Origin of the sequence: Archangium sp. Cb G35, from assembly GCF_001896145.1 — a bacterium.
GTDB lineage: Bacteria > Myxococcota > Myxococcia > Myxococcales > Myxococcaceae > Archangium > Archangium violaceum.
The window spans coordinates 344481-402151 of sequence record NZ_MPOI01000007.1 but is presented as its reverse complement, the minus strand read 5'-3'; the positions used below and the strand labels follow the sequence as shown (position 1 = coordinate 402151).

Annotated in this window: 42 protein-coding genes (1 of these 42 only partly in view); 27 read left to right on the top strand and 15 right to left on the bottom strand. The window is 69.3% G+C overall.

Annotated elements, in window-relative coordinates:
• The first annotated feature begins 86 nt into the window (after positions 1–86).
• The gene (locus BO221_RS23100; RefSeq protein ID WP_233166221.1) at positions 87–1652 is read left to right on the top strand and encodes a Tox-REase-5 domain-containing protein; all 1566 of its coding nucleotides are present in this window, start codon (positions 87–89) and stop codon (positions 1650–1652) included.
• Positions 1555–2409, top strand: a complete 855-nt coding sequence (locus BO221_RS23095; RefSeq protein WP_369865405.1) for an Imm52 family immunity protein — start codon at positions 1555–1557, stop codon at positions 2407–2409. The genes BO221_RS23100 and BO221_RS23095 overlap by 98 nt, the downstream gene beginning before the upstream one ends.
• A 337-nt stretch (positions 2410–2746) precedes the next feature.
• Here BO221_RS23095 and BO221_RS23090 read toward each other — a convergent pair whose 3' ends face one another.
• The 3 genes from BO221_RS23090 to BO221_RS23080 form a co-directional block, all read right to left on the bottom strand.
• Positions 2747–3109: a DUF2019 domain-containing protein gene (locus BO221_RS23090; RefSeq protein WP_369865403.1), complete on the bottom strand. Its 363-nt coding sequence runs from the start codon at positions 3107–3109 to the stop codon at positions 2747–2749.
• A 272-nt stretch (positions 3110–3381) separates the two neighbouring features.
• Positions 3382–4308, bottom strand: coding sequence for a DUF2381 family protein (locus BO221_RS23085; RefSeq protein ID WP_073562640.1), 927 nt, complete (start codon positions 4306–4308; stop codon positions 3382–3384).
• A 92-nt stretch (positions 4309–4400) separates the two neighbouring features.
• Positions 4401–6503: a serine/threonine-protein kinase gene (locus BO221_RS23080; RefSeq protein WP_158079899.1), complete on the bottom strand. Its 2103-nt coding sequence runs from the start codon at positions 6501–6503 to the stop codon at positions 4401–4403.
• Between the two features lie 534 nt (positions 6504–7037).
• On the opposite strand from BO221_RS23080, the gene BO221_RS23075 reads away from it, so the two are divergent.
• Positions 7038–7994: a DUF6310 domain-containing protein gene (locus tag BO221_RS23075; RefSeq protein ID WP_233166219.1), complete on the top strand. Its 957-nt coding sequence runs from the start codon at positions 7038–7040 to the stop codon at positions 7992–7994.
• Positions 7991–8749 carry a DUF5953 family protein gene (locus BO221_RS23070; protein ID WP_369865400.1) on the top strand — a complete coding sequence of 253 codons (759 nt, stop codon included), beginning with the start codon at positions 7991–7993 and terminating at the stop codon, positions 8747–8749. Before BO221_RS23075 ends, BO221_RS23070 begins: the two co-directional genes overlap by 4 nt.
• A gap of 150 nt (positions 8750–8899) precedes the next feature.
• Here BO221_RS23070 and BO221_RS23065 read toward each other — a convergent pair whose 3' ends face one another.
• Positions 8900–10222, bottom strand: coding sequence for an HD domain-containing phosphohydrolase (locus tag BO221_RS23065; RefSeq protein ID WP_073562638.1), 1323 nt, complete (start codon positions 10220–10222; stop codon positions 8900–8902).
• Positions 10223–10333: 111 nt separating this feature from the next.
• Positions 10334–11443, bottom strand: coding sequence for a glycine oxidase ThiO (gene thiO / locus BO221_RS23060; RefSeq protein ID WP_073562637.1), 1110 nt, complete (start codon positions 11441–11443; stop codon positions 10334–10336).
• Positions 11444–11746: 303 nt separating this feature from the next.
• On the opposite strand from thiO, the gene hisG reads away from it, so the two are divergent.
• Genes hisG through hisIE form a run of 9 tightly spaced genes read left to right on the top strand, consistent with a single transcriptional unit; the run spans position 11747 to position 18947 of the window.
• Positions 11747–12601, top strand: a complete 855-nt coding sequence (hisG, locus tag BO221_RS23055; RefSeq protein WP_073562636.1) for an ATP phosphoribosyltransferase — start codon at positions 11747–11749, stop codon at positions 12599–12601.
• Positions 12598–13899 carry a histidinol dehydrogenase gene (gene hisD, locus BO221_RS23050; protein WP_073562635.1) on the top strand — a complete coding sequence of 434 codons (1302 nt, stop codon included), beginning with the start codon at positions 12598–12600 and terminating at the stop codon, positions 13897–13899. Before hisG ends, hisD begins: the two co-directional genes overlap by 4 nt.
• Positions 13896–14933, top strand: coding sequence for a histidinol-phosphate transaminase (locus BO221_RS23045; RefSeq protein ID WP_198956162.1), 1038 nt, complete (start codon positions 13896–13898; stop codon positions 14931–14933). Before hisD ends, BO221_RS23045 begins: the two co-directional genes overlap by 4 nt.
• Complete coding sequence (hisH, locus tag BO221_RS23040; RefSeq protein WP_073562634.1) at positions 14930–15523, top strand: imidazole glycerol phosphate synthase subunit HisH; 594 nt, start codon at positions 14930–14932, stop codon at positions 15521–15523. The genes BO221_RS23045 and hisH overlap by 4 nt, the downstream gene beginning before the upstream one ends.
• Positions 15520–16233: a HisA/HisF-related TIM barrel protein gene (locus BO221_RS23035; protein WP_073562633.1), complete on the top strand. Its 714-nt coding sequence runs from the start codon at positions 15520–15522 to the stop codon at positions 16231–16233. The genes hisH and BO221_RS23035 overlap by 4 nt, the downstream gene beginning before the upstream one ends.
• Complete coding sequence (locus BO221_RS23030) at positions 16230–16766, top strand: imidazoleglycerol-phosphate dehydratase (protein ID WP_073562632.1); 537 nt, start codon at positions 16230–16232, stop codon at positions 16764–16766. The genes BO221_RS23035 and BO221_RS23030 overlap by 4 nt, the downstream gene beginning before the upstream one ends.
• Before the next feature lies 1 nt (position 16767).
• A complete protein-coding gene (gene hisF, locus BO221_RS23025; protein WP_073562631.1) occupies positions 16768–17526 on the top strand; it encodes an imidazole glycerol phosphate synthase subunit HisF in 759 nt (252 codons plus the stop codon).
• Positions 17527–18300: a histidinol-phosphatase gene (hisN, locus tag BO221_RS23020; RefSeq protein ID WP_073562630.1), complete on the top strand. Its 774-nt coding sequence runs from the start codon at positions 17527–17529 to the stop codon at positions 18298–18300.
• Positions 18300–18947: a bifunctional phosphoribosyl-AMP cyclohydrolase/phosphoribosyl-ATP diphosphatase HisIE gene (gene hisIE, locus BO221_RS23015; RefSeq protein WP_198956167.1), complete on the top strand. Its 648-nt coding sequence runs from the start codon at positions 18300–18302 to the stop codon at positions 18945–18947. Before hisN ends, hisIE begins: the two co-directional genes overlap by 1 nt.
• On the opposite strand, the gene BO221_RS23010 is transcribed toward hisIE, so the two are convergent.
• Together BO221_RS23010 and BO221_RS23005 are read right to left on the bottom strand one after the other, a co-directional pair.
• The gene (locus tag BO221_RS23010; protein WP_073562628.1) at positions 18925–19806 is read right to left on the bottom strand and encodes a sigma-70 family RNA polymerase sigma factor; all 882 of its coding nucleotides are present in this window, start codon (positions 19804–19806) and stop codon (positions 18925–18927) included. The genes hisIE and BO221_RS23010 overlap by 23 nt on opposite strands.
• Positions 19803–22883, bottom strand: a complete 3081-nt coding sequence (locus BO221_RS23005; protein ID WP_073562627.1) for a serine/threonine-protein kinase — start codon at positions 22881–22883, stop codon at positions 19803–19805. Before BO221_RS23005 ends, BO221_RS23010 begins: the two co-directional genes overlap by 4 nt.
• A gap of 145 nt (positions 22884–23028) precedes the next feature.
• On the opposite strand from BO221_RS23005, the gene BO221_RS23000 reads away from it, so the two are divergent.
• From BO221_RS23000 to BO221_RS22985, 4 genes are all read left to right on the top strand, one after another.
• Positions 23029–25167: an N-acetylmuramoyl-L-alanine amidase gene (locus BO221_RS23000; RefSeq protein ID WP_073562626.1), complete on the top strand. Its 2139-nt coding sequence runs from the start codon at positions 23029–23031 to the stop codon at positions 25165–25167.
• Positions 25168–25287: 120 nt separating this feature from the next.
• Positions 25288–26991: an LGFP repeat-containing protein gene (locus BO221_RS57375; RefSeq protein WP_073562625.1), complete on the top strand. Its 1704-nt coding sequence runs from the start codon at positions 25288–25290 to the stop codon at positions 26989–26991.
• A 42-nt stretch (positions 26992–27033) separates the two neighbouring features.
• On the top strand, positions 27034–28611 hold the full coding sequence (locus BO221_RS54925) for a peptidoglycan DD-metalloendopeptidase family protein (RefSeq protein ID WP_158079898.1): 1578 nt from the start codon (positions 27034–27036) through the stop codon (positions 28609–28611).
• A gap of 179 nt (positions 28612–28790) precedes the next feature.
• Positions 28791–30959 (top strand): carboxypeptidase-like regulatory domain-containing protein, encoded by a 2169-nt coding sequence (locus tag BO221_RS22985; RefSeq protein ID WP_158079897.1) that lies wholly within the window; start codon positions 28791–28793, stop codon positions 30957–30959.
• Here BO221_RS22985 and BO221_RS22980 read toward each other — a convergent pair.
• Together BO221_RS22980 and BO221_RS22975 are read right to left on the bottom strand one after the other, a co-directional pair.
• Positions 30920–32860: a ribonuclease R family protein gene (locus BO221_RS22980; RefSeq protein ID WP_073562622.1), complete on the bottom strand. Its 1941-nt coding sequence runs from the start codon at positions 32858–32860 to the stop codon at positions 30920–30922. The genes BO221_RS22985 and BO221_RS22980 overlap by 40 nt on opposite strands.
• Before the next feature lie 59 nt (positions 32861–32919).
• On the bottom strand, positions 32920–33648 hold the full coding sequence (locus BO221_RS22975; protein ID WP_073562621.1) for a sialidase family protein: 729 nt from the start codon (positions 33646–33648) through the stop codon (positions 32920–32922).
• 345 nt (positions 33649–33993) lie between these two features.
• Between BO221_RS22975 and BO221_RS22970 the strand changes: the two genes are divergently transcribed.
• Positions 33994–35811 (top strand): ATP-binding protein, encoded by a 1818-nt coding sequence (locus BO221_RS22970; protein ID WP_233166218.1) that lies wholly within the window; start codon positions 33994–33996, stop codon positions 35809–35811.
• 34 nt (positions 35812–35845) lie between these two features.
• Here the strand turns inward: BO221_RS22970 and BO221_RS22965 are convergent, their stop codons facing one another.
• Positions 35846–36655, bottom strand: coding sequence for a hypothetical protein (locus BO221_RS22965; RefSeq protein ID WP_073562619.1), 810 nt, complete (start codon positions 36653–36655; stop codon positions 35846–35848).
• A gap of 25 nt (positions 36656–36680) precedes the next feature.
• A complete protein-coding gene (locus BO221_RS22960) occupies positions 36681–37778 on the bottom strand; it encodes a hypothetical protein (protein WP_233166217.1) in 1098 nt (365 codons plus the stop codon).
• Positions 37779–37854: 76 nt separating this feature from the next.
• On the opposite strand from BO221_RS22960, the gene lpdA reads away from it, so the two are divergent.
• A complete protein-coding gene (gene lpdA / locus BO221_RS22955) occupies positions 37855–39252 on the top strand; it encodes a dihydrolipoyl dehydrogenase (protein ID WP_073562618.1) in 1398 nt (465 codons plus the stop codon).
• Positions 39253–39367: 115 nt separating this feature from the next.
• Here lpdA and BO221_RS22950 read toward each other — a convergent pair whose 3' ends face one another.
• Entirely contained in the window at positions 39368–40156 is a 789-nt protein-coding gene (locus tag BO221_RS22950; RefSeq protein ID WP_073562617.1) for a DUF72 domain-containing protein, read from the bottom strand.
• A gap of 238 nt (positions 40157–40394) precedes the next feature.
• Here BO221_RS22950 and lipA point away from each other — a divergent pair, with 238 nt between their 5' ends.
• The 4 genes from lipA to lipB all read left to right on the top strand — a co-directional run bounded on the left by lipA (position 40395) and on the right by lipB (position 45235).
• Positions 40395–41330, top strand: coding sequence for a lipoyl synthase (lipA, locus tag BO221_RS22945; RefSeq protein WP_043394636.1), 936 nt, complete (start codon positions 40395–40397; stop codon positions 41328–41330).
• Positions 41331–41371: 41 nt separating this feature from the next.
• The gene (locus BO221_RS22940) at positions 41372–42646 is read left to right on the top strand and encodes a dihydrolipoamide acetyltransferase family protein (RefSeq protein ID WP_073562616.1); all 1275 of its coding nucleotides are present in this window, start codon (positions 41372–41374) and stop codon (positions 42644–42646) included.
• 85 nt (positions 42647–42731) lie between these two features.
• Positions 42732–44153: a ClpX C4-type zinc finger protein gene (locus BO221_RS22935; protein ID WP_073562615.1), complete on the top strand. Its 1422-nt coding sequence runs from the start codon at positions 42732–42734 to the stop codon at positions 44151–44153.
• Entirely contained in the window at positions 44150–45235 is a 1086-nt protein-coding gene (gene lipB, locus BO221_RS22930; RefSeq protein WP_073562614.1) for a lipoyl(octanoyl) transferase LipB, read from the top strand. Before BO221_RS22935 ends, lipB begins: the two co-directional genes overlap by 4 nt.
• Before the next feature lie 104 nt (positions 45236–45339).
• On the opposite strand, the gene BO221_RS22925 is transcribed toward lipB, so the two are convergent.
• The 3 genes from BO221_RS22925 to glp all read right to left on the bottom strand — a co-directional run bounded on the left by BO221_RS22925 (position 45340) and on the right by glp (position 48178).
• A complete protein-coding gene (locus BO221_RS22925; protein ID WP_233166216.1) occupies positions 45340–46146 on the bottom strand; it encodes an MBL fold metallo-hydrolase in 807 nt (268 codons plus the stop codon).
• A gap of 61 nt (positions 46147–46207) precedes the next feature.
• Positions 46208–46885: a GTP cyclohydrolase II gene (gene ribA / locus BO221_RS22920; RefSeq protein ID WP_073562612.1), complete on the bottom strand. Its 678-nt coding sequence runs from the start codon at positions 46883–46885 to the stop codon at positions 46208–46210.
• 66 nt (positions 46886–46951) lie between these two features.
• Positions 46952–48178 (bottom strand): gephyrin-like molybdotransferase Glp, encoded by a 1227-nt coding sequence (gene glp, locus BO221_RS22915; protein WP_073562611.1) that lies wholly within the window; start codon positions 48176–48178, stop codon positions 46952–46954.
• A gap of 236 nt (positions 48179–48414) precedes the next feature.
• On the opposite strand from glp, the gene BO221_RS22910 reads away from it, so the two are divergent.
• The 4 genes from BO221_RS22910 to BO221_RS22895 all read left to right on the top strand — a co-directional run.
• Positions 48415–49809, top strand: a complete 1395-nt coding sequence (locus tag BO221_RS22910) for a protease inhibitor I42 family protein (RefSeq protein ID WP_073562610.1) — start codon at positions 48415–48417, stop codon at positions 49807–49809.
• Between the two features lie 121 nt (positions 49810–49930).
• On the top strand, positions 49931–53443 hold the full coding sequence (gene rnr, locus BO221_RS22905) for a ribonuclease R (protein ID WP_073562609.1): 3513 nt from the start codon (positions 49931–49933) through the stop codon (positions 53441–53443).
• A 243-nt stretch (positions 53444–53686) separates the two neighbouring features.
• Entirely contained in the window at positions 53687–56233 is a 2547-nt protein-coding gene (gene mprF / locus BO221_RS22900; protein WP_073562608.1) for a bifunctional lysylphosphatidylglycerol flippase/synthetase MprF, read from the top strand.
• A 105-nt stretch (positions 56234–56338) separates the two neighbouring features.
• Positions 56339–57671, top strand: partial view of an ATP-binding sensor histidine kinase gene (locus tag BO221_RS22895; protein ID WP_073562607.1) — the 5' end (the start) only. The gene runs 3965 nt beyond the window's last position; only the first 1333 of its 5298 coding nucleotides appear in the window; its start codon is at positions 56339–56341; the stop codon falls past the right edge of the window.

Here is a 57671-nt window from a genome sequence, read left to right as displayed (position 1 = left end):
TACGCGCAATAGGGGCGCTCGCGAAAACAAGGGGATGCCTCAGTGATGACTTGACCGCCCTGACCTGCCCCCCTGGAGTCCAGGGCATGTCCACTCCTTCCATCGGCGCTCACAGCCGCCGGCTCGGCGCGGTCGTTCTGACCATGGTCGTGGCCGTGCTCCTCGAAGGGTGCGCCATGGGCTCCCCGCGCGCGCGCCTGACGAGCGGCTTTGGCCTCCACTCGCGGCCCACCGCATTCCACGACAGCGCCCGAGCCCTGCAGCCGGTAACTCCGCCTCCGCCCGGAGCGCAGGAGGTGGGGGCCGCAGGCGGCTTCCCCGAGCAGACGGAGGACCTCTTCCAGGTGGTGCAGGAGGCCAGTGGCCTCGGAGAGGACGCTCGGCACCCGGCGGGCGCGGCCCTCTACGTGGAGCAGGCGCGCCAGCTCCTGAGGCAGCTGGCCAAGACGCCCGTGACGCAGCGGAGCTTCGCCCCGCGCCAAGCACTGTCCTGGCTGCTGCGCGAGGTGCTCGAGGGCGGCGAGCGCGTGGACTACGCCGACTTGAGGTGGCGCGCCGAGCGCTTCGGGCCGCTGGTGCTGGTGCGCCCGGACGGCTACCTGGTGGCCGCGTTCGATGGCACACCCCTTCAACACCGGGGCTCACTGCAACTGGTGGAGGGCGAGTGGAGGGTGGGGCGCCTCGTGGTGGGCTGCTTCTACTTCTCATACGGTGGCGTCTTCTACCCGGCCACCGAGGCGCTGCGGCGCGAGGACAGCACGCCCCTTGCCGAATTGGGCCTGGGGAGGGACCCGCTCAACGCCGCGCTCGATGGAGCCCAGGACGCTCTGGCGGAGATGACGCTGGCGCTGGCCCACACCGTGCTCCACCCCATCCGCACACTGGAAGACCTGGGGCAGTTGCCCACGACGGTGGCGTACCTGATTGCCACCTCACCCGAGTACTTCGCGCGCTACGGGGCCATGTCGCGCGAGGACCAGATACGCGAGGCGGCGCGCCTGTCCACGCACCTGCTCATGCTGCTCGGTGGCGCACGGGCCACGGTGGGACGCATGGGTGGACTGAGAGCGGACCTGCCAGGGCTGTCGCTCACGGCCAGGGGCGAGCTGGTGCTGGGCGAAGCCATGGTGGCGGGCACGGTGGGCCTGGACCTGAGCGCCCTCTCCATTCTCCACATGGCGGGGAATAGTCGGGACAGCAACACCGGTGGCGCGAGCGGCGAGGCGGGGAAGGCTTCCCAGACGGCTCCGGCGCGGAGTCCCGGCAGGTGGACGTACAAGAAGCCCACCACCGAATCCAAGCGCTCCCTGGACTACCAGGAGCAGGTGACGGGACGGCCCGCGTGGTGGGTGTACATGATTGGCGAGCTGGAGTTCGACGGCATCAAGTTGGGGGAACTGCTGGAGGCCAAGGGGCCGGGCTATTGCTCCTTCTTCAACGCGGATGGTTCTCCCAAATCCTGGTACAAGAAATCCGGCAAGTTCGACGAGATGATGGAGCAAGCCAGGAAACAATCCGAGGCGGCTTTACAGATGGGACTACCACTGGCCTGGCATGTCGCCGACGCCAAGGTCGCGGAGTTCCTTCGCAAGGAATTCACGCGGAGAAAGTGGAACAACACCACCGTCCACCATACGCCAGCGGCGCGGTAGGGGAGGGGCACGAATGCAGGAGGACTACTACATCGGGGCGTACTGGGGCCCTCGGATGGAGACTGCGCTGGAGTGTGCCAGGCGTGCGGAACTCTTTCTTCGCGGGCTTGCGCGGTGTGAGCCGTCCTTTAGCCAATGGTATCGAGGGGGCCGTGGTGCTCCGCGAGGACTGCCCGGCCACCCTGTCTCCCCAGCAGTGGAGGAATTGGAGAAGCTCTTACTGATCAGCAGGAGCCGCACGGACGTGGGCAAGGAGATCATCGAGCGCCTGGGCTTCAGCCGGATCATGTGGAATGCGAAGGAGGAGGCCACTGACCTCCATCTGACTTGTGGCGGATACTCCCCCTGGGGAGGGCCCAACTCGTGTCTGCTCAAACCACCCAGGCAGGGCCTGGTCCGGGAGCGACTGCTGCGCGTGCCCGTGCTGGCCGAGGTTCTCACGTGCATGGCCACGGCGTGGGACCCAGACTTCGCGATGGCCAGCTCCTCGGAAATGGTGGAGCTCGTGGAGAAGCGCGGGTCCGAGGTTCGGATGGGCTGGCTGACGTACCTGTCGCGCCGCCTGGGGAAGCTGCCGCCGTTGCCGGCGCCCGTGCGCATCGAGCCGGTGGGGACGCTGGGCTGGTTGCTGGTGCTCTCCCCCGAGCCCATGACGGCCAGCAACCCCGAGCACGTGGCCTACACCGCCCGCGTCCGCGAGCTGCTCGACCGGGCGGGCCTCATCGAGCGTCCTCAACCCGGACCCGCCACCGAGTGACACGAGCCTCCGATGCGGCTTGGCGTATTTTGCTCCTGCCCGCCCGAGTGCACTACCTTGGAGGTCATGGGAAATGGGTACGAAATCATCGCCGACCGCGATGTCCCGGAGACCGAAGTACCCGTCCTCGCGGAGCGGATGCGGGTCTGGCCCGCGCAGCGGGGCGTCATCAAGGCTGTGCCCGACAGGGGCTTCCTGAGCAAGCAGATCCATCGGCCGGGGCCCGTTAGGCCGCGCCCTGGTGGCCTCTACCGGGCCCGAGGTGCCCGCTGTGGCTGTCGTCGTGCCCTGGTGGCCGCCACCCGCCCGAGCTTTGCGCCGCATCTGCCGCCGCGCCCTACTCGGGATCCAACGCCCATGTGCCTTCCGCCCAGTGCTTCAGGGTCATGACCGCACCAATCGCCGCCACTCCGTCCCCGCTAGCGGCTGCCTCTAGAACTGCCTTTGCTTCCGCTGTCCGGTAGCGCAGCAGAAACGCAGCAGCCTTGACTCGTACATCCGGGCGAGGGTGCTGTAGCAGGACGGCGAGCGCGTCACGCCCGGCATTACCCTCCGAGCGCAATTTCTTGAGCGCGGATGTGTAACGGTTTGCGTGCTTGTTTCCGGTCTTGGCATCCCCTCTCTTTACTGCCTCTGTCTGTGCGGCCACATTCTCCGCGAATTCTTCTACAAGTCTATTCAGATCCTTCACCACTCCCACTCCTGATCTTTTTGATGACAAGCAAGCCAAACGAGCGCTGCGCCTCGTAGCTTTGCGTTCTGATCCACTCTCGCACCGTCAGACAATGTCTAGACATTGCCACACCTCCCCGGGCCAGACGCCCGGGTTGGAAGCCAAACCCGTCGATTACAGAAAACGGCCGACAGCCACGTCAAGCCGTCGGGTCTGGTCAGGTGCCGAAAATCCATCGGGCAGGTTGCGCTTCCCTCGGGCCGCACGACGCGGCGGCACTCTTCACGGCGTGCCCGCGTTCAGGGGAAGGTGATGTTCCCCAACGTCACGGTGCGCTGCTGCTCGGCGTCCCAGAGCGTGAGGGTGTACGTGCCCCGGGTCTCCTTTTCGACCAGCACCTCCACCACCACGCGGTTTCGTTTCTCGGCACCGGGCTCGGTTGGGAGGAGCTCCTGCTGCCAGAGGGGCAGCGGCTTCAACACCTCGCCCTTGGACCCGCGCAGCACCGCGCCCGCCGCCGTCCAGGGCAGAATGCCGGGATTCAACAGCCACACCTCCACCGCCACCCGGCCTTCCGCTCGGTAGCTGTAGGCTGTCGCCAGGCGCAGGGCATTGCCCTGTGCTTCTGTGATGCTGTCCATCAGGGTCTTGGTAACAATGCCCGTCTGCCCCAGCAGCCCCGAGGCCAGCGCGCCCCTGAGTCCCTCGGGGACACCGCGCTCGGCGCGCAGCTGGCGCACCTCCTCCTGGCACTGCCGGGTTTCGGCCTGGGCCGTCTTCTCCCCCTCCTGGATGGACGCCACCGGACGGGGCTGGCGAAACACCTTCACCTGCGACAGGCCCAGCGCGGGGTGGGACAGCAGGAGGAAGCGGGCGCACCCGGGGGCGGCGCCGTCCGCGAAGCACACCTCCAGATGGAATCGCTCCCCGGCCGCCAGATTCTCCGGAGGCACCAGGAGGAGGTTCTGCTGCCCGGAGGTAACGTCCGGGAAGCGCTCCCGCTCCTCCAGCCGCACGGACCCTGGCCGGAGCGCCGTGTCGAAGCGCAGGGTGAGGGGCACGTCCGGGCTGATGCACACCACGGGCGGCGTCGCGGGGGGCTCGGCCTTCAGTTCGAGCAGAGGGCTCGCCGTCTCACACACGTCCGCGGGGGACGGCATGGAGGCCTGGGGGAAGGGGGCGAGGAGGGCCAGCGCGAGCAGGCCCACGGGGGACGCGAGGGGCACGGGGAGTCAACCTCCGGGGGAAGGCGGGGCGTGGTGACGGGAGACGTTGGCCTCTACCACACCTCTCCGTGTCCGTGCCGCCCACGCCGGAGCTACTCGAAGCGCCTCACGGCCCGGATGCGCTGGGTGGAGAAGACGATGGCGGCGTCTGCGGGCCCGCCGACGTCCTTCCTGTCCACGCCCGGCGGTTCCCCCCAGTCGGTCTCGTTTCCTATAAGCTCCATGCACACCGGGTACGTCTTGCCGGTGCCTGGGTGCCGGGCCTGGGTGAAGCGGCCGTACACGCGCTCGGGACCGAGGTAGAGCCGCCCGGTGAGCTCGCCCACGTCCAACGGCCCCTGGTAGTTGGAGTTCATTGCGAAGTAGACCTTCATCGGAGTGGACTCGTGCACGGTGACGCGCTTGGCGCTGCCCTCGTGGGGGAACTCCGCATGAGCCGTGCGGCTGACGCGGATACCCAGCTCCTCCATCGTCTTCACGGCACCGGGAGGGCAGTCGGCGGGCCGGGGCGGGGGGCGCACCACCTGCGGGGTGCTGGTGCAGCCGGTGAGCAGCACGGTGCAGATACCCACCAGACACAACTCCTGTCTGGCGGGGACACAGCCCGGGGCCTGACGCTGCGGCCTGGGGGCAGGCTTCTGCTGGGACTTCGAGCGGGTGTCGTTCTCGCGGGGCATGGGCTTGGTGGTGGGCACGGGGGAAGTGCCGGGGGAGGCGACCGCGCCCCCTCCAGCTTCGGACGGCTCGTCCGGCCCCGCCACTTCGCGGACAAGCCCGGGGTGAGGTGTCGGGGGAGCTGCCCACCACCCGGGAGGTGATGCTACCTCCGGTGCAGCTGATACCGACGGGCGCTGGCCCCCTGACTCCAGGCGGGAGTGAAGAGCCCACGTGCCGGCCAGCACCAGCAGCAGTGTCACGGCCACCGCCCCGGCGCGAGTTGGACGCCCTCGGCCCATTCCCCGAGTGGAGGCCCCAGGTGCCACGGCGTCGTGCCTGGCTTCGGCGGTGGGCGCGGGTACGGCGACGGCCTCCTTGGCCGACACGGGCGGAGCCGGCGCATACAGCCGCACTTCCGCTGCTTCCGCCAGCGCCTCGAAGCTTCCGGCCAGCGCCTCTTCTTCCAGCGGGGCCACGGCGGTGGGCGCTCGAGGCGGCGGCTCGCGCCGGGCCTTGCGCACCCGCCCGCGCCTCGGCATCGCCGCCTTCATCTGCTGAAGGACGCGCTCCCACGAGTCGAGAGCCACCACCTTGCTGGGAGTCCGCTCCGTGGTGCGCACCTCCAGGGCGAATGGGTCCATCATTGGCACGTCCCAGTTCGCCTCCGCCCCCGCCAGTGCCGCCTCCAACGCCGCGGCCACCGCGTCCATGTCCGCCAGCCGCGCCCGGGGCTCCTTCTCCAGCATGTTCATGCACACCTGGCCCAGCGCCACCGGCACACGCCGGTTGTCCACGTGCGGGGCCACCGGCGTCCGGGTGCGGATGTCCTTCACCATGCACGGGTTGCCCATGCGCGAGCCGAAGGGCAGTGCGTCCGTCAGCAACTCGTACATCGTGACGCCGAAGGCCCATACCTCATCGGCCACGCCCGGCTGGTAGCGCGCCTCTTCCTCTGGGTGCTCCTCGAGGAAACGGTACGCCTCCGGGCTGGTGTACTCGGGCGTCCCCGGCGGCAGCCGCCGCATGCGCGGCAGCGTGGCGCGGCCCTCCAGGTGGCCCACCCCGAAGTCCACCCACACCGGCTTGCCGTCCTCCTTCCTCACCAGCAGGTTGTCCGGCTTCACGTCCCGGTGCAGCACGCCCTGGCGGTGCACCACCGCGAGCGCCCGCGCCGCTTCCAGCAACAGCGTGGCTCCCGTGCGCGCCGAGGGGTTGTGCTCCAGTGCATGGCCCAGCAACGTCCGCCCTGGCACGTACTCCATGACGAGGTAGAAGTAGCCCTCCTCCGGGTACGGCCAGCGCCCATGGCCCAGCACCCGCACCACGTTGGGGTGCTCCAGGTGGCGGAGGATATCCAGCTCCAACTCCCCCGAGTGGCTCACCGGCAGCGAGCGGAAGAACTTGAGGACGTAGGAGCGGCCCTCCCACTCGGCCAGGAACACGTGGCCCTGGCCGCCCCGGCCCAGCGGGCCCACCACTCGGTACTGGCCCACCTTTTCATCGGGCTGGGGCAGTCTGTAGACCCACGCTCTCCTCACCAGGGCTACCTCCGAGGTTCGGAGGCTAACATGACTCGACGGCTCTCCCTGCGTCGGAGCGTGTGCTGACGGCTCATGCGGAGCTGCGTCGTGCCTCTCAACGTGCGGCTTCTGGCGCGGTACAGGTGTAGATGTCTACACTTGGTGTGGGTGTTTGGAGTACATCTTCAGGTGTAGATATCTACACTTGAAGTCCGGTAGGTGCCGGAGGGGCGCTCAGTCGCTGCCGCTGCAGCAGTCCGGGTTGCGCGCGTCTCCAGTTTGAATCCCTTCCTACCTGAGAGGAGGGGGATTTTCCTCCCTATCTGTTGGCTTGACCGCTCCTGCCTTGTTTCTCTGAACTCCAGGGGGTCACGCTCAGCCCATGCGGCAGGGGCGTGGTGCTTGTCATGTCGTGGTGTGGAGGCGATTGCCTCGGGCGAGCGGCGACTCGGTGCGCGACCCGGATAGGAATTTGACCGGCTCCAAGAAGGGGACGAAGTGAACCCCGGCCAGCGTCGCTGACGCTCCGACTGTTCCACATGGCCGGAACGAGTGTTCCACTTCGCCGGAATACGCACTGGCACGGCGCGCAGCTGGCGGCGTGGGGGTGGTGCCCAGGCGGCGGCCGAGGTGTTGCGCGAGGACCTGGTGGTCACCAACCTCCGGCGCGCGGCGAAGCTGCCCTGGACGGACGGCGGCCGGTGCGTCGTTGAGGAGGCGGGCCAGCCATGGGCCGACCTGGTGGAGCGGTGCTACTACGCGCTCGACCACGAGCGGGTGCGGTTCAGGGACACCACGGGGCGGTGCTCGGTCGCCTCCGCCGGCGCCGGGGTCTTGGGCATCGGGCTCTGTGTCCTCGCGGCGCCCGAGCTGGCCGTGGGCGCGGTGGTTGTCGTGGGCGTGGTGGTGGTGGGCTTCGCCATTTCAGAGGCGCTGGAGGCGTACGAGAAGCGGGGCCGTCCCCAGGTGCGGCCGCCGCCGACGCTGCCCGTGCCGGAGACACGGCCCGTGCCGGAAGCAGTGCCGGTGGTAGAGACGAAGCCCGCTCCGCCGGAGCTCAAGAAGAAGCGGCGTCCCAAGCCTAAGCCCACCGGCGAGGACTGGCCGCCAGGGCCGGCCCCCGAGTCCACCGACAGGGAACGTGAGCGCAAGTGCGCGGCCATCCCGGTGCCGCACAAGGGCGGCAACAAGGCGCACAACTCGTGCGCCGACTGGTATCCGCCCAACCGCTGGCCCGGGAAGGATGCACAGGTTGATGGGAAGAACTTCGACGCGCTTCAGGTGGGAGTGCGGGTGCTGTGGGAGATCAAGGTCGAGTACTTCGACGACTACAGCGACTTTTTGAAGCAGATTACGGTCGAGAAGGAGATTAAGGAGCTCAAGGTGTACCGCGCTATCGCTCTGGCCTGTGGGTATTCCTTCAAGGTCGGGGTGATCAGCGAGGCCCACAAGGCCGCGCTCCTGAAGGAAGACGACAGCTTTGATATCGTCGTCACGGGGTGCAAATGATGACCGCTCAAGCAGAGTTGTATCTCCACGTCTTTGCGCCGGCTCTCACCAGAGACGACGGACGCCCGCTCGCGGCTGTCGAGGGGATGGAGCGCGCACTGCCCGGGTTGCGGCTGGCGTGGCGGCTGTCGAAAGCGGGACGGCCCATCGCGCTCCCTCAGCGGGCGGCGTGGCTGTCTGCGTCGGTAGCGGACGGCGAGTTTGGGTTGTTGTGCAATGGCGACGAGACCTACCCGGTGACAATGGGTGGCCGGCACGAGAGCGCGATTTCGAGTCCAGGGGGCGAGCCGCTGCTGACTGTTCACGCGAAGCTCCCGCAGGACGAGGCCGTTGTCGCTGCGGCAGTGGACATGCTGCAGAATGTCGGGGAAGGCGTGCGAGGCCGGTGGGGCGTTGTGGCACCCGGCCCCGTCAGGCTCGTCATCGCAGCGCAAGTAGGGCCGAAGTCCGGGAATCCTGACGGGCCGCCCCATGGCCTGCCAATGCTCAAGCTCCCGTGGAACATCCGCTCGCCCAGAGTTCCCAGATACCTTGGGTGGATTAACTATTGGTCGGCTGCGGCTTCGGAGGCCATCGGCTTCCCGGACCCCTCGCGCGACGCAGAGCTGCTGTCGCGCGCCAGGCGCACTGCGTCGGGGGGATGGGTGGTGAGTCTCACCGCGGCGCCGCTCGACTTGGACAAGCCCGAGCACCTCGAGGCCCTCAAGCGAGCCTACGCTCGCTTCCCGGAGATTGGTGGGCGCTCGGAGGCGTGAGAAAAAACCCCGGCCCGAGGAGACCTCGGAGCCGGGGCTGCCGTCGCAGTGCGTTCAGGCGGTGGAGCACGATGCCTTCACCGCCCGCGCCAGCCAGTGATCCAGGTGTAGATGTCTACACCTGAAGTCCATTGGGAGCCGGAGGAGCGCTCAGTCGCGTGAATTACCCTGGCGGCCCCCGGCGAGCACCGACAGCACCACGGGCTGCTCCGGACGGCTGGCCGTGGACGCGGTCCCCACCGCTGGCGCGGGAGGAGGAGGGGACGCGGGGCTGGTGGCTCGAGGCGCCGGACCCGGGCTGCTCGGGCCGGGGATGCTCTGGTCGATGTCGTCCAGGTCATCCGTGAGCCGGGCCAGGGTGGCCTCGGCCTCCTGGGCCTGCGCCTCCGCCTGCACCAGCGTCAGCTTCCGCAGTTGCATGTCCTCCTTGATCTTGATGAGCGCCTGCTCACCGATGTCCAGGAAGGCCCGCACCACGTCGCGATCGAACTGCGTGCCCGCGCAGCGGGTGATCTCCGCGATGGCGTTGGCGAAGGTGGTGCCCTTGCGGTACGGCCGATCGCTCGTCATCGCGTCCAGGGTGTCCGCCACGGCGAAGATGCGCGCGCCGATGTGGATCTCCTGCCCCCGCAGGTTGCGCGGGTAGCCCTGCCCATCCCAGCGCTCCTGGTGCGACAGCACGATCTGCGCCGGCGTGGCCAGGAAGGGGATGTTCTGGATCATCTGGAAGCCGATGTCCGGATGCTTGCGCATCTCCTGCCACTCCTCGGGCGTGAGCTTGCCCGGCTTGAGCAGCACGGCGTCCGGAACGCCAATCTTGCCGATGTCGTGCAGCAGGGCGCCGCGGCCGATCTCCTCCAGCTCCTGGCCCTTGATGCCCATGCGCTCGGCGACGGCGCTGGTGTAGCGCACCACGCGTTGCGAGTGGTCCGACGTCTCGTGCTCGCGCGCGTCCAGCGCCGCCACCAGCGCCAGCAGCGTGGACTGGTAGGTGTGGGCGATGTCGCGCAGCGCGTTGCGCAGCTCGGTGGTGCGGTCGCGCACCTTGCGCTCGAGCTTCTTCTGGTAGCGCTTGCGCGCCAGCTCGATGCGGCGCTTGGCGAGCGCCCGCTCGATGGCACGGATGAGATCCGTGAGCTTGGGCGGCTTGAGGAGGTAGTCGACAGCGCCCCGGCGCAGGCAGTCCACGGCGGACTCGGTGTCGCCGTAGCCGGTGAGCATGATGACGGAGGTGTCCGGATAGCGCTCGCGCAGCTGCTCGAGCAGCCACAGGCCATCCTTGCCCGGCATCTTCATGTCGCTGATGACCAGCGGCGTCTCTTCCTGACTGGCGAGGTCCAGGGCCATTTCGGCGCCACTGGCCACCACGCAGTTGTATCCCTCCTCCCTGAGGAGGACGGAGATGACGTCGCGCACGGAATCGTCGTCGTCGACGATCAGGATCCGGGGAGGTACGGGAGGAATGGCTTCCACGGTTGGGGATTCTAGGAGGATCGGGCCACGGAAGGCCAACCCGACGAGGATTTTCGACGTCCCTGGCCGCCCGGCTGGGTTCTCCGGGGGGTGGAATGTCTCCCCGGCGGCTCAGCGGCGGGGGAAGCGCTCGAAACGGAACGGTGTGAGGTCCAGGGAGGATGTTTCCCCGAGGACGGCCTGGGCCATGAGCCGGGCGGTGATGGGGGCCAGGAGGATGCCGTTGCGGAAGTGGCCGGTGGCCAGGAAGAGGCCGGGCAGGGGTCCGGCCCCCAGGATGGGTAGGTGATCGTCGGTGTAGGGCCTCAGGCCCGCCCAGGTCTCCTGCACTGGGGCCGAGCCCAGCGCCGGGCACAACTCCATGGCCAGGGACAGGATGCGGTGCAGCCCCTCGGCGGTGACGTTCTTCTCGAAGCCCGCGAATTCGAGGGTGCTGCCAGCGAGGATCCGGCCATCCGACCGGGGGATGAGGTAGCCCTTGTCGGAGAAGACGACGTGAGAGAAGAGCGGCAGCCGCGTCTGCAACTGAACCATCTGCCCCCGGGCCGGGCGCACCATGCGGGGATCCACCGGCACGCCCTGCACCAGGCCGGACCAGGAGCCGGCGGCGATGACCACGGCGTCCGCGCGCAGGGTCTCCCCGTCCAGGTCCACCCCCACCACGCGTCCCTTCTCCTCCACCACGCCGCGCACGTAGCCGGTCCGGAAGGTGGCACCCACCTTCGCGGCGGCCATGGTGAGGGCCCGCGTGAGCAGCCGGTTGTCCACCTGATGGTCGTCCGGGTACCGGGCGGCGGCCACCACCTGGGGAGCCAGCTGGGGCTCCAGGGCGCGCACTTCGGCCGGGCCGAGCAGCTCCGCGCGCAGGTCCAGCGCACGCTGCCAGCCCACGGTGGCCTCCAGGCGGCGGGCGCCTGCCTCGTCGAAGGCCAGGTGCAGCAGACCGCTGGGCAGGTAGTTCACGTTGACGCCCGTGAGGGCCAGCAGCTCCTCGGCGAAGTCCGGGTACAGGGCCCGGCTGCGCAGGCACAGCTCGAGGAAGGGCCCGGGGCCCTCGGACTCCATCTGGGGCGCGAGGATGCCACCCGCCGCGCTGGAGGCCTCCGCCCCGGGGATGGCGCGCTCCAGCACCGTCACCCGGGCGCCGGCCTGGCGCAGTCTCAGGGCGATGCCACAGCCCATCACCCCCCCACCCACGATGATCACGCTGGTGTCACGCATCGCGCCGCTTGTGCTCGCCCGAGGAGGGGTTTGCAAGCGGGGTTTTCCAGCATTGTGAGAAGGCCGGGTTGACGAACCGGGGGGTTCTCCATTACTTAAGAGTCCCGTGCGTTTCGCGTCCAACCACCATCACCATGCGCATCATCATCGGCCCCCTGACGGGACCGCTCGCCATGCGCATGCCTGGGTTGACGCGTAGAAGACGCCCCCCGATGCATCCGCAGCAGTGAACGGAAGCCCGTCCCACCCAGGACGGGCTTTTTTCGTTTCCGCGCTCGTCCTCCCACCCCTCAGGTACCCACGATGCTGAAGATCGCCCTGCCCAACAAAGGCCGCCTCTCCGAGGAGGTTCGCGAGCTGTTCAACGATGCCGGCCTGGAAGTGAAGGTCCGGGGAGAGAGAGCCCTCACCGCGTCGCTCGGCGGCGAGTTCGAGGCCATTTTCGTCCGCGCCCAGGACATCCCCGAGTTCGTCGCCGATGGTGCGGCGGACGCCGGTGTCACCGGGTGGGATCTGGTGTGTGAGTCCGGCCGCGAGCTGGAGCTGTTGATGGACCTGGAGTTCGGCCGGTGCCGGCTGGTGGTGGCCGCCCGCGAGGAGAGCGGCATCCAGAAGCTCGAGGACATCCAGAATGGGGTGCGGGTGGCGTCGTCCTTCACGCGGCTGACGCAGGAGTTCTTCGTGAAGCGCGGGCAGAACGTGACGGTGGTGCCGGTGTCGGGCGCCACGGAGATCGCCCCGCACCTGGGCATCGCGGACATCATCGTGGACCTGACGTCCACGGGCTCGACGCTGAAGATGAATGGCCTGCGCGAGGTGGGAACCGTCGTTCAGTCGAGCGCGCGGCTGATCGCCCGGAAGAACCACTCGCCCGAGGCGGCGGCGAAGCTGGAGGAGCTGCGGCAGGCGCTGAGCTCGGTGCTGGCGGCCCGGGGCAAGCGCTACCTGATGGCCAACGTGCCGCGCCGCGTGCTGCCCAACGTGCGCGAGGTGCTGCCGGGCCTCAATGGCCCCACCGTGGTGGACGTGCAGGGCGGGGACTTCGTGGCCGTGCACGCCGTGGTGCCCGCCAAGAGCATCTACCGCACCATCGCCGCCCTGAAGAGCCTGGGCTGCGAGGGCATCCTCGTCACCCGCATCGAGAGGCTGATGCCGTGAACCCCTCCCTCATCAAATACCGGGGACGGCTCGCCGCGCTGTCTCCCGAGGCCCGCCGCCGCCTGTTGGACCGCACGGGCACGTCGGATGCCCGCGTCGCGCAGCGCACCGCGGACATCATCACCCGCGTGCGCCGGAACGGAGACAGGGCGCTGCGCGAGATGGCGCGCGAGTTCGATCGCGCGGAGTTGCAGTCCCTGGAGGTGCCGCGCTCCGTGTGCGAGGAGGCGCTGGCCTTGCTGGAGCCGAAGCTGAAGGACGCGCTGGCCCGCGCGGCGCGCAACATCGCCAAGGCGCACGCGGCGCAGAAGCCCCAGGCCACCGAGGTGGAGACGGAGCCGGGCATCATCGTGGGCCGCCGGCCGGATCCGCTCGGGCGCGTGGGGGTGTACGCGCCGGGTGGCCGCGCCGTGTACCCGAGCAGCGTGCTGATGGGCGTGGTGCCCGCGAAGGTGGCCGGGGTGGGCGAGGTCATCGTCTGCTCGCCGCCGGGTCCGGACGGGAGGCCCTCGGCGGGCGTGCTGGCGGCGGCGGCGCTGGCCGGCGCGGATCGCGTCTTCGCCCTCGGTGGGGCGGGCGCGGTGGCGGCCCTGGCCTACGGCACCGAGAGCGTGCCCCGGGTGGACCGGATCGTTGGTCCCGGCAATGCGTACGTGGCCGCGGCCAAGCTGCAGGTGGTGGACGCGGTGGCCATCGACGCGCCGGCCGGCCCGAGTGAGATCCTCGTGGTGGCGGACAGCTCGGCGGACCCCGAGGCGGTGGCGCGCGAGATGCTGGCCCAGGCCGAGCACGATCCGGATGCCTGCTGCGTCACGGTGACGGTGGGCGATGTGCTGGCCAAGGCGGTGGCCTCGGCGGTGGAGCGGGCGGCGGCCCGGGCGAAGCGCCAGGAGATCGTCACCAAGGCCCTGAGCGAGCGCGGCGCGGTGCTGAGCGTGGACTCGCTGGAGGAGGCCTGGCCCTTCGTGGCCGAGTTCGCTCCCGAGCACCTGCTCATCGCCACCACGTCGCCCCTGCAGGACCTGCCCAAGGCGCGCAACGCGGGCACGGTGTTCGTGGGCCAGTACGCCTCGGTGGCCTACGGCGACTACATGACGGGCGCCAACCACGTGCTGCCCACCGCGGGCCTGGCCCGGGCGTACTCGGGGTTGAGCGTGCTCGACTTCTACCGGTGGACCACCTACCAGCGCGTCACTCGTGACGCGGCGGCCCGGCTCGCCGACGACGTGGGCCTGCTGGCCGACAGCGAGGGACTCTTCGCCCACGCCGACGCCGCTCGCGGCTGGAGGAAGTCATGAGCCTGCCCTCGCGCGCCTCCTACCGGGACATTCCGCTGTATTCGCCCTCCAAGGTGAAGTGCGGTGTGGACCTGAGCGACAACACCAACCTCTTCGGCATGCCCCCGGCCGCCGAGCGCATCCTGCGCGAGACGGTGGTCTCGCAGGTGAGCCGCTACCCCGTGGGCTACGCGCCGGAGCTCAAGCAGGCCGTGGCCCGCTACACGGGCGTGGACCCCTCGCGCGTCACCACCGGGTGCGGCTCGGACGACGTCATCGACAGCACCCTGCGCGCCTTCCTGGAGCCGGGTGAGGTCATCGCCTTCCCGGACCCCACCTTCGTGATGATGTCCTACTTCGCGAAGGTGAACGGCCTGCGCTACGCGGCGGTGCCGCTCAAGGCGGATCTCGACATCGACGTGGACGGGCTGCTCGCCACGGGGGCGAAGCTCCTCTACGTGTGCTCGCCCAACAATCCCACGGGCACGGTGGCCTCGCGGGCCGCGCTGGAGCGGTTGATCGACCACGCGCCCGGCATCGTCCTGCTCGACGAGGCCTACGCCGAGTTCGCCCGGGAGAGCCACCTGGACCTGGCCTCGCGGCCCAACGTGCTGGTGACGCGCACGCTGTCCAAGGCCTTCGGGCTGGCGGGCCTGCGGGTGGGCTACGCGGTGGGCAACCCCACGCTGATCAACGAGGTGGAGAAGGCCCGGGGTCCCTATAAGGTGACGGGCCTGTCCGAGCGCATCGCCGCCGCGGTGCTGTCCGAGGACGTGCCGTGGATGAAGGCCCGGGCCGAGGAGGCGCTGGCCATCCGCGCCCGGCTGGTGGACGAGCTCGGGAAGCTGGGGCTGAAGACGCTGCCGTCCGAGGCCAACTTCGTGATGGTGCCGCTGCCCGGCGCCCCCGCGGTGGCCGAGCGGATGCGGCAGCGGGACGTGAACGTTCGTGCATTCCAGGGACTGAAGGGCATCGGGGACGCGCTGCGCATCGGCTGCGCCCCGTGGAACCAGATGGAGGCGGCGCTCGGCGCGCTGCGGGAGACGCTGCGGTGAGAGTGACACTATTCGACTACGGAGCGGGCAACCTGCACTCGCTGGCCAAGGCGCTCGCCACGGCGCCGGGCGTGGAGGTACGGGTGCAGGAGGATCCGATCCGGGCGCTCGACACGGACGTGCTGGTGCTGCCGGGCGTGGGAGCCTTCGGCGCGGCGGCGGCGCGGCTGGCACCGGGCCGTGAGCAGATGCGGCGCGCGGTGGAGGCCGGTCTGCCGTGTCTGGGCATCTGCCTGGGCATGCAGCTCATGTTCGACACCAGCGACGAGGGCGGCGGCGAGGGCCTGGGCCTCTTCAAGGGCCGGGTGACGAAGCTGCGCTCGCGGCGCGTGCCCCACATCGGGTGGAACTCGGTGGAGGAGGACACCGCCCTGAAGAGCGCGAAGTTGAGCAGCGTCTACTACGCGCACAGCTTCGTCTGCCGCGCCGAGGAGCCCGGCGTGGTGGTGGGCTGGACGACGCACGAGGAGGACCGCTTCCCCGCGGCGGTGCGGCGCGGGAAGGTGCTCGGCGTGCAGTTCCACCCGGAGAAGAGCTCGGCGGCCGGCGTGCGCTTCGTGCAGGCCTTCCTCGAGGAGGTGCGGACGTGATCGCCATTCCCGCCATCGACCTGCGCGAGGGCGCCTGTGTGCAACTGGTGGGCGGCTCCTACGCCGACGAGCGGGTGCGGGTGAAGGATCCGCTGGACGCTCTGAAGCGCTGGCGCTCGTTCGGCTTCAAGACCTTCCACGTGGTGGACCTGGACGCCGCGCTCGGCAAGGGCTCCAACGAGGGCCCCATCGGGAAGCTGCTGTCCCATGAGCCGGGACTCACCTTCTCGGTGGGCGGCGGCGTGCGGAGCACGGCCAAGGCGGAGGCGGTGCTCGCGCTGGGCGCCTCCTACGTGGTGGTGGGCACCAAGGCCATCGAGGACCCGGCGTGGCTGGCCGAGCTGGCTGGACGTTTCCCTGGCCGGGTGGTGGTGGCCGCGGACGTGAAGGGCCGCGAGGTGGTGACGCGCGGCTGGACGTCGGGCAGTGCTCTGGACATCGCCGACGTGCTGCGGACGCTGGAGCCCCTTGCCCTGGGTGGCCTGCTGGTGACGGCGGTGCACAAGGAAGGGCAGATGGAGGGCGTGGATCTGCCGCTCTTGGAGGAGGTGGTCCGGGCGAGCCGGCATCCACTGTTCGCCTCGGGTGGCGTGACGACGGTGGAGGATCTGCGGGCCCTCGGGCGCGTGGGGGCCTTCGGGGCCGTCATCGGCATGGCGCTGTACACGGGCAGGTTGGACGCCACCGAGGTGGCACGGGAGTTCGCATGACCACCATCGTTCGCGAGACGAAGGAGACGAAGGTCACCGTGGAGATCGCCCTGGGCAAGGGTATCGCCAAGGTGGACACGGGGCTGCCCTTCTTCGATCACATGCTGTCCACGTTCGCGCGCTACGCGGGCCTGGACCTGACGCTGCACGCCCGCGGCGACCTGCGGCACCACCTCATGGAGGACGTGGCCATCACCCTGGGCACGGCGGTGAACAAGGTGATTCCCGCCACGGCGGCCCGATACGGCGAGCGCACCATCCCGATGGACGACGCGCTGGTGCAGGCCTGCATCGACGTGGCCGGGCGCTTCTATTACCGGGGCCCCCTGCGCAACAAGCTGTACGAGCACGTCATGCGCTCGTTCTGCGAGCACGCCAGGGTGACGCTGCACCTGCGGATTCTTCGCGGCAAGGACAGCCACCACGTGACGGAGGCGGCCTTCAAGGCGCTCGGCATGGCGCTGCGGGACGCGATGGTGGACTCGGGCGTGGTGTTCAGCACGAAGGGCGCGGTCGCCCTGGAGGTGAAGTGAGATGCTCACGCGGCGGCTGATCGTCTGTCTGGATGTGAAGGGTGGACGCGTGGTGAAGGGCGTCCAGTTCGAGGGTCTTCGGGACGTGGGAGACCCCGTGGAACTGGCCATGCGTTACGAGGAGGCGGGCGCCGATGAGGTGACGTTCCTCGACATCTCCGCGAGCAACGAGGAGCGCGGCACGCTGTGGGACCTGGTGCACCGCACGGCGGAGCGGCTGTTCATCCCGCTCACGGTGGGCGGTGGCGTGCGCACGGTGGATGACGTGGGCCGGGCGCTGCGGGCGGGCGCGGACAAGGTGAGCCTCAACTCGGCGGCGGTGGCCCGTCCCGAGGTGCTCACCGAGTGCGCCGAGCGTTTCGGCGCCCAGTGCGTGGTGGCGAGCATCGACGCGAAGCGGGATGGCGGCCGGTGGCGCGTGTACACCCACGGCGGCAAGAAGGCCACGGATCTGGACGCGGTGACGTGGGCGCGCGAGTGCGTGAAACGTGGGGCAGGTGAAATCCTGCTCACGAGCATTGACCGGGACGGAGCCCGTTCGGGGTATGACCTGGAGCTGACGCGGACGATCGCCGAGCAGGTGGACGTTCCGGTCATCGCCTCGGGTGGTGCGGGCAACGCGGAGCATGTCCGGGCCGCGTTGCAGGAGGGGAAGGCGGAGGCGGCGCTGGTGGCGGGAATCCTCCACGACGGCGTCACCACCGTCGGGGCGATCAAGGAGCTGCTCCAGAAGAGCGGCCTCGGGATCAGGAGCCTCTGAATGAATGCGCAGACGTTGTTGCAGGCGGCGGAGGAAGTGGCTCGCAAGTCGGGGGACGTGGCCCTGGGTTACTTCCGCCAGGGCGTCACGGTGGACACCAAGGGTGACGGCACGCCGGTGACGGTGGCGGACCAGACCGCCGAGAAGACGGCGCGCGAGTGGATCGAGGCCCGCTTCCCCGAGGACGGCATCCTCGGGGAGGAGTTCGGCGGGACGCGGGCCGGGGCGAAGCGCCGGTGGATCCTGGACCCCATCGACGGGACGAAGACGTTCATCCGGGGCGTGCCGCTGTGGGGCACGCTGGTGGCGGTGGCGGAGGGCGAGAAGATCCTCGCGGGCGCGGCGTACTTCCCGCCGGTGGGGGAGATGCTGGTGGCGGCGCCGGGGCAGGGGTGCTGGTGGAACGGGAAGCGGACGCGGGTGTCGGCGGAGGCGGACCTGTCCCGCGCGCTGGTGCTGGCCACGGACGAGCGTTTCCTGGTGCACCCGGATCGCGGGGCGAAGTGGCGGACGTTGACGGCGAAGGCGGCCGTGGCTCGCACCTGGGGTGACTGCTACGGCTACCTGCTGCTGGCCACGGGCCGGGCGGAGGTGATGGTGGACGAGCTGCTGTCTCCCTGGGACGCGGCGGCCCTGCAGCCCATCGTCGAGGAGGCGGGCGGAGTGTTCACGGACTGGACGGGGGCGAGGACCTCGTTCGGCGGCAATGGAATCGCGACGAACGCGGCGCTCGCGGAACAGGTGCGCGAGCTGCTGGGCGCCAAGAGGGCATGATGCTGGACTTGTCGAAGCTGGATTTCACCAAGGGCAACGGGCTGGTGACGGTGGTGACGCAGGACGCGCACTCGGGCGACCTGCTGATGGTGGCGCACGCGGACCGTGAGGCGTTGGAGAAGACGCTGGAGACGGGCGAGATGTACTACCGCTCGCGCACGCGGGGCCTGTGGCACAAGGGTGGCACGAGCGGGAACGTGCAGCGCGTGGTGTCCCTGACGGCGGACTGCGACGGGGACGCGGTGCTGGCGCGCGTGACGAAGGCGGGCCCGGCGTGCCACACCGGGGCGGAGACCTGCTTCGACACCGGTCCGGTGGACGCGCTCGTCGAGCTGGATCGGACCATCACCCAGCGCGCGGCGAAGGCTCCGGAGCCGGGGGAGAAGCCGAGCTACACGCGGCGGCTCCTGGACGACCGCAACCTGCGCCTGAAGAAGATCGGCGAGGAGGGGGCGGAGCTGGTGACGGCGTGCGCGGATGGGGACAAGGAGCGCGCGACGGAAGAGGCCGCGGACGTGCTCTACCATGTGCTGGTGGCGGTGCGGCCGCTGGGCATCACGCTGGATGACGTGAAGGCGGTGCTCGCGCGCCGGGCGGGACGGACACCCCCTCCCGCGGCGAAAGCTACATCCACCGGTGGAGGCTGACGTCCCACTGGCTGCGGATCAGTCCGAGGAAGCTCTCCAGCTCCGCTTCCCCCAGGCCCAGCCTGCACGTGAGTTCCGCCCGGATGAGCCGGAGCAGGCGCTCGCGTGCACGGGTCACCCGGTACGCGACGCTGGAGCGCGGCTCTCCGAACATCCGGGCGAGCCGGTCCATGGTGAAGCCATGCACGTGGTGCAGGCGCAGCAGGCTGCGCTCCTGCTCGGCGAGCGCCGCGGTGGCCCGCCGGAGCGCTTCCGTCAACGCCTGTCGGGCGTCCTCGGTCGTCACCAGTCGCTCCGGATCCTCCGGACACAACATCCGGCTCAGCGTCTCCTCGGGCAGTTCCTCGAAGCGCTCCTGGTGTCCTTCGCGTTTGTGCAGCGCGATCAGGATGCGCTCGGCGGCGATACGCACCCAGGACAGCAAGGGGCCCCGGCCGGAGTAGAGCGCGAGCTTGGGCTGTTCATCACCCCGGCCCACGAGCAGCCGCTCGCGCAGGATCTGGAGGAGCTCGTCCGCCTGCGCCGCCGCGCCAGGCCCCAGCCGGGCGGGGACCTTGCGCAGCACCTGTTGATCGAAGGTGCGGAGTGCCTCGGGTGCTCCATCCAGACAGGCTCGCGCCAGGTAGAGGTCCCCACCGTGCAACCGGGGGAACCACAGGGCCGCGTCCTCGTCCGGCACCTGGAGCGCCAGGTACGGGATGAAACGCTCGGGGGCGAGCACGACGGAGGGCCATGCCGCCCGCCCCGCGGTCAGGTGCGTGCGCAGCACGGTCTCCAGGCCGTCCACCCGCTCCAGACGGGTGCGCTGCGCGGGCGGTAGGAAAGCCGAGAGACACGCCTCACCCTGTTCGTCGCTCATGGTGTTCCTCGCTGCCGCTGCCAGTCGGAGACCGCCTTCAGCTTCCGGTGACCCCTCGCTCCCAGAGCCTCCAGCTCCGTCCGGGCCTCCTGGGCCAGCGCGTTGGCGCGTCCGGCCTCGGGAGGACTCTGCTCGGCGAGCGCCCGGGCCAACATGAAGGTGGCCCATGCCGAATCGCTCCGGTCCCTCGGTGCCTGCCGGTGGATGTCCCGCGCCCGTTCGATCAGGGGGACGGCCCGCCGGGGTTCTCCCGACGTCAGCAAGACCTCCGCCTGGCAGATGAGGCCGAGCGCGACGTCGGGCGCCGCGGGCCCCTGCGCCGCCTCATCCAGTGCCTGCGACTTCTGGCAGTACTCGAGCGCCAGCTTCGGATTGCGGCTGGCGAGCTCCACCTCGGCCAGGACCCGGATCGTCGAGCTGCCCGACGCGCCCTTCTTGCCCCTCACCTGTTCGGACAGCTCGAGGGAACGCAGCAGATCACTCCGGGCTTCATGCAGGCGGTTGGCTCGCAGGTGGAGCAGCCCCCGGTAGGCCAGGGGCAGGGCGGCTCTCGGTGTCTCGGGGCCGAGCGCGGTCTGGACGCTCTTCAGCGCACGCTCGAACCACTCCAGTGCCTCCTCCGTTCGCTGGGCATCCATGGACCACTGGCCCAGGGCACACAGCACGAGCATGGTATCGGGGTGGTCCTTGCCCTTGCTCCGCTCCATGATGGCGAGCGCCCGATCCAGGTACCCGCGGGACTCCTCCAGCCGGCCTTCCTTCCGCAGGGCGACGCCGAGGTTGTTGAGCGGACCGGCGAGGCTCGGATGATCCGGCGTGTGGGCCACTTCCTGGAGCCGGAGCGAGCGGCGCCAGGCCTCGATCGCCTCCTCGCGGCGTCCCAGGTTGATCAACGCCACGGCCGTGTTGCTCAGGTACACCGCGAGGCCGGGATGATCCGGCCCCAGCAGGCGCTCGCGGACCCGTTGCGCCTCGCGGAACAACTCCAGGGCATCCGCGTTGCGGATCTGCTGCGAGCGGATGCGCCCCATCTGGGACAGGAAGCGCACGGCGAGCAGGCTGTCGGGCCCCTGGAGCCCGCGGGCCAGCTCCAGGCCCTGGGTGAGCTCCCGCTCCGCGTCCTCCAGCCGCCCCTGCACCACCAGCATGCCGCCCAGCCGCAGGTGCAGCTCGGTGGTGATGGTGGGAGCGCGCTCACTTCCCAGCCGCTCCAGCGCCGCCCGGGCATGCTTCGCCAGGCGGTCCACCTCGTCGGCGCGCGCGAGCTGCTCCCCGACGAGCCAGACCAGCACGCTCCAGGTCCGCACGACCACCTCGTCATCCCGGCTGGCCTCCGCCGCCCAGAGGGCCCGGTAGAGGATCTCCTCGGCCTCTTTGTGTTTGCCGGTGAGCCCGTGGAGATGCCCATGTTCGAGGAGCACCTCGGCCTCCAGGGGCCGGAAGTCGAGCGTCCGGACCTCCTCGAGCAGCGCGGAGGTGGTGGCGAGTGCCTCGGGATGTCTGCCCGCCTCGAGCTGGACTCGAACCTCCGCGAGCCGGCGCCGGGCCGCGTCCACTCGCGGGCGGAGGGCATCCGGCGGCTGGGGACGGGCCGAGAGCGCTGGTGCATCCCGGCACACCGAAAGCCCCTCGATCGCCCCCACCATCTGGGAGGCCTTCTCCAGGATCTGCTCGTCCGCTCTCTCGAGCGTCTCCACGGTGGCCGAGAGCTGCCACATCCGGGTGTCGAGACAGGTGGTCGTCTGCCAGGCGGAGGGATTCTCTCCGGCCTCGGCCGAGAGGCAGGCCTCCATCCGGAGCGTGCGCCATTGCGTGACGTGGGCATCGAGCGCCGTGGAGACCTTCTCCCAGACATCCGCCGCGTATCGCTTGCGCGTGCCCAGGAGGGCCGCCCTGACGCGCTCGTGGTGCTCGGGGCTCCATGCCTCGGCGAGCCGGTCCACCTCTCGCTGGCATTGCACCTCGCGGCGCCGGGTGAGGGTGCCGTTCACCAGGACGAGGAGAAGTGGGACGGCGAGCACCGCCGCGACCCAGGGCAGGGCGTGCCGCGAGCGCGGTTGGAGGGCGGACAGCAGCGCCTCCATCGACGCGTGACGGTCCGCCGGGTCGTAGCGCAGGCCCCTGAGGATGGCGCGCCGCACCCCCGCGGGAACCTGGCACCGGGTGGACGGAGGTTGGACCCGTCCTTCCCGCATGGAGCGGAGCCGCTCCTCCGGGTCGTGGCCCGCGAAGGGGCGTACCCCGAAGAGGGCTTCGTAGAGGGCCACGCAGAAGCAGAACTGGTCGCTGAGGGCGTCGGCCCGCTGCCCCTGGAGCTGCTCGGGTGCCATGTAGGCCGGGGTTCCGACCAGCGCACCCGTGCGGGTCAGCGAGCCCGTCGACACGTCCTCCGCCGCCGGGTCCTCGGAGGCGGGGGAGAGCGCCTTGCCGTTGCGGTTGGGGGGCCCGGCCAGGCCGAAGTCCGTGATGCGGGCCCGGCCATCGTTTCCCACCAGGATGTTGCTGGGCTTCACATCCCGGTGGACGAGTCCCGCGGCATGCGCGGCCGCCAGCCCCTGGCCCGCCTCCAGGAAGACGCGGAGCACCTCCCGCCAGGTGTGGGGCCGCTCGAGCCACCCGGCCAGCGTGGCCCCCTCCACCAGCTCCAGCGCGAGGAAGACGCCCTCCTCGCAGGTGCCCACGTCATAGATGGCGACCACGTTCGCATGCGAGAGGCGGGCCAGTGACTGGGCCTCCCGCAGCAGCCGCTGCTTCAACTCGTGGGCTTCCTGGCCCCGGGCACGCAACAGCTTGAGGGCGATCTGCCGGTCCAGCTCGGGGTCATACGCGGCGTACACGACGCCCATGGCCCCCTGGCCCAGCAACGCGAGCACCACATAGCGCCCGATGGTGCTGTTGCGCGCGAGCGGCGCTTCCTCCTCCTCGGCCGGACCGGCCGGCCCCGAGCTCTGTCCCGCCGCCAGGACACGCTCGCACTCGGGACAGCACAGGATGTGGTCCCGGACCTCGGCCCGGCGCTCGTCGGAAAGAAATCCCGAGAGGAAATCGCTCAGCGTTGTCTCGTTCGGGCATTCCATCCTTCTCACAGGATAACCCGAACCCCTTGAATTTCCTCAAACTATGGAGATTTTAGAAACTTTCCGGGGTTTTCGCGGTCGATTCTTTGGACGCCGCCCGGCTCGCGCTCTCCACCCATGCGAGTGACGAAGTCCGGAGGAATCCATGAAGAACAAGTCAGGAATCGTGGTGCTCGCCGCCTCGCTGGCACTGACCCAGGCGTGCGGCACGAATGAGCAGCAGCAGGAGAAGTCCACGGCCCCCGCCGTGGTGGACGTGAAGGAGGGAGAGGCCTCCGCGCGCGAGAACGAGTCCTTCGACGCGCTCTTCCGGGAGGCGGGCGAGGAGTTCGACGTACCGCCCGCGCTCCTCAAGTCCATCTCGTTCGTCCAGACGCGCTACCAGATGGTGGAGGGGGCCGAGGAGTTCGAGGGGCGCCCGGTGGTCTACGGACTGATGGCGCTGTCGGGGGCGGGGCTCGAGGAGGGCGCGAAGCTGGCCGGCGTCACGGTGGAGCAGGTCAAGAAGGACGCGCGTTCCAACGTCCGGGCGGCGGCGGCGCTGCTGTCCCACCGCGCGGATGCGCTGAAGATCGATCGGACGCAGGCGGCGAAGTGGGCCCCGGCGGTGGCCGAGGTGTCCGGCATCGAGAGCGAGGAGGGCCGTCGCAGCTTCGTGAACAACGAGGTCTTCCGGGTGGCCCGCCTGGGAATGGGCACGCTCTCGAAGGAGTGGGCCGCGAGTGGCCAGGGCCTGGTGGTGGAGGAGCTGGGGCAGCAGACCCATGCGCTCGCCGGTCCGGACTACGCGCCGGCCGTGTGGCGGCCCTCGCCCAACTTCAACGCCCGGCCCGTGGGCGTGAAGATGGTGATCATCCACACCTGTGAGAGTGGCTACTCGGGGTGCTGGAGCTGGCTGACCAACACCAGCTCGGGCGTGAGCGCGCACTACGTGGTGCGCGAGGACGGCGGGGAGATCAGCCAGCTGGTGCGGGACGGGAGCCGGGCCTGGCACATTGGCGCCACCTACCAGTGCAGCAACAACAGCGGCCAGGAGTGCGGGCTGAACGGAAGGAGCTCCAACGATTTCACCATCGGTATCGAGCACGGCGGGTATGCGTCGACGGTGAACTGGCCGGTGGGGCAGATCGACGCCTCGGCCCGGCTGCTGTGCGACATCACGCGTGACAACGGGGTTCCCAGGGATCGTTACCACGTGGTGGGCCACGGACAGCTCCAGCCGTACAACCGCACGGATCCCGGCGCGAACTGGCCGTGGGCGGACTACCTCAACCGCGCCAACGCCCACTGCGGCGCGGCGTGCGTGATCATGGGGGACATCAAGGCGAAGTACGACGCGGTGAACGGCCCCGTGCTGCTGGGCAGGTGCCAGGCCGGTGAGCTGGCGACGCCGGATGGGGTGGGGCGCTTCAACCACTTCGAGCGCGGCAGCATCTACTGGACGCCGGCGCTGGGCGCCCACGTGGTGATGGGGCAGATCCGCATCAAGTGGGAGCAGCTGGGCTGGGAGCGCAGCGCCGTGGGCTACCCCACCACCGACGAGCTGACGACGCCGGACGGGGTGGGCCGCTACAACCACTTCGAGCGCGGCAGCATCTACTGGACGCAGAACACGGGCGCCTGGGAGATCCACGGAGACATCCGCGAGAAGTGGAAGGCGCTGGGCTGGGAGCGCAGCGACCTGGGCTACCCGACGACGGGAGAGCTGAAGACGCCGGACGGAGCGGGCCGCTACAACCACTTCCAGAATGGCAGCATCTACTGGACGCAGGCGACGGGAGCGCGCGAGGTGAGGGGCCTCATCCACGCCAAGTGGGCGGAGCTGGGATGGGAGACGAGCTACCTGGGCTACCCCACCACCGACGAGCAGACGACGGCGGACGGAGTGGGCCGCTACAACCACTTCCAGCGCGGCAGCATCTACTTCACGCCGGCCACCGGAGCGCACGAGGTGATTGGAGACATCAACACGAAGTGGATTGCGCTGGGGCGTGAGGCGGGAGCGCTGGGTTATCCGCTGACGGACGAGACGAAGACGCCGGACGGGGTGGGGCGCTTCAACCACTTCCAGAACGGCAGCATCTACTGGACGCCGACGACGGGAGCGCACGAGGTGCTCGGCGCCATCCGGGCCAAGTGGGAGTCGCTGGGCTGGGAGCGCAGCGCGCTGGGCTATCCGGTGAAGGGCGAGTACGCCGTCACGGGTGGCCGTGAGAGCGAGTTCCAGAAGGGCTTCCTCACGCTCAACACCGCTACCAACACCGTCACCGTTCGCATGAAGTAGCAGTCCCGGTGGACCCCTGAGGTCCGCCACGAGCAGTCGAAGTCCGCCCGCGGCGGGAGAGGACCCATCCGCCTCCCGCCACGGGGCCCCCCTTTCCCCCCTCTACCCCCGAGAAGACACATGCGCCTGTCGCGTGGCTTGTTGCTGTTCTGCACCCTCACCGCCATCAGTTGCGGTGCTCCCGATGAAGAGCCCCGTCCCGTGGACGAGCTGACTGGCGAGGTCCTGATGGATCTGGCCGGGGCCCATGACATGCACCGCCTGATGGAGGATGCCGACCTGACCGGGTGGGGCTGGATTACTCCCGCGCAGGTGCAGGGGTTCCTCCAGCAGAAGGGCTCCTATCTGGCCGGGTACAGGGATCCCGTGTGGGGCAACAAGACGGCCGCCACGCTCATCGTCGAGCGCTCGCGCGCGCATGCCATCAGCCCGCTCTACATGCTGGCGCGCATCCAGATCGAGTCGGGCCTCATCCAGAGCGGTACCTCGAACAACCTGGCCAAGGCCACCGGTTGTGGCTGCCCGGACAGTGGTGGCTGCAACACGAGCTACTCGGGCTTTGGCAACCAGGTGGAGTGTGGTGCCGCGAAGATCCGGAACTACTTGAGGGACCTGGACGCGGGCCGTCCCACGGTGAGCGGGTGGAAGGTCGGTCTCACCAAGCAGACGTTGGATCCCTGCACGGTGACGCCCGCCACCAAGGCCACCGCCGCGCTCTATACGTACACGCCGTGGGTGGGCGCGTATGCCATGCAGTGCGGAAGGACCACGGTGGGTGGTTCGTCGCTCGTGTCGGCGGTCTTCTCCCGCTACCGGACCGATTACAACTGGGGCTCCAGTTGCGTGATCATGGGGGACATCAAGGCGAAGTACGACGCGGTGAACGGCCCCGTGCTGCTGGGCGCGTGCCAGGCTGGTGAGCTGGCCACGCCGGACGGGGTGGGGCGCTTCAACCACTTCGAGCGCGGCAGCATCTACTGGACGCCGGCGCTGGGCGCCCACGTGGTGATGGGGCAGATCCGCATCAAGTGGGAGCAGGTGGGCTGGGAGGTGGGCCCCCTGGGCTACCCCATCACCGACGAGCTGACGACGCCGGATGGGGTGGGCCGCTACAACCACTTTGAGCGCGGCAGCATCTACTGGACGCAGAACACGGGCGCCTGGGAGATCCACGGAGACATCCGCGAGAAGTGGAAGGCGCTGGGCTGGGAGCGCAGCGACCTGGGCTACCCGACGACGGGAGAGCTGAAGACGCCGGACGGAGCGGGCCGCTACAACCACTTCCAGAATGGCAGCATCTACTGGACGCAGGCGACGGGAGCGCGCGAGGTGAGGGGCCTCATCCACGCCAAGTGGGCGGAGTTGGGGTGGGAGACGAGCTACCTGGGCTACCCGGTGTCGGATGAGCAGGTGACGCCGGACGGAGTAGGCCGCTACAACCACTTCGAGCGTGGCAGCATCTACTTCACGCCGGCGACGGGCGCGCACGAGGTGATTGGAGACATCAACGCGAAGTGGATTGCGTTGGGGCGAGAGGCGGGACTGCTGGGCTACCCGCTGACGGACGAGACGAAGACGCCGGACGGGGTGGGGCGCTTCAACCACTTCCAGAACGGAAGCATCTACTGGACGCCGACGACGGGAGCGCGCGAGGTGCACGGACCCATCCGGGCCAAGTGGGAGTCGCTGGGCTGGGAGCGCAGTGCGCTGGGCTATCCGGTGACGGACGAGTACGCCGTCACGGGTGGCCGTGAGAGCGAGTTCCAGAAGGGCTTCCTCACGCTCAACACCGCTACCAACACCGTCACCGTTCGCATGAAGTAGCAATCCCCTGACAGTGCCCCCCAACACAGGATGGAAATCCCCATGAAAGTAGAAGGATTGCTGAATCCCCGTACGTGGCTGTCAGGTCTGTCAGTGGCGCTACTGTTGAGCGGCACCGGCTGCGGTTCCGAGGCTTCGAATGCGGACACGCAGGAGGTGCCCAAGCAGGAGGCGTCCATCACCATGGCCCTCGCGCGGCCCAACTTCCAGGCCCCCTTCCCCTGCGGGCAGTCCTGGACGTACAGCCACCACAGCGCCGAGGTGCGGCGCGCGCTGGACTTCGTGAAGAACGGCGGCGGCACCGATGGCCAGCCCAACCTCGCCTCCGCGGCTGGCTACGCGACACTGCACACCCAGGCCAACGGCGCTGGCAACTACGTCAAGATCGACCACGGTGGAGGGTGGATCACGTACTACTTCCACCTGAAATCCTTCTCGGTGGCGAACGGCACCCAGGTGCGCCAGGGCCAGGAGATTGGCCGCACGGGTAGCACCGGCGCCAGCAGCGGCTCTCACATCCACTACGAGCAGCTGCTCAACGGCGTGGGCCAGGACATCGTCATCAATGGTGTGTCTCTGGCTCCCTACCCGGGAAGCTATGGCTCCAGGAGCATCACCAGCAACAACTGCTCCCGTTGCGAGATCCTGGGGGAAATCAAGGTGAAGTACGACGCGGTGAACGGGCCCGTGCTGCTGGGCGCGTGCCAGGCCGGTGAGCTGGCGACGCCGGATGGGGTGGGGCGCTTCAACCACTTCGAGCGCGGCAGCATCTACTGGACGCCGGCGCTGGGCGCCCACGTGGTGATGGGGCAGATCCGCATCAAGTGGGAGCAGGTGGGCTGGGAGGTGGGCCCCCTGGGCTACCCCATCACCGACGAGCTGACGACGCCGGATGGGGTGGGCCGCTACAACCACTTCGAGCGCGGCAGCATCTACTGGACGCCGAATACGGGCGCCTGGGAGATCCACGGAGACATCCGCGAGAAGTGGAAGGCGCTGGGCTGGGAGCGCAGCGACCTGGGCTACCCGACGACGGGAGAGCTGAAGACGCCGGATGGAGCGGGCCGCTACAACCACTTCCAGAATGGCAGCATCTACTGGACGCAGGCGACGGGAGCGCGCGAGGTGAGGGGCCTCATCCACGCCAAGTGGGCGGAGCTGGGGTGGGAGACGAGCTACCTGGGCTACCCGACGACGGATGAGCAGACGACGCCGGACGGAGTGGGCCGCTACAACCACTTCCAGCGCGGCAGCATCTACTTCACGCCGGCCACCGGAGCGCACGAGGTGATTGGAGACATCAACGCGAAGTGGATTGCGTTGGGGCGAGAGGCGGGACTGCTGGGCTACCCGCTGACGGACGAGACGAAGACGCCGGACGGGGTGGGGCGCTTCAACCACTTCCAGAATGGCAGCATCTACTGGACGCCGACGACGGGAGCGCGCGAGGTGCACGGACCCATCCGGGCCAAGTGGGAGTCGCTGGGCTGGGAGCGCAGCGCGCTGGGCTATCCGGTGACGGACGAGTACGCCGTCACGGGGGGCCGTGAGAGTGAGTTCCAGAAGGGCTTCCTCACGCTCAACACCGCCACCAACACCGTCACCGTTCGCATGAAGTAGTTCAGGGGAGTCCTCCCCGAGCGACATCCCCGCGCAACATCCCCGCGCAACATCCCCTCTCCCCCCGGGAGAGGGACGGGGTGAGGGTGCCCGTCACCGTGCTCGATCCCACTCGGGCACCAGTCGCTCCATGCGCTAACATGTCCCTCCTGGCACGAAGTACGCGCGGGGAGGGCTGCATGCGACGTGGGTGGGTGCTCGGAGCAGTGCTCGGGATCCTGGCCGTGGGGGCGTGGCTGTCCATCCGGAGCAAGCCCTCGGCTCCGCTCCGGGTGGCCTCCACGGGCACCCGTGCTTCCGTCTCCAACGCCAGCAACGTGCCCTGGGCCCTGTTCCAGGCCTTTCCCTCCGCCTCCCGTGACACGGGCCTCCCCATCCGGGGGCTCGTGCGAGGCCCGAAGGGCCCCGTGGCGGGAGCGGTGGTGCTCGCCTCGGCCCCCGTGGCGGGTGAATCCCTCTCGGAGCTGACCTGTGTGGAGTACGGCGAGAGCCAGGCCCTGCTCAACTGCACCTCGGGTCCGGAACGTGAGCAGTTGCTGGCCCTGGTCGCGCGGCGTGAGGGCGAGGCACCCGTTGCCGCTCGTGCGGTCACGGAGACGGATGGCACCTTCACGTTGGAAGGGCTGGAGCCCGGCCCGTACTTGCTCTGGGTGGAGAGCGCCGAGGGCACGGGCCTGAAGCATGACGTGGCAGCCGGGAGCGAGGGCGTGGACCTGCCACTGGGCGCGGGGGTCCGGCTGTCGGGCAATGTCACGGACGATGCGAACAGCCCCATCGCGGGGGCGCTCGTCACCGCCATCTTCAAGGCGCAGAGCCGTTTCTTCGAGGCGATGAGCGATGAGCGTGGGCACTTCCGTCTGGGACCGTTCCCGCCGGGCGAATACACGCTGCTCATCGCGAAGGAGGGGCAGAAGACGTGGAGCGGTGACTTCACGGGCTATGCGCCCGAGGTGGAGAAGACCTTCATCCTGGCGGGGCCGAAGCGGGTCTCGGGCCGGGTCCTGCGCGAGGGGACTCCGGTGGCCGGGGCGGAGGTGCGGGCCCTGCAAGATCCCCGCGATTCGCCGGGTGCTGGGGCCGTGACCCTCACCGATGCGGCTGGACGGTTCTCCCTCGAGGGCTTGCGGCTCCAGTTCCCATATCTTGCCGCCACGCAGGGCGGAGATGGCGCCCTGGCGTATCTCTATTTCGAGGAAGGGAAGCGCGAGCTCACCGACGTCACATTGGAGCTCGTTCCGGCCGCGCACCTGCGAGGCCGGGTGCTGGACGAGGAACAGAGGCCTGTTCCGGGCATATTGGTCACGGCGGAGTGGATGCGTGGGGACAAGCGCGGTGTGCTGGTTGCACGCACGGACGAGGAGGGGCGGTACCAACTGGGTCCCGTGCCAGCTGGCACGGTGAGCCTGATGGCGTACATGAAGGGCTATGTCCCGCACCGCCGCGAGCAGGAGTTTTCGCGGGGGGAGTACACCGTGGACCTCACCCTGACGCGAGCGGCCTCGGTAGAGGGGGTCCTGGTGGATGCCGCGGGGCGGCCGGTGGCGAAGGAGTATCTGTCCGTGTCGCCGGTCGATGCCGATGAAGAGGACCAGTCGATCCGTGTGAACGGGACTTCCAAAGCGGATGGGCGTTTCTCCCTCGATGCCCCCAAGCCCGGGCGCTACCGGCTCGAGTTCGGGGGGAACAGGATGATGAAGCAGGTGGTGGAAGTGCTCGCGCCTTCGAGCCAGCGCCTCGTGGCCACTCCCCTGCCTTCCGTGGAGGTGGAGGTGGTGGATGAGGCGGGGATGCCCCTGCCGGACGTCTCGTTGGGGCTCTGGCCCGCCTCGGACGCGGAGGAGCCGGACGCCCGGGTGGGCTGGGGGTACACGGATCTCCGGGGGCGCTCCGTGGTCGCGGCCCCGAAGCCTGGCCGCTACCGGCTCGCCGCCGAGCTGGCGCGGGATGATTTCATCCGGACCGCCTCGCAGTGGGTCGACCTGGGCGAGACTCCCGCACAGCTGCGGGTGCGCTTCGCGGGAGGGCAGGGGCTCTCCGGGATCGCGGTGGACTCACGAGGAGAACCGATCGAGGGGGCCCACATCCGTCTGGAGTCACTCCTGGATGTGCAGAAGGAAGGGTGTGGGAGTCCTCCCCGCGGTGTCAGTACGGGCCCCGATGGCCGCTTCGTCTTCGGCCAGCTCGTGGGTGAGCGGTTCGTCCTGACGATCTGGAAGGAGCGCTACAAGCTTTCGTCATCACAGGGGGAGTATGGCCGCCTCGAGGTCACGCCGGGCATGAGGGATCTGCGGCTCGTACTCGACCGTCTTCAGGAGGAGGTGGAGGGGACGGTCACTGACGAGCCCTGAGGCACGGCATCCGCGAGCGCGAGCTCGACGCGGCCGTGCTGTTCATCGGTGGAGGCCACGCGCACTCGCAGGGGCATGCCGATGGTGAAGGTGCGCGAGGCGCTCACGAGCGACGTCTCCCGGGGATCCGGCTGATAGGGCCCGTCGGGCAGGGCGTCCGCGGGGAGGTTGGCCTCCACCAGCATGCCGTCGAGCTGGACGAGCAGGCCGGAGGGCCGCACGCGGGTAATCCGTCCGGTGAACTCACTGCCCACGTGCGAGGCCATCACCCGGGCCTCCAGCACGCGGTGGCGATCCTTCTCGGCGCGGCCGGCGGTGCGGGAGCGTTCGTTGAGGTGCACCCCGAGTTGCTCGATGGAGGGGTCCTCGTGCACGAAGTCGCGCCGGCCGCGCAGGTACTGCTTGAGGGCGCGGTGGACGGAGAGGTCCGCGTAGCGCCGGATGGGCGAGGTGAAGTGGAGGTACGCACGCGCGGCGAGGCCGAAGTGCATGGCCGGGACCACGGTGTAGCGCGAGGGCCCCAGCGAGCGCCGCAGCACCGAGCGCAGGGCCGGCTCCGCGGTGCAGCCGGCGATCTGCCGGTCGAACGCGGCGAGCGCCAGCGGAGTGAGCCTGCGGCCAAAGCCCGCGCCGAAACCCGAGTGCTGTGCGAAGGCGGCCAGATCCGCCACGCGCTGGGGCTCCGGCTCGTCCTGGACGCGGAAGAGGGCGGGGACGCCGCGATCGATGAGCCAGCCCGCGATGGCCTCGTTGGCGGCGACCATGAAGCGCTCCACCATCGTGTGCGCCGTCGTGGGCCTGACGGCCTCGATGCCGGAGACCTCTCCCGTCTCCTCGTCGAAGGTGAAGCGGGCCTCGTCGCGCGACATCTCGATGCCCCCGCGCCCGGCCCGCGCCACCGCCAGCCGCGCCGCCGCCGCGCGGAACCATGGCATCGCCTCGCGCACCGGGGCCATCGGCTCGGACACCTCGCCCTTGTCGAGGTAGTCCGCCACCTCGGTGTAGCTCAGCTTCGCCCACGAGCGGATGAGGCTCTCGTAGACATCCGCCGCGGTGACCCGGCCCTCCGGGTCGATGCGCAGCTCCACGGTGAGGCACAGCCGGTCCTCGCCGGGCACGAGGCTGAGCCAGTCCGTCGAGAGCGCCTCGGGGAGCATGGGCAGCATGGCGCCGGCGAGGTACACGCTGGTGGCCCGCTCGCGTGCCACCCGGTCCAGCGCGGAGCCCTCGGTGACGAACTCGGCGGGGTCGGCGATGGAGACGAACAGGCGCAGGGCCCCGTCTCCACCCGCGGGCAGCACGGAGATGGCGTCGTCGATGACGCGTGTGGATGGTGCGTCCACGGTGACGGTGGGCACCTGGCGCAGATCGCGCCGGCCTCCGAGCGCGTGGGGCACGGTGAGCAGCCGCTGAACCTCGGAGTGGACCTCGGGGTCGAAGTCGCGGCGCAGCCCATGGCGCACGATGATGCGCTCCAGCGAGCGATCCGTGCCCGGCTCCAGCTTGCGCAGCAGCCAGGCCTTGCCGTCGGCGACGCGCGCCACCACCGCGTCCTGGGGCTGCACCTCGACACCGGCCGTCTCCAGGGGCCAGTCGCCATTGGCCACGTCACGGTCGATGCGCAGGTGGACGGCTCCCTTGCGCAGCACCACCTCTCCGTAGACCTCCTGGCGCGGACGGTTCAGGAGGGACAGCCCGTTCGCGCTCCAGCGGCCGTCCTCCGAGGCCGTCACCGTCGCGGAGACGACGTCATCGGCGAGGTACGGGTTGAGCTCGGGCGGCGGGATGAACGCGGAGAGCACCTCGTCGGAGCCGGACGGCTGCACGACGAGGAAGCCGAAGCCGCGAGGGTGGACGTCGATGCGGCCGGTGACGGTGCGCGAAGGGGAGGGCGTTTCCATGGGGCGCGGCATGCTACCCGCCTGGCTCGTGGACACCTATCCGTACGCGCGATACACGCTCAGCGTGCGGGGACGAGCTTGTTCCCCGCGCGTTTCCAGAAGTGCGGCAGTTGGGCACGTACCTGGGCGGTGCCCCCTGGCTCCTGCCGCTCCACACGTGTGAACTGGTCATCCGAGGACAGCTTCCAGCTCACACCGGAGGGACCTCGAATTTCGGGCTGTGGCCGTGGGGGCGGCATGGGGGGCGGCTCCTTCGGTGAACTCCAGGTCTTGCCTCCATCACGCGTGGTGAGTGCGCGGACCGGGGCGTTCTCCTCGTTCGCGTCCGATAGCCACACCGTGCCCCGCTGGCCGTCCGTCCACTCCATCCACTCCGGCCACTCGGACCAGATGGCCTTGGGAAGCGTGCTCCGGCGTTTCCACGTCGCCCCGCAGTCGGAGCTCGCGAACAGGAGCAGCTCTCCCGGGCCCTCGGTGGTCCACCCCACGAGCACCCGGCCCTGGCAGCCCTCGAATTCCACGAAGAGCACCTCGCTGTGTTCCACTGCGGGTAGGACCTCGGTCCAATGCGCTCCACCGTCCGTGCTGCGCAGCAGCAGGGCACGCAAGGGGTGCGAGGGCACGGAGAGCTTGCCGGAGAGGAAGAGGCCCGCCTCCGCGCGCGCGGGAGCCGTGAGCCCGGTGATGTTCAACGTGACCTCGTCGCCGGACCCGGCCGCGCCCGCTTTCAATGCCACGGGCGGCGGGGGCGAGGCGGCGAGCAGCGCGCAGAGACACAGGAGGATCATCCGGCAACTCCTCGGCTCGGGCTCGTGAGGAGACCCGCACCCTGGTGGAATGTCCAAGGAATTCTGGGTCCTTCGCGGATCCATTCGCGGGAGCCCGCGCAATGGACGCCTGCGGCGAGGGTTCTCGGCGGGCCACAGTGGCACCTCCCTGCCCGCCTGGTTTCGGAAACGCCCGGATTCGGCCCACAATGGCGCTGAGCCACGAGGACGCCGCACCCTCACCGTTGTTCCCCTGATATGGCGCTACCTTCTTCTGCCGAGATGAGCCAGGACCTCCCCCCGCCACACGAGCCCCGAGCCGAGGCCTCTTCGGGATCCGAGAGGGTCTCGTGGCTCCTGCGCTGGTTGGACTTGTTCCTCTCGGAGCCCCTGCGCAACGCGGCTCCCGGGGATCTCGTCCGCCACCGGGTGCTCGTGGGCTCCGCGTGTTTCATGCTGGTGTTCACCCTGATGTACACGGCGGGCACGCTGTTCACGCCGTACTCCCCGCTCCCCAGCGCCATGGGCGTGTTCTACCTGGCGGCGCTGTTGGCGGCGCGCAAGGCCAACACGATCGCTCTTCCCGCGTTCTTCATGCTGGCGGGCATCACGGGCAGTTTCGTGGGGGGCCTCTTCATGAACGAGCCCCACCGCGAAGGCGGCGTGCATGCCATCTACCTGCTGCTCCCCGCCCTCGCCGTGTACCTGCTGGGGACGCGCCAGGCGCTGGTCTACACCCTCCTCGTCGCCGTGATGATGAACGGAGTCCATCCCCTCTCCGTCTTCGACCGCCTCGACCTGACCTCCAAGGCGGATATCTCCCGGTTCTGGGTCCGGCACGTCATGTCGGGCTTCACCTTCGTGGGCATCTGGGGACTGAGTGCGTTGCACAGCATCGCGCGGGCCGCGGCCTACCATTCGCTCGAGCGGGTGTTGAAGAAGCTTCGGAGCAGTGAGAGCAAGTTGAGCAGCATCATCGAGAGCACCGACGACATCGTGGCCTCGATAGATACCGAGGGGCGCGTGCTCGTCGCCAACTCGGCCATGCGGCAATTCCACCGGAAGCTCTTCGGCTCGGAGCTCGAGCTGGGGCAGCCGCTCTTGCGCCACTCGACGCCGGAGCGGTTCCAGCTCTGGAATGAGCGCCTTGCCCAGGTGTATCGAGGCCAGCGCCTGCGCCTGGAGGACACCGTCTTCCCGCTGGAAGGCACGCGCCTCGTGCTGGACCTCAACCTCCACCCCATCCTGGCGGAGGACGGCCAGACCGTGGTGGGGGTGACGCTCTTCGGCCGTGACATCACCAGCCGCAAGGAGGCGGAGGCCCGGGTGGGAGAGATGCACCGCACCCTGGTGGATGTCTCCCGCCAGATGGGCATGGCCGAGGTCGCCACCGGTGTGCTCCACAACGTGGGCAACACCCTCAACAGCGTCAACATCTCCACCACGCTCGTCACCGAACAGCTCCGCCGCTCCCGCGTCAGCGGACTGGTCAAGGCCACCCACCTGATGCGCGATCACTCCGCGGATCTCGCCTCCTTCCTCACCAGCGACTCGCAGGGCAAGCAGTTGCCGCCCTATCTCGTCGCGGTGTCCGACCAGCTGGTGGAAGAGCGGGACGCCATGCTCAAGGAGATGCAGTCGCTCGGCCAGAGTGTCGAGCACATCAAGTCCATCGTCAGCATGCAGCAGAAGCACGCGCGCACCGCGGGCGCGGTGGAGCAGGTGGCCGTGCCCCAGCTCATCGACGAGGCCCTGCGCCTGCACGCCATCTCCTTCGAGCGGCTGGCCATCCGCATCGTGCGCGAGTACGCCGAAGTGCCCCAGATCTTCGTGGACCGGCACAAGCTGCTGCAGATTCTCATCAACCTGCTGAGCAACGCGCGCCACGCGCTGGTGGAAAGCGGGCACCAGGACAAGTGTCTGCGCATCCATGTCCAGCCCGCGTCCGAGGCGGAGCGGCTGCGCATCGAGGTGACGGACAATGGGGTGGGCATCGCCGCGGAAAACATGGCGCGCCTGTTCACCCAGGGCTTCACCACCAAGAGGGACGGGCACGGCTTCGGTCTGCACATCAGCGCCCTGGCGGCCGAGGAGATGAAGGGCCGGCTCACCTGCAGCAGTCCTGGCGCCGGCCAGGGCGCCACCTTCACACTCGAGCTGCCCGTGAAGGACGAGTCCGCCTGAGGGTCCCCTGCCAAGGCGGAGGGGACATGCCCGGTTACGGCCTGGGGGGGGCGCGTTCGACCAGCGATACCAGATCCGCCTGCACGCCCAGCACCGCGAAGCCGAAATTGCCCCAGTTGTAGATGTCCCGGCTCGTCACGTCCGCGCCTCCCCCGAGCAGCCGCAGCCGCGCGTAGGCGTGCACGTCTCCCTTCGAGTTCAACGGAAGGCCCAGCGTCAGCGCCACGTCGTAGATGCCGCCCGTCGTGTTGCCGATCAGTCCGAAGGTGGACAGCGCATCCGCCTCGAGCCCCGCCCATACCCGGGAGGGCAACTCGTAGCGCAGCCGCGTCTTCAGCGCTCCCACCACGCCGATGTCGCTCTCCTTCGCGTAGCGCGTGCCGTCCACCGCGCCCAGGGCCACCAGCGCGTTGCGGATCTGCACGCTCGCCCCGATGTCCCAGGTGAAGCGCTCACCGTTGACGAGCCGGTACAGGTAGCTGGCCCGGTACCCATCGAAGAGGTAGCGGCTGTCCACCACCGTCCCCGTGGGGAACACCGTTCCCCGGAAGTCGATGTCCTTCGGCAGCGTCGCGCGCGTGGTGATGTCGAAGGGCGCGTACAGCAGGATGATGCCGTGCCGTTCCCCCAGCCGCGCCTCGAGCGCGATCCGTTGGCTGCGGTACAGATTGTCCTTCTGGTTGAGGTCGCCGGCTTCGTAGGGGGTGCCGGTCGGGCCGTAGCGGCCATCGTTCTGGAAGATGTAGGCCGGCCCCGTTTCGTACTCGGCGACGAGTGCCGACAGCGGGCTTTGGGCCAGGGCCGGAGTGGTCATCAGCATCAGGGTGAGCAGAGGGATTCGCATGGCGGCCCCTCCGATGCCGGACCGCTCAGCGGGTTCCGCGTGCCTCCACCTCGCTCAGCGTGAGTGTGTCCTTTTCTGGAAACACGCTGAGCGCCTCCACGTCCAGCAGCGGCACCGGCAGCGCGCAGGTCTCCCACTGTCCGGTGCCCTTGAAGCGGCAGGCCACCGGATCCACGAAGCTCGTCTTCGAGTCCGGATCGTGCTTCCCCAGGCCATCCCCGGTGCGGACGGCGGCGCGCAGCGTGCCCGGGCCACTGGCGCGCACCCGCAGCGCGGACAACTGGTGCACGGGCGGCTCGAACACCGCGCTCAGCGCGCCGTCCTTCTCCCACCGCTCTCCCTGGGGCTTGGCCGCGAGCGTCACGCCCGTGGTCTCCTGCCCATCGAACGGCTTTTCTCCACCCGGAGTGCCCACGGTGCGGTCCGGTTTCAGCACGGCGCTCTCTCCGGCCGGCTTTTCCTGGACGAGCTGCGTCAAAGCGGGGACCCCGCCGCGCACCACGGCCGCGTGCAGCACATTGGCGGGGAGCTGGCCCGCCTTCGCGCACACCGGGGCCAGCTGGCCGAGCGTCTCCTTCTGCGCGTCCGTCAGGCTGTCCTGGGGCAGGGCGGCGGGCGCCAGCAGGGCGCGCGACACCTCGGCACAGGCCTCCGGTGTTCCCGGCCCGGCGTGTTCCAGGTACCAACGCAGGTTGGAGGAGTCGGCCGGGCGTCCCGCCATCAGCCCCAGCACCGCCCGTGTGACATGGCTCGCGCAGGGGTTGGCCCCGGCCTGGCAGCGCTGGCACAGGGTCTCCAGCAGCTCCCTCAAGGGTGGCGCCCCCGCCTCGAGCTGCGAGCGGGCATCCAGGGCCGGGCCGAGCTCACAGGCTCGTACCGGGGGCTTCGGGCAGGCGTCGAGCTGTTGCCGGGCCCTCGCGAAGGCGGCGGGGTTTCCGGGGGCTCGCACCGCGCCTTCCAGGGCTCGCTCCAGGGTGCGACAGGCCTGGTCGCTCGCCGAGGCGGGCGCGGGGGGAGGGGACTCGGCCCGGCGCTCGCCCCGGTGGGTGATGAAATAGAGGCGGACGAAGGCCACCAGCGCCAGGGTCATCAGCAGCAGGGTTCGGAGCGGGAAGCGTCGCACGATTGCAAACTCCTTGATTCCGGCCGGGATGGGTGGTTATCAGCGCCGCTCGGGTACATCCACTCCGGAGGCGTTCGTGGCTGAGACTTTCGACTTGGTGATCATCGGTTCGGGCCCCGGCGGGTATGTCGGTGCGATCCGGGCCGCGCAGCTGGGGCTGAAGACGGCCATTATCGAGAAGGACAAGCGCCTGGGTGGCACCTGCCTCCATCGCGGTTGCATCCCCACCAAGTCGCTCCTGTGGTCCGCGGCCCTGCTGCACCACATCCGCGAGGCCGCTGACTTCGGTATCGAGGTGCCGGCTCCGGTGGTCAACTGGGCCAAGGTCCAGGAGCACAAGCAGAAGGTGGTCACCAAGGGTGCCAACGGCATCGACTACCTGATGAAGAAGAACAAGATCACCGTCATCAAGGGCCATGGCCGCATCGTCGGCAAGGGCAAGGTCGAGGTCACCCTCGAGGGCGGTGGCAAGCAGTCGCTGGACACCAAGAACATCATCATCGCCACCGGCTCGGTGCCCAAGTCCCTGCCCAACGTGGCGGTGGACCACAAGCGCGTCCTCAACAGCGACTCCATCCTGGAGCTGGACCGCATCCCCAAGAGCCTGATCGTCATCGGCGCCGGCGCCGTGGGCTGCGAGTTCGCCTCCGTCTTCAACCACATGGGCAGCCAGGTCTCCATCGTGGAGTACATGCCCAACCTGCTCCCCATCGAGGACATCGACTGCTCGAAGGAGCTGGAGAAGCACTTCAAGCGCCGGAAGATCGATCTGCACACCGGCGCCAAGGTGGAGAAGGTCGAGACCACCGCCACCGGCGCGAAGCTCACCATGACCGTGGGCAACGAGACGCGCACCATCGAGGCCGAGTACGTCCTGTCCGCCGTGGGCCGAGCCCCCGTCAGCGAGGACATCGGTCTGCAGCTCACGTCCATCAAGCCCGACCGCGGCTTCATCAAGACGGACGCGATGATGCGCACCAGCGAGCCCAACGTGTACGCCATCGGTGACGTCATCCCCACGCCGATGCTCGCCCACGTCGCCAGCGCCGAGTGCGTCCTCGCCGTCGAGCACATCGCCGGCAAGAACCCTGCTCCCATCAACTACGACCTCACCCCCTCCGCCACCTACTGCTACCCCGAGGTGGCTTCCGTGGGTCTCACGGAGAAGAAGGCCAAGGAGCGCGGCTACGACGTCAAGGCCGCCATCTTCCCGTTCTCCGCCGTCACCAAGGCCTCCATCTCCAACGAGGCCTTCGGCATGATCAAGGTCGTCTCCGACAAGAAGTATGACGAGGTGCTCGGCGTCCACCTCGTGGGCCCCCACGCCACCGAGCTCCTCGCCGAGGCCTGCGTCGCCATGCGCCTGGAGATCACCACCGAGGAGCTCGCTCATACGATGCACGCTCACCCCACGCTCTCCGAGATCATCAAGGAGGGCGCCGAGGCCACCCTGGGTCACCCGATCCACATCTGAGTCACCGGGGGGAACCCTGGGCCCGGATACCCTCACCCCGTCCCTCTCCCGGTGGGAGAGGGGTGGTGGGCACGGTGAGAGTAGGGAACAGCGAGTAGGGAACAGCAGGTTGTGATCAGGCCGTTCGGGACTCCTCTGTCTCGGACGGCCTTCGCATGTCTGGCGGTGGGTACACCTTCACGCGCCCCAGCAGCTCCGCCAGATCGAATGCGTCCAGCAGCGCGTGCCCCTTCAGATCATTGTTGAAGTAGACCCACGCCGTCCGCCCCTTGCGTCTCCACGCGTCCAGCTCGCACGCCACCGGCCATAGGGCCTCGCGCCCGTAACGTCCCTCGTAGCGTGAGCCCGCTCCGTGGAAGCGGATGTAACGGAAGGTTCCGGTGAGGCGCGGTGGGGGCACTGGCACGAGGTCGTGCTCGCACACCGCCGCTCCCCGGCGATCCAGCACCTCCAGCACCTCGTCGTGGTACCAGGCCGCGTCACGGAACTCGACGACGTACTGGATGCCTCGCGGCAACGCGGCCAGGAAGCGATCCAGCCGCTCCGGATCCGGTTTCTTCATGTGCGGTGGTAGCTGCCACAACACCGGGCCCAGCTTGGAGCCCAGGCGCAGGATGACGCTGAAGTAGCGCTCCAGGCCCTCGCCCACGTCCGTCAGCCGCTTCATGTGCGTGAGATAGCGGCTGCCCTTGCACGCGAACTTGAAGCCCGTCGGTGTCTGCTCCCTCCAGCCGTCCACCGCGTCCGCCGTGGGCAACCGGTAGAACGGTGCGTTCAGCTCCACCGTGGCGAATACCCGCGCGAAGTAGGGGAGCCAGCGGCTGGCCGGCAGCCCGGTTGGATAGAAGAGTCCCTTCCAGTGCTTGTAGACGTAGCCGCTCGTCCCCAGGTGGATGGGTCTCATGCCCCTAGCATGGGCACTCCCGCCCTCCCGGGCCCCTGGCGCCCAACGCGTGCTCCGCTCATCCTTCGCTCAAGCTGTGCTTACGGCCGGGAGGTGGGCGAGCCTCCTGGGTCACCCCGTTACTGCCCACTCACGATGGGGCCGTTACAACAGGCGGGAACTCGGGGAAGCTGACGCCTCGCGTCAAGGCTTCCCGCTTGACCCTGCTTTCGCCCAACCCGTAGAAGGCCCGCGACCCATGGCAACTCCCGATCGTTTCCCCCTGCCGCAGGTATCCGAGTCCACCCGGAAGCCCGAGTGGTTGAAGGTACGTCTCCCCAGCGGAGATGGGTACGAGCGGGTGAAATCCATCGTGCGCCGCACGAAGCTGGCCACGGTGTGCGAGGAGGCTCGCTGCCCCAACATCGCCGAGTGCTGGGGCGGTGGCACCGCCACGGTGATGCTCATGGGCGAGGTCTGCACCCGCGCCTGCCGCTTCTGCCACGTGAAGGTCGGTGCGCCCCCTCCATTGGATCCCATGGAGCCCATCCACCTGGCCCAGGCCGTCAAGGAGATGGACCTCGAGTACATCGTGGTCACCTCCGTGAACCGCGATGACCGGCCGGATGGCGGCGCCAGCCACTTCGCCTCGGCCATCCGCGAGCTGCGCCAGCACTCGCCCAAGACGGTCGTCGAGGTGCTCATCCCCGACTTCAAGGGCGTGGAGCGCGACCTGACCACCGTGGCCGAGGCCCGCCCGCACGTGGTGGCCCACAACGTCGAGACGGTGGAGCGTCTCACCCCCACCGTGCGTGATCGCCGCGCCACCTACCGCCAGTCGCTCAAGGTGCTCGAGTACCTCAAGCAGCGGCCCGAGAAGCTCTACACGAAGACTTCCGTCATGGTCGGCCTGGGCGAGACCGACGCCGAGCTGGATCAGACCTTCAAGGACCTGCGCGCCGTGGGCGTGGACGTGCTCACGCTCGGCCAGTACCTCCAGCCTTCGCAGTACCACCTGCGCGTGGAGCGCTTCGTCACCCCGCAGCAGTTCGCGGACTACAAGCAGCTCGCCGAGTCCTACGGCTTCCTGTACGTCGCCTCCGGGCCGCTCGTGCGCTCCAGCTACCGCGCCGCCGAGTTCTTCATGAAGGGCCTCATGGAGCGTGAGCGCCTGGGGCTCGCCGGTAACACCTGATCCTTCCCCAACACCCTCACTCCCGAAACGGACCCCCGCGAATGGCGATCTTCGAGTTCAAGCTGCCCGATCTTGGCGAAGGCGTGCAGGAGGGCGAGCTCGTCAAGTGGCACGTCAAGCCCGGCGACAGCGTCAAGCAGGACCAGACGCTCGCCGAGGTGATGACGGACAAGGCCACCGTGACCGTGCCCAGCCCCACGGCCGGCCGTGTCGTGCAGACGCACGGCAACGAAGGTGACATGGCCAAGGTCCACCAGATCCTCGTCACCCTGGAGATCGAGGGTGCCGCCCCGGCCCAGGCCTCGGGTCATGGTGCTCCCGCCGCTCACGGGGCTCCCGCCGCCGCTGCTCCCGCGGCCGCCGCGGCCCAGGCCACCGGTCCGCAGGCCGCCTCCAAGGTGCTGGCCACGCCGCTCACCCGCCGCATGGCCGCCGAGCACGGGCTGAACCTCGCGGAGATCTCCGGCTCCGGTCCCCAGGGCCGCGTGATGAAGGCGGATGTCGTGGCCGCCCTCGAGGGGGGCAGCTCCGCGCGCAATGAGGTGGCTCCCGCCGCCCCCGCCCAGCAGGCCCGTCCGGCCGCGCCCTCCGTGGCCCCGGGCCGTGGTGACGAGCGCATCCCCCTGCGCGGTCTGCGCAAGAAGATCGCCGAGAAGATGGTGCGCTCGAAGTTCACCGCGCCCCACTTCGGCTTCGTCGAGGAGGTCGACTGCACCGAGCTCGTCGCCCTGCGCAAGCGCCTCAACGAGACCCTGGCCAACGCCGGCGAGAAGACCAAGCTGTCCTTCCTGCCCTTCATCATCAAGGCCACGCTCGCGGCGATGAAGAAGTACCCGCACCTCAACGCCAACATGGACGAGGCCGCCCAGGAGCTCGTCGTGCGCGGCGAGTTCAACATCGGCATCGCCGTGGCCACCAACGAGGGCCTTACCGTCCCCGTCATCAAGAACGCGGACCGTCTCAACCTGCGCGAGCTGGCCGAGGAGGTCGTCCGCCTCAGCACCGCCGCGAGGGATCGCAAGCTGAAGATGGAGGAGCTCACTGGCGGCTCCTTCACCATCACCTCGCTGGGACAGACCGGCGGCATCTTCGCCACGCCCATCATCAACCACCCCGAGGTGGCCATCATGGGCATCCACCGCATGCGCAAGCGTCCCGCGGTGGACAGCAACGGCCAGGTCGTCGTGCGCGAGATGATGAACGTCTCCATCTCCGCCGATCACCGCGTCATCGACGGCCAGGTCGCCGCTGACTTCGTGTACGAGGTCATCAAGTACCTGGAGCATCCGGACATGTTGTTCCTGGCCATGGCCTGACGGCCGGGTCGCCCGCCGGGGGCGCGTGCCTCGCTGGGAGCGCTCGCGCACCGCGCTCCCGGCCTTCGAGGAGGTTACGTAGCCCATGGCCGAGAACGTTCGCGACGTCATCCGCGCTGCCCAGGCCGCGGAGCTCGGTGGTGACAAGCCCCGCGCCATCGAGCTGCTCCGGCTCGCCGCCGACCTCTGCCGGCGCTCCGGCAACAAGCCCCGCGCCGAGCAGCTCCTGCGTTACGCCCTCCGGTTGGATCCCTCTCGCAAGGATCTCGAGGAGGAGCTCCGCCAGTTGGATCGCGAGGAGCCGCCGCCTCCTCCTCCTTCTTTGGCTCCCGACGACGACGAAGGTGGGCCCGAGCCCGGCGTGTTCGTCCTCGAGGAGGACTCCTCGTCTTCCCTCCAGGAGGCACTGCGCGAGGCCGAGCTGTCCATGGATCGGCGGACTCGTCCCGTGGCCCTCGCCGCCGAGATGATGCGCTCCGCTGTCAGCAGTGTGCCGGTGTCCGGCAAGGAGGCGGTGCCCCAGGCTCCGGCTGCCGTGGCTCCCGTGGTGAAGGAAGACCCTCACCCCAACCCTCTCCCAAAGGGAGAGGGAGCCGCCGAAGACGAGGGGGCTTTCATCGAGCGGGGGCCTACTCGCGCGGATCCGTCCCTCGATGCCTGGTGCTCCTTCTGCTGCCGGCCTCGCTCCGAGGTGGGTGCGCTCGTCGCCGGTCCCGCGGGGGCGTTCATCTGCTCCGCCTGCATCGGTGAGTCGGGTGCGCTGCTCGGCGGTGTGGCTCCCGTGGCTCCTGCTGCCCGAATTCAGGCTCCGGTTCCCCAGCGGCCCGTCTCCGTCGAGCTGGTGGGGCAGGTGCAGGCCCGTGAGGGACTCGAGCGCGGTCTGGAGGCCGGTGTCCGCCGTGTGCTGCTGCTGGGCCCCGAGGGCTCCGGAAAGAGCACGTGGATGCGGGCACTCGTGGAGCAGGGCAGGGGAGTGCTCGTGACTCCCGACTCGTTCGACCGCGCTCCGGTGGACTCCGTGCTCCTCCTGGAGGACGTGGACCGGCTTTCTCCCGCCGAGCAGGCCTCCTTGATCGCTTTTCTCTCGCGCCACCCCGCGTGTTCCGCGGTGATGACGGCACGGGGTGGTCCGGTGACCTCGGGGCTCTCGCTCCTCTCGGACTCCGGCCGCGTGTCCGTTCCCACCACCGCCGCGCTGTCCGAGGCCGTACGGGGCTCGCTGCCCGTTGTCTTGCTGGAGCAGGTGCAGTGGCTCGTCACGCTCTCCGCTCCAGCCGTCGAGGAGCTGATCGAGATCGCCCGGCGTCAGCTCGTCGCGCGCGGGGACCTTCAGCTTCCCGGCGAGGTGCTCACCGCCCTCGCTACCGAGGCGGCCCGCTCGCCGCGCTCGGGGCATGAGCTGCGCGCCCTCCTGGCCCGCGTGCCTCCCGGCTCCTGGCGCCTGGAGGTGAAGAAGAAGGCGAAGGCGAAGCCGGCCCGCCGTGGCCGGCGGAAGGGATCATCGTGAACACGCTGACGGTGTACCGGCTCGGCCGGGTCGAATACGAGGATGGTCTCCAGCTCATGAAGGTCTTCGGCGAGGCTCGCCGCCAGGGCCTCTGCGGAGACGTCCTGCTCCTGCTCGAGCACCCGCCCGTGCTCACCCTCGGCCGCGCCGCCAAGCGCTTCAACATCGTCGCCAGTGACGAGCGCCTCGCCACCGAGGGCGTGGAGACCTTCGAGACCGACCGCGGAGGCGATGTCACCTACCACGGGCCCGGACAGCTCGTGGGCTACCCCATCTTCCTCCTCCCCGAGGGCCGTCAGGACGTCCGCCGCTACGTGCGCGATGTCGAGCAGTGCGTCATCCGCACCCTCGCCGAGTACGGCATCACCTCCGGCACCATCCCCAAGTGGCCCGGCGTGTGGATCGGCCAGGAGGACTCGCCCGACGCCCGGAAGATCGCCGCCATCGGCGTCCACCTCGCCCGCTGGCTCACCAGTCACGGCTTCGCGCTCAACGTCAACACGCACCTGCCCCACTTCAACCTCATCGTCCCCTGCGGCATCAGCGAGGCCGGTGTCACCTCGCTGCAGAAGGAGCTCGGACACGCCGTGCCCATGGCCGAGGTCGAGGAGAAGATCGCCCGGCACTTCGCCGATGTCTTCGGACTCCAGCGCGCCGAGCCCGCGCCTCTCACGAGCACGGTGTGCGTCACGTTGGTGCGGGGGAAGGGCCCGGAGGCCCGCGTGCTGTTGCTGCGCCGCCGCCCCGAGCGTGGGGGATTCTGGCAGATCGTCACGGGGCGTCTGGAGGCGGGGGAGAAGCCTCGCGAGGCCGCCGCCCGTGAGCTGTTCGAGGAGACCGGGCTGCGCACCGACGTCGTGGACCTGGAGTACCGCCACGCCTTCGCCGTCGGCAGCGTGGTGCCTCCCCGGCTCGTCGAGGAGAACGGGTTCGCCGCGCGATGCACCGCGGATTTCGAGGTGCGGCTCGGCGACGAGCACGATGCCTACGAGTGGGTGGATGTTCCCACCGCGTTGGCTCGGCTCCCGTTCCGCGGGTTGCGTGAGGGCGTGCAGCGCTCCGTCCGGGCGCTCGGGGCGTGACACGGGTTCAGCCCGGGATGCCCGGCACCCTCACCCCGTCCCTCTCCCGGGGGGGAGAGGGGTGAGTGGGGCGAGGGGACTACAGGCTGTGGACCACGGCCTGATTACAGCTTCAGGATCTCCTGCTCCACGGCGGCGATCGTCTCCGGACGGTGCTTGCGCACCTCCTCGACGAACTCGTCCATCGCCGCGTCGTCTCGCGTCGTCTCGTGGTGGAACAGCACCAGCTGCTTCACCTTCGCCGCGTTGGCCGTCTCCACCGCCGACTCCCACGTCGAGTGGCCCCAGCCAATCTTCGCCGAGCCCTTGCGGCCCCGGTACTCATCCTCGGTGTACATCGCGTCGATGATGAGCATGTCCGTGCCCCTCGCGAACTCCACGAGGGCCTCGTCCTTCTCGCACCCGTGCTCCACGTCCGTCGCGTACACCACCGACCGGCCGTCGCACTCCACCCGGTAGCCCAGATTGCCTCCCGGATGGTTCAGGTCCAGCGTACGCACCCGCGCCGGGCCTATCTCCAACTGCTGGCCCGCTTCCAGGTTCTTGTACGTCAGCTGCGCCTTGAAGGTCTCCTCGGCCGTCACCGGGAAATAGGGCTGCACCATCTGTCCCGCCAGCACCTCCTTCACCGAATGGCTGCCTCGCGGCGCGCCATACACCGTGAAGGCGAACTTCGGGATGAAGATGGGCGTGAAGAACGGCAGCCCCTGCAGGTGATCGTAGTGGTAGTGCGAGAGGAAGATCGAGGCACGTGCCGGTCCACCCGCCCTCAACAGCTCCCACCCCAGCTCGCGCACGCCCGTTCCCAGGTCGAAGATGAGCAGCTCGTCTCCGCAGCGCATCTCCACGCAGGGCGTATTGCCCCCGTAGCGCTGCGTCTTCGGCCCCGGTGCAGGGATCGAGCCGCGCACTCCCCAGAAACGTACATGGAACGGGACGCGCGCCTCGGCGGGCGTTCCCTCTCGTTCGTTCTCAGCCAACCTTCGCTTCCGTGTCGTCGTCGTCCTCGGCGAAGAGCTCAATCAGGTGCCCCGTCCGCTCGCGCTTCGTCCTCAGGTAGCCGACGTTATGCGGATTATGCTCCGTACGCGAGGGAATGCGTCGTCGTACGGGAATTCCCTCTTCCACCAGGCCTGCAATTTTCAGGGGATTGTTGGTGATGAGGTCCACCGACCGCACCCCAAGCAGCCTCAACATCTCCGCGGCGATGTCGTAGCTGCGCAGATCGTCCGGGAAACCCAGTTGACGATTGGCCTCGTAGGTGTCCAGGCCCTCGGCCTGCAGGGCGTAGGCCTTGATCTTGTTCCCCAGGCCGATGCCCCGGCCCTCCTGCCTCAGGTAGAGCACCACCCCACACCCGTTCTGGGTGATGAAGTCCAGCGCCCGATCCAGCTGCTCCCGGCAGTCACACTTCAGGCTGCCGAAGACCTCGCTCGTCAGGCACTCGGAGTGCACCCGGACGGGTACCCCCTCCAGCTCCTGCACCTTCCCCACCACCAGCGCCACGTGCTCCCGGCCATTGCGCTTCTCGCGGAAGACGACCGTGCGCAACACGCCCCGGCCCGTGGGGACGTCCGCCTCGGAGAACTTCTCCAGCAGGGACGTGCTCTTGCGGGTCGGAAGAACCTGCGGTGTACGCGACTCGGACATGATGACCCTTTCTCCCGCACAACAGTTGGGGGCACAAGTTGGATGCGAACCCTTGAAGTTCGTTCTTCATGCCCCCCAGGAGAGAGCAACCAATTCCACCCTGTCACCAGTAGAAAGCCTACTGGACGTCCGGGGGAAATGAAGCAGGTGGGTGGCCGAGGCAGCGGAGCGCAGCGCCCCCGACGTCTGGGTGGCCAGGGGCTTGACCCACAGCTCGCCGTCCCTCCAGGTGGACGTCACCCGGACGTAGTGGGCCAGCCCCTCGGGCTTGCGCAGCTCGCCGTCCAGCCGGCCGGACACCCTCGTCGGCTCCACGTCCGGGTGCCCCAGCATGCGGCGCAGCGCCGGGCGGACGAAGAGCTCGAAGGTGACGAGCGAGGAGGTGGGGTTGCCCGGCAGGCCCATGTAGATGGTGCCCCCCTTGCGGCCCACCGCCAGCGGCTTGCCCGGCTTGATGGCCACACGCCAGAAGTCCCGCTCCACCCCCAGCTTCTCCAGGGCCTCGCGCACGAAGTCGTGCTCGCCCACGGACATGCCCGCGCTCGTCAGCACCAGATCGTACCCCTGGGTGGCGGCCAGGTGCTGGGACACGTCCTCCAGCGTGTCCCGGGCGATGCCCAGCACCGAGGGCACTCCGCCCGCGCGCAGCACCGCCAGCGAGAGCGCCGGGGCGTTGGCGTCCACGATGCGGCCCTCGGCGGGCGCGTCCGCCCGGCACAGCTCGTCCCCGGTGGAGAGGATGGCCACCCGCGGCCGGCGCGGCACCGGCGCCATCAGCATCCCCTGGCCCACCAGCAGCCCCAGCTCCGGAATCCCCAGCGGCGTGCCCCGGGGCAGCAGGACCTCTCCCTCCCGCGCGTCCTCACCCCTCGGACGCACGAAGTGGCCCGGCCCCACCGCCTCGAGGATGTCCACCGCCTCCCCCCCGGGTGCCAGCTGCGTCCGCTCGCGCATCACCACCGCGTCCGCTCCCGGCGGCAGCGGAGCCCCCGTCATGATCCGCGCGCAGGTGCCCGGCTGGACTTCCCTCCGGGGCGTCTGGCCGGCGTAGATCGTCTCCTTCACCTGGAGGCGGACGGGCAGGGGAGCCGAGAGATCGGCGCTGCGCACCGCGAACCCGTCCATGGCCGAGTTGTCCCAGGGCGGCAGGGTCCGCTGGGCGCGCACGTCCTCGGCCAGGGCGCGCCCCAGCGCCTCCTCCAGCCGGACCCACTCGGGGGGCAGCGGGGAGACCAGGGCGAGGGTGCGGGCTCGGGCATCCTCCACGGGCAGCAGCGCGGCATCTTCCTTCATGGGTCGGGCATCCTCGGGGTGATCTCCCAGGGCTGATCCACTTTGTCCCGGGAGCGCGAAACATACGTGTAGCGATTGGCTGTTTTTGGGATCAAAGTCCCTAGGAAATTCAAGACTTTGTTTGACAGTCCCAGTGATCATCGTTACAAGCGCTGGTGATCGCATGGCCCGCGTCCGGGCGGGGGCCGATGTGCCAACCCGTTGAATAGACACGGGAATTCAAGGAGACAGCGTCGATGGCCAAGCCCAGGTCCGGGGCCAAGAAGGCGACTCCCGCTGCGAAGAAGGTCAAGTCGACGAAGCCGGGTGTGCTCAAGAGCGCCTCCAAGAGCGTGGCCAAGGCAGCCGCGAAGTTGGTGACGAAGGCGACCGGTAGCGCGAAGCAGCAGGAAACGAAGGCCGCACCCGCCGCCGCGAAGAAGACCGCCGCGAAGGCAGCCACCAAAGTGAAGGAAGTCGCCGCGAAGGCGGCCGCCAAGGTGAAGGAAGTCGTGGCGCCCAAGGGCAAGGAGAAGGAGCCCGCGCCCAAGGCGAAGGAAGCCGCCGCGCCCAAGGCGAAGGAAGCCGCCGCGCCCAAGGGCAAGGAGGCAGCGCCCAAGGGCAAGGGCCGCGAGGTTCCGGTGACGCCGCCGGCGGCCGAGAAGCCGCGTCCGCGCGCCACCAAGCTGCCGCCCCTGGCCGAGCCGCTCAACAAGCGCGACCTGGAGCAGTTGCTCACCGCCGGCGCAGGCCGTGGCGTGGTGGGCGAGGGCAGCCTCAAGGGCCGTCTGACGGTGATCGACGGGCTTCCCAACCTGGTGGTCGTGGGCCGCGACAAGCGCGAGCTGACCTTCATCCTCCAGGGGCCGGATCAGGAAGTGCTGCCGGCCTACCTGGATCACAAGGTGTCCGTCAGCGGACTCATCAAGAAGACCACCAACTACGGCGGCACGGTGGACGTGCGGAAGTTCTCCGCCAAGAAGCCCGAGGTGGAGGAGCCCACCCCGGAGCCCACGGAGACGGAGGTCCGGCTGCGCTACCTCTCCCCCGGAGAGGTGTCCCAGGTGATCTCCGCCGGCATGGGCGCGGGCATGAAGGGTTTCGCCGCGCTGCGCGGCAACCTGGAGATGACCGGCGACGAGTTCGTGCTGGTGGTGTCCAACGGCGGCACCCGCCAGCAGGTGTCCTACATCCTCGAGGGCAAGGGCGCCAAGGGGCTGCGCAAGTTCCTGGGCCACACCCTGTCCGTCACCGGCGTGGTGGACAAGTCCTCTGGCTGGGGTGGCCGCATCGACGTGGAGAACGTGGAGCCGCGTCCCTCGGACACCCGTCCCATCTCCCGCGAGGGCCTGGATTCCGTCCACGTGGAGGGCGAGCAGTCGACCGCCATCGACGTGAGGCTCAACCACGCCTTCACCGTGCGGCTCCCGGAGCAGCCGGGCTTCACCTGGGCCATCGAGCCCACGGCGGCCAAGCGCGTGGGCCTGAGGGAGGCCAATTTCGAGCCCGTCTCGGATGGGCCCGCCACCCGCGAGTTCTTCTTCACCCCTCGCAACCCCGGTTCCTCCGAGGTCGAGTTCTTCCTCGCCAAGGCCTTCAATCCCGGTCAGGTGGAGCGCTCGTTCAAGCTCACCGTGAACGTCAAGCCCTGAGGGCCTGTCTGGCACTGCCCATCCACGCGTCATCGTCCTTCCGCCCGGGGGTCCCAAGTGGGACCCGCCGGGCTTACTTTTTTCAGGGCCGCCCGCTGGGCTTCCTGATTCGGGACCTCTCGTGACCGATCTTCCTCGTGACGTGAAGCGACACCTGGCCGAGTCCAAGCAACCACTCGGCATCAAGGAGCTGTTGAAGCTCACCCATCTCCACCCCGGTCAGCAGACCCAGCTCAAGCGCACCCTCCGGGACATGGTGCGCAGCGGCGAGTTGCTCAAGGAGGGCAAGCGCTTCCGCCTGCGGGGCGAGCGGCCAGCTTCACCTGGAGGCGATGGGGACGGCCGGGCGCAACCGCCCCATGTCCGGCGCGGGCGCGAGGAGCAGGGGCCCGGTGGTTGGCGGGGCCGCGCTCCAGAGGAGCGGGGTCCGGAGGCCGGGCGACAGGAGAGGCGCGACGACCGCCGGCCCGGTGGCCCCCGCGAGGAGGGCCGCTCCGAGCTGGATCCGCGCTTCGCGCCCCGGGGGCGGTTCTCCAAGGAGGGCACGCCCGAGCCTCGGGGCCGCTTCGTGCGCGAGGGCCGCATGGAGCCCCAGAATCGCTTCGCCCGGGACGAGCGCGGTGGGCCTCCGCCGCGCGGTCCGTCGGAGCAGCGGGGACCCGCGCCCGGCGGCCGTTTCGCCCGGGATGAGCGTGGCGGGCCCGGCCAGCGCGGTGGCCGTTTCGAGCCCCGGAGTGGTGGCTCCGGTCCCCAGCGCGGTGGTTCCGGTCCCCAGCGTGGTGGCTACGGTTCGCAGCAGCGGCCCGGCGGTGGACGCTTCGAGAAGCAGGGCCGTTTCGAGCCCCGGGGCCGCTTCGCCCGGGACGAGCGCGGTGGGCCCGGCCAGCGCGGTGGCCGCTTCGAGCAGGATCGCCGTCAGGAGACCTCCACCATCGAGGGCATCCTCCACGTGCATCGGGATGGCTACGGCTTCGTCCACCCCAGCTCGGGCGAGGGGGACAACATCTTCCTGCCGCCGCAGGAGGCCGCGCGGGCGCTCGACAATGACCGGGTGATCGTCGAGGCCTGGGGCCGTCCCGGACGCATGGAGGGCCGCCTGCTGCAGGTGGTCGGCCGTACCCGGCAGCTCGCCGTGGGCACCTACGTGGAGCACGGCAAGCGCCAGGCCTTCGTCATCCCCTACGACAAGAACCTCCAGACGCAGGGCCAGATCCGCGTCCCGCCCACCCAGATGGCGCGGGACGGCGACGTGGTGAAGGTGCGGCTCGGCATCGGCGCGGAGCTGCTGGAGCCGGGCGAGGGCCTCTATGGCGAGGTCGCCGGCTCCATCGGCAAGCCTGGAGACCCGAGCAACGAGGTGCTCTCCATCGCCTACTCGCAGGGCTTCTCCGACGAGTTCCCTCCCGAGGTCATGGACGAGGCGGACCGCATCCGCCCCGTGGTGAGCGAGGAAGAGGCCCGCGGGGAGGAGCGGCGCGATCTGCGGCAGATGCCGCTCGTCACCATCGACGGAGAGGATGCCCGTGACTTCGACGACGCCGTCTACTGCGAGCCCCATTCCGGGGGCTGGCGGCTCGTGGTGGCCATCGCCGACGTGACGCACTACGTGCGCGAGGGCACCGCGCTCGACGCCGAGGCCCTGCGCCGCGCCACCTCCGTCTACCTGCCGGACCGCGTGCTGCCCATGCTCCCCGAGCGCCTCAGCAACGGCATCTGCTCGCTGCGTCCCGACGAGGACCGGCTGTGCATGGTGGCCGACATGGTGCTCGATTCGCGCGGGCACCTCGTCTCCAGTGAGATCTACCCGGGCGTCATGCGCAGCCACGCCCGCTGCACCTACAACGAGGTGCAGGACGTGCTGGACGGCAAGGACGTCCCCCACCGCAACGCCTTCAAGCCCCACTTCGAGCGGCTCATGGAGCTGGCCCGGGTGTTGATGCGCATGCGCAAGGAGCGCGGCGCCATCGACTTCAACCTGCCCGAGCACAAGGTGATGATGGGCGAGGACGGCATGCCCTCGCGCATGGAGCGCCGCGAGCGCAAGGACAGCCACCGCCTCATCGAGGAGTGCATGCTCGCCGCCAACGAGGCGGTGGCGAAGTTCTTCGCCGACCTGGGCCTGCCCAGCGTCTACCGCTACCACGGTGAGCCCGACGAGGAGAAGCTGGCCGTCTTCGCCCAGCTCGCCCAGGCCTACGGCTTCCGCCTCCAGGCCGAGGAGATCTCCCCCCAGAAGCTCAATGCCTTCATGGCCCAGCTGCAGGGCCACCCCGAGGAGCGCGCCCTCAATCAGCTCCTGCTGCGCTCGATGATGCAGGCCGTCTACACGGCCTCCGACATCGGCCACTACGGCCTGGCCGCCGAGTACTACCTGCACTTCACCTCGCCCATCCGCCGCTACCCGGACCTGCTCGTCCACCGGCTGCTCAAGGCGCACTGGGCCCGCGGTGGACAGGAGCGCTCTCCGGCACAGCTCGAGCGCGAGGAGCAGCGGCTGGAGGACATGTCCTCGCAGAGCTCCGAGCGCGAGCGCGCCGCCATGCAGGTGGAGCGCGAGGTCGTCTCCTTCTACGCGGCCCTGATGATGAAGGACCGCCTGGGCGAGGAGTTCGATGCCACCGTCGCCGGGCTCGTCGAGTTCGGCTTCTTCGTGGAGCTCGACGAGGTGCACGTGGAGGGGCTCGTCCGCGCCGATTCGCTCGGCTTCGGCACGCGCTTCGACAAGAACCTGCACTCCTTCACGCTGCCGGGCGGCTTCCGGGTGCGCGTGGGACAGAAGGCCCGGGTGCGGCTCGTCAACGTGAACCTGGCCCTGCGGCGCATCGAGTTCGAGGCCCTCGAGGTCGCTGGCCGGGCCGTGCAGGCCCTCCAGCAGGCGGGCAGGGAGGAGTTCGAGGCGCAGCGGGAGCAGGGCCGGCAGGAGCGCAAGAAGGCCCGGCGTGCCGAGCGCGAGCGGGCCCGGGAAGAGCGGTGGGGCCCTCGCCCCGAGCGCGCCGAGCTCTCGATGGCCGAGGCCGAGGCACTGCGCAAACGGGAGGCCGAGGAGGCCGCCGCGGCGCTGGCTCCGGCCGTCCAGGGCGAGACCGCGCGGGTGGCTCCTCCCACCGTGGAGCGGCAGACCGAGTCCGTGGAGATCGTGGAGCGTTTCACTCCGACGGCGCCCGCGGGCTTCGATCGCGTCCGGGCCCTGGCCGCCCTGGATGCGCGCGAAGGGACAGAAGAGGCCGCGCCGGCCCCCACGGAGAAGCCCTCGCGTGAGAAGAAGGCCGCTGCTGGAGCCGCGAAGAAGAAGACGGCTGCCCGCCCCGCCGTGAAGAAGGCCGCGGAGGGTGGGGCAGGGGCGAAGAAGAAGGTCACGGCCGCGAAGAAGGCTCCCGCCGCCGCGAAGAAAGCGCCTGCCGCGAAGAAGGCTCCCGCCGTGAAGAAGGCCGCGGCGGCGAAGAAGGCTCCCGCCGCGAAGAAGGCCGCCGCGAAGAAGACGGCTCGGGCTCCGGCCGCGAAGAAGGCGCCTGCCTCGAAGAAGCAGGCCCCGGCCGTGAAGGCCCGTGCCGCGTCGAAGGCCCGCCCCGCCGGTGGAGCCAAGGCGAAGGGCGCGGCGAAGAAGACCGCTTCCTCGCGCAAGGCGAAGAAGTAGCAGGCGCGGCGAGCGATCCAGGACGGTGGGGCCCACCCGGGGCTCCATCGTCCCAGCGCGTCCGCATGCGGCCAGGCGGGCGGAGGAGACGTCGAGTCCCCTGGGAGCGGGCCGGACGACCCATGCTTCCGGTCCGGGGGAGGGTCCCCACCTTCCAGCCAGGAGGCGCCCATGGACCTGAAGAGCCTCGCCTGGATCGCGTTCGCGCTGTTCATCGCCACCTAGCGGCTCCCGGAGCGCCGGATGCAGAGGGTGAAACGGCTCCTCCTCGCCTTGCTTCCGCTCGCCCTGCTGGGAGCCGCGGGTTACGTCCTGCACCGCGAGCTGTCGCACTTCCACCGCGGCGACGTGGCGGTGGGGCTCGCGTCCATTTCCACCGGCCACATCCTGCTGGCCCTGGCGCTCACGGCGGTGAACTACTTCGCCCTCACGCTGTATGACGTGCTGGCGATGGGTCACGTGGGGCGGAAGCTCCCGTATGCACGCGTGGGCTTCACCTCCTTCGTTGGCTACGCGTTCGGACACAACCTCGGCCTGTCCTTCCTCAGCGGAGGCTCGGTGCGCTACCGGCTGTACTCCGCGTGGGGGCTCACCGCGCTGGATGTGGCGCAGGTGGCCACCTTCAATGCGCTCACCTTCTGGGTGGGCCTGGCGGCGGTGACGGGGACGTCGCTGCTGGTGGAGGGAGGCGGCGGAGTGCTGCCGCTGGCGCCGGGACTGGCGCGTGCCCTGGGCGCGGGGCTGTGGGTGCTGCTCCTGGGCTACTTCGTGGCCTGCGCGCTCGTCCGGAAGCCGCTGCGCGTGCGCGGGCTGGAGCTGTCATTGCCGGCGTTCCGGCGTGCCCTGGGACAGCTCGCCGTGTCGTGCGCGGACTGGATGCTGGCGGCGTCGGTGCTGTGGGTGTTGCTGCCGCCGGGCTCCGGGGTGTCCCTGCCGTCCATCGTGGCGCTCTTCGCGCTGGCCCAGTTGGCGGGCATCGCCAGCCAGGTGCCCGCGGGCCTCGGAGTCTTCGAGACGGTGATGCTGGCCGCGCTGTCTCCCCATGTGTCATCCGCGCACCTCGTAGGGGTGCTGCTGGTCTATCGCATCGTCTATTACCTGGTGCCCTTCTCCGTGGCGGCGCTGATGCTCGCGGGCAACGAGCTGCTTCAGCGCCGCCAGCACCTGACGCGGCTGGCGAAGGTGGTGCACACCTCGTTCTCACCGGTGGTGCCGTGGGTGGCTTCCGCCGGGGCCTTCATCGCGGGCACGGTGCTGCTGTTCTCCGGCGCCACGCCCACCGTGTCCGAGCGTATGACCGTGCTGCGCCACCTGGTGCCGCTGCCTCTGCTGGAGGTGTCCCACTTCCTGGGCAGCCTGGCCGGCATCTCGTTGCTGCTGCTGGCGCGCGGCCTCCAGCGGCGGCTGGATGGGGCGTATGTGCTGACGCAGGTCCTGCTCGTGGCCGGTGCGGTGTTCTCCGTGGTGAAGGGCGTGGACTACGAGGAGGCGGCGCTGCTGCTGGTGCTGGCGGTGGCGCTGGCGCCCTTCCATCGGCAGTTCTACCGGCATACCTCGCTGCTCGCGGAGGCCTTCAGTCCGGGGTGGTTGCTGGCCACGGTGGCGGTGGTGGGCGTCTCGGTCTGGTTGGGTTTCTTCTCGTACCGGCACGTCGCCTACAGCCAGGAGCTGTGGTGGCAGTTCACCTTCGGCGGGGATGCGCCGCGCTTCCTGCGCGCCACGGTGGGAGTGCTGGGGCTGGTGCTGGTGTCCGGCATGGGGATGTTGCTGAAGCCGGCCAGAGTCCGCACGCATCCGCCCACTCCCGAGGAGCTGACGCGGGTGCGCCCACTGGTGACGCACTCGCCCGAGTCCAGTGCGTATCTGGCCCTGGTGGGCGACAAGCCGCTGTTGTTCAACGAGTCGGGCACGGCCTTCCTCATGTACAGCGTCTCCGGCCGCAGCTGGGTGTGCATGGGAGACCCCGTGGGCCCGCCCGAGGACGCCACGGAGCTGGCGTGGCGCTTCCTCGAGCTGGCGGATCGGCACCACGGCCAGGCGTGCTTCTACCAGGTGGGTCCTGGTGCGCTGCCGCGCTACCTGGACCTGGGGCTGACCCTGCTCAAGCTGGGCGAGGAGGCCACGGTGCCGCTCGCGGACTTCAGCCTGGAGGGGCCGGCGCGCAAGTCCCTGCGCCAGAGCGTGCACAAGCTGGAGCGCGAGGGCTACGTCTTCGAGGTACTGCCTCCCCAGGCGGTGCCGGAGCTGCTGCCCCAGCTGAGGGCCATTTCGGATGCGTGGCTGGAGGAGAAGCACACGCGGGAGAAGGGCTTCAGCCTGGGCTACTTCGCACCGCGCTATCTGGCGGAAGGGCCGCTGGCGGTCGTCCGCCACGAGGGGAGGCTGGTGGGGTTCGCCAACATGTGGGCTCCCGAGGTGAAGGAGGAGCTGAGCGTGGATCTCATGCGCTACCAGCCGGGCAGCCCACATGGGGTGATGGACTTTCTCTTCGCCTCGCTCATGCAGTGGGGGCGCGAGCAGGGCTTCCGCCGCTTCAACCTGGGCATGGCGCCCTTCAGCGGTTTCGAGCAGCGCGGTCTCGCGCCCGTGTGGAACCGGTTGGGAGCGCTCCTCTTCCGGCACGGCGAGCACTTCTACAACTTCCAGGGGCTGCGCCAGTACAAGGACAAGTTCCGTCCGGTCTGGACTCCGCGTTACCTGGCGTCTCCCGGTGGGCTGGCGTTGCCGGGTGTGCTCACGGGTGTGGCCTCGCTGGTGTCCCGGGGTCTTGGTGGAGTGGTTGCACGGTGAGGAAGCGGGGGGCTGGATTTCCTTTGCCCCATCCCTCTTCGGTATCCTGCTCGAAGGCCCCCGTGAGCAGAAGCCCTGGGCCGGGCCGGGGGGGTCTCTTCTCGTATGTTGCACATTCGCGGCTACACACTCCGTGCGGCCATCAAGGCCACCGGGTCGAACCTGCTGTTCCACGCGGTGCGCGACACCGATGGTCTGCCCCTCATCCTCAAGACGCCCACGGCCTCCTCCCCAGGTGCTCGCGAGAGCGAGCGCTACCAGCGGGAGTTCTCCATCCTCCAGCGTCTGCGGGACGTGGGGGGCGTCACCCGTCCTCACGCTTGTGAGCGGATCCACGAGCGTCCGGTGCTCCTGCTCGAGGCCATGGAAGGCACCGCCCTGTCCGAGCTCTCCGGCACGCCGCTCGAGCCCGCGCGCGTCCTGAAGCTGGCCATCTCCCTGGCCTCGACCCTGGCGGAGCTGCACCGGCGCGGTGTCATCCACAAGGACATCAAGCCCTCCAACATCATCCTCATGCCCTCGGGGGAGGCGTGCCTGATCGACTTCGGCACCGCCACCCTCCACCTCGTCGAGCATGTGGAGGCGGCTCCCGCCCCCCTGCTCGAAGGCACGCTGGCCTACATGTCCCCGGAGCAGACGGGGCGCATGAACCGCTCGGTGGATTACCGCACCGACTTCTATTCACTGGGAGTCACGCTCTACGAGCTGCTCACGGGCAGCCGTCCCTTCCATGGGCGGGATGCGCTCGAGTGGTTCCACGCCCATCTGGCCCTGGTTCCCCAGTCACCGCTGGAGCGCGTCCCGGGCCTGCCTCCGGCCCTGTCCGCCATCGTGATGAAGCTGTTGGCCAAGGTGGCCGAGGAGCGCTACCAGAGCGCCGATGGACTGAAGGCCGACCTCGAGCGGTGCCAGGAGGGCCTGCTCCGGGGCGCGCACGAGGACTTCCTGCTCGGGGTGCACGACTTCCCCAGCCGCTTCCAACTGCCGCAGCGGCTCTATGGACGGGCCTCGCACGCCGCGGCCCTGCTCCAGGGCTTCGAGCGGGTGGCCCGGGGCGGCCGGCCCGAGCTCATGCTGGTGCGTGGCTACTCCGGCATCGGCAAGTCCTCGGTGGTGCACGAGCTGCACAAGCCGGTGGTGCAACGGCGCGGCTTCTTCCTGAGTGGGAAGTTCGATCAGTTTCAACAGGACATCCCCTACGCCACCCTGGCGCAGGCCATCCGCGGGCTGACGCAGCAACTGCTGTCGGGCACCGACGCGGAGCTGGAGAGGTGGCGCGAGCGTCTCGAGAAGGCTTGGGGCGGAGAGGGTCAGCTCCTCGTGGACGTGGTGCCCCAGCTCGAGCTCATCGCGGGCCGGCAGCCGGCGGTGCTGGAGGTGCCCGCCTCCGAGGCGCAGCACCGCTTCCACCGGGTGTTCCGCGAGTTCCTCGGCGTGT

Coding starts and splice junctions, on each gene's coding strand:
- BO221_RS23100 (WP_233166221.1), top strand. CDS start 87: ATGTCCACTCCTTCCATCGGCGCTCACAGCCGCCGGCTCGGCGCGGTC.
- BO221_RS23095 (WP_369865405.1), top strand. CDS start 1,555: ATGTCGCCGACGCCAAGGTCGCGGAGTTCCTTCGCAAGGAATTCACGC.
- BO221_RS23070 (WP_369865400.1), top strand. CDS start 7,991: ATGATGACCGCTCAAGCAGAGTTGTATCTCCACGTCTTTGCGCCGGCT.
- thiO (WP_073562637.1), bottom strand. CDS start 11,443: ATGCGTGACACCAGCGTGATCATCGTGGGTGGGGGGGTGATGGGCTGT.
- hisG (WP_073562636.1), top strand. CDS start 11,747: ATGCTGAAGATCGCCCTGCCCAACAAAGGCCGCCTCTCCGAGGAGGTT.
- BO221_RS23045 (WP_198956162.1), top strand. CDS start 13,896: ATGAGCCTGCCCTCGCGCGCCTCCTACCGGGACATTCCGCTGTATTCG.
- BO221_RS23030 (WP_073562632.1), top strand. CDS start 16,230: ATGACCACCATCGTTCGCGAGACGAAGGAGACGAAGGTCACCGTGGAG.
- hisF (WP_073562631.1), top strand. CDS start 16,768: ATGCTCACGCGGCGGCTGATCGTCTGTCTGGATGTGAAGGGTGGACGC.
- hisN (WP_073562630.1), top strand. CDS start 17,527: ATGAATGCGCAGACGTTGTTGCAGGCGGCGGAGGAAGTGGCTCGCAAG.
- hisIE (WP_198956167.1), top strand. CDS start 18,300: ATGCTGGACTTGTCGAAGCTGGATTTCACCAAGGGCAACGGGCTGGTG.
- BO221_RS23010 (WP_073562628.1), bottom strand. CDS start 19,806: ATGAGCGACGAACAGGGTGAGGCGTGTCTCTCGGCTTTCCTACCGCCC.
- BO221_RS23005 (WP_073562627.1), bottom strand. CDS start 22,883: ATGGAATGCCCGAACGAGACAACGCTGAGCGATTTCCTCTCGGGATTT.
- BO221_RS23000 (WP_073562626.1), top strand. CDS start 23,029: ATGAAGAACAAGTCAGGAATCGTGGTGCTCGCCGCCTCGCTGGCACTG.
- BO221_RS57375 (WP_073562625.1), top strand. CDS start 25,288: ATGCGCCTGTCGCGTGGCTTGTTGCTGTTCTGCACCCTCACCGCCATC.
- BO221_RS54925 (WP_158079898.1), top strand. CDS start 27,034: ATGAAAGTAGAAGGATTGCTGAATCCCCGTACGTGGCTGTCAGGTCTG.
- BO221_RS22985 (WP_158079897.1), top strand. CDS start 28,791: ATGCGACGTGGGTGGGTGCTCGGAGCAGTGCTCGGGATCCTGGCCGTG.
- BO221_RS22980 (WP_073562622.1), bottom strand. CDS start 32,860: ATGGAAACGCCCTCCCCTTCGCGCACCGTCACCGGCCGCATCGACGTC.
- BO221_RS22975 (WP_073562621.1), bottom strand. CDS start 33,648: ATGATCCTCCTGTGTCTCTGCGCGCTGCTCGCCGCCTCGCCCCCGCCG.
- BO221_RS22965 (WP_073562619.1), bottom strand. CDS start 36,655: ATGCGAATCCCTCTGCTCACCCTGATGCTGATGACCACTCCGGCCCTG.
- BO221_RS22950 (WP_073562617.1), bottom strand. CDS start 40,156: ATGAGACCCATCCACCTGGGGACGAGCGGCTACGTCTACAAGCACTGG.
- lipA (WP_043394636.1), top strand. CDS start 40,395: ATGGCAACTCCCGATCGTTTCCCCCTGCCGCAGGTATCCGAGTCCACC.
- BO221_RS22940 (WP_073562616.1), top strand. CDS start 41,372: ATGGCGATCTTCGAGTTCAAGCTGCCCGATCTTGGCGAAGGCGTGCAG.
- BO221_RS22935 (WP_073562615.1), top strand. CDS start 42,732: ATGGCCGAGAACGTTCGCGACGTCATCCGCGCTGCCCAGGCCGCGGAG.
- ribA (WP_073562612.1), bottom strand. CDS start 46,885: ATGTCCGAGTCGCGTACACCGCAGGTTCTTCCGACCCGCAAGAGCACG.
- glp (WP_073562611.1), bottom strand. CDS start 48,178: ATGAAGGAAGATGCCGCGCTGCTGCCCGTGGAGGATGCCCGAGCCCGC.
- BO221_RS22910 (WP_073562610.1), top strand. CDS start 48,415: ATGGCCAAGCCCAGGTCCGGGGCCAAGAAGGCGACTCCCGCTGCGAAG.
- mprF (WP_073562608.1), top strand. CDS start 53,687: ATGCAGAGGGTGAAACGGCTCCTCCTCGCCTTGCTTCCGCTCGCCCTG.